This window comes from Enterococcus avium ATCC 14025, from assembly GCF_000406965.1.
In the GTDB taxonomy this organism is placed as follows: Bacteria; Bacillota; Bacilli; order Lactobacillales; family Enterococcaceae; genus Enterococcus_A; species Enterococcus_A avium.
This window is the reverse complement of sequence record NZ_KE136364.1, coordinates 253,452-302,400: the sequence shown is the minus strand read 5'-3', so window position 1 is coordinate 302,400 and position 48,949 is coordinate 253,452. Positions and strand designations below refer to the sequence as shown.

Genomic DNA, 48,949 nt, shown 5'->3' with positions numbered 1-48,949 from the left:
CGATTTAATTATAGGACAACCAAATGTCTTTTTGTATAAAAAAATACTTGGTGTTCTCACTCAGAAAGAGTAACAACACCAAATATTATAGAACCCAAAAAAACAACATACAAATATATAATCATCATAGTAAACCAACCATTTCCAACGAATGGGTTCCCATTCACTAATGAGTACATTGCCGCAGAAAAGTTTAGTTCACCAATCAGATTGCGATATACAAAATAAACAATCATCGCTAGTAAAAAAGGTAAGAGGATACTCATGCCTTTTTTCTTAAAAAAAGTGTCTAAATAAGATTTACCTTTCTGTTTAAATTGTTTGATTAGTCCATACCCTGAGACAAAGAAAAATAGTCCTACTGCTAGTCTGCCAGCAATTATCAATCTAGATGATAAAAAAGAATCAGGATAGTCTCGAAGAATCTGCGATAAATGATGTAAAATCACAAATAATACAGCAATTATCTGTAGATTGGTCGTTGTTTCAACAGATAAACTTTGATTAGAATAATCTGAATTAGTATCAATACTTGAAATAATAAAAAAAACTATTATTAAAAAAATAAAATCCAACTGTCATCCACCTCAAATCATAATATCTATATTGTATCAAAAAGTATACAGGAAAAGGTAACGAATTTTGTAAACAAGCCATATAGGTTAATCGAAGACACCCAGGTATGACTTTTCAACGCTTTGACGTATCCGGTGGTGAGGTCGAGTCCAACCATGGTCAAAAAAACGCCCATGATCGGCAGACTTCCGCCGAATAGATAATTGATTAAGGGAATTTGTATCATATAGATTCCTCGCTTTCTAAATTAATTGATAGCCCCTGCGAATTTCTTTTTGCAGGGGCTAATAGCTGTTGATCCCTACGCAGTATGTGGTTGTCAATGAACGGATTTAATTGGGAAAAGGCCTATTTCCGTGGTGTCTCAGGCGGCCCTTCCTTGTTTTTCTTCCTGATCCGATGAAGCCATTGAAGCAGTCTGTTTTGTTCTTTTGTGTCTTTATTTGATGAATCTTCAATCAAAGGCATAACAGTGGGGTGCTGATCGTTAGTTTCGCTATATCTGGATTGCAGAAGCGACTCTTTTTCTACTTTAATCGCTGTTTTTTCTGAAGTTTCAATCGTGCTTAATTGTCTAAAATAGCGACCATACGGCGTTGTTGGTAGTGCGGATAGTTTCGGAGTCGGCAAAGCGACTTCTTCTTCCTGTTTTTTCGCGACTTCACAGCAATGGACCTCTTCACAGACCGTTTCCTCAACAGGTTCGCCATCGTAACGAACACCTCTCGTCTCATGTTCTGGATCAAATATCAGAGTTTCTTTATGGGTCAAGACCTTAGCGGTGACCACAGAATCAAATAGTTTTACGCCGTTTTGTGTACAAATATCTAAGTTCGTCAATAATTCGCAAGCTTCTTTGATCTGTGGCGCCGTCAAATTGGGATCGAGGTCTTTATATTTCCAATTGTGGGTGCCGCCATCACTTTTTCCAAAGGTGGCAATTAAATCCTTGGTCATTGTTCTGTTCCTTTCTTTGATTTTTTCTGCGTAGGTTGGTTCATGGTTTCATCAAGGTTCGCTAGTTTCTTCTGGTCGGACAAATGAAATAAGGGAGCGAGCGACAGAGACAACTGTTTCACCGAATTTTTTTACTGGAAAGACTCTCAGTTTCAAAGTCCGCCATTCCGGTGCCATAAAGTAGTCTTCAAAATAATAAAAGAGACGTTTCATGGTGCGGGTAGCTTTGGTGTGCATAAATACCTCGCGGACAAGATCCTTTAGAAAGTGATCAAACTCCGCCGCTCCTAATTGGCAGCGTACTTTTAAGGCTAAAATGTATTTGATGGTGACACTGCTGTTTTGTGTTTCATGGTAGAAATTGGTGATTCGTTGTTCGAGTGTTTTGGCTTTTAAGTTGAATAACTGCCGAAACGACAGTGTTTGTATAACATTCATTGATTCTCATCCCTTCATTAGATAGTAGAGGAGGGCGGCAAGACTGCCGCTACCCCTCAAAGTGTTTGATTAAAAAATAATGGTTTCAATCGTTTCGACGTACTTGGCGCTTTCGACAGTGTTGAAGAGGTCTGCGCCATCCTTATGGCAAAGCTTGACGTCGGTCATGCGTTGCAGTAATCCTTTGATCTCTGTGTCGCTCTTTTGAGTATCGGGATCATTGAAGCTCCAGGTGTGTTCTTCCCTAAGCTGTTTTTAAAGGTTGCGACGAGTTTTAGCATTTTTTCTCTTCCTTTCTATGATTTATTTGGTATAACGTGATTGACTGGTTAGGATCACGCCGTCTAGCTGGCTGCCTTCAACTGATAGCGATTTCATAATTTCACCCAGTTCAAGGACCTTCTCTTCGCTAGGCTCATCCATTACATTTGTAAAGGTGATCTTCTTAGTTTTTTCTCCGCCTGCATCGATTTCTACTTGTAGTTTATTGCCGATTTTTTGAACCATGGTTGTTTCCTCCTAATTTTTTTGTTTCCGGCCGGTGACTAAAAGATAAACGATTTCTAAAAAAAGTGCGAATCGCAAAATAACCGCTCCCCCCCTCTTATTAGTTTTACTAAATAAGAAAAATTATTACTGCAAATTTTCCAGTAATATGCACGGATGGAGATAAGAAGGAGCCGGATAATCCCTAAAACTTTTGGTAAATGATCTGCTACTACAAACACAACCATAAGTACTAGTAATTTTTATAGATAGCTACTGGTTAATATAATCTTGTTTTTAATAGTACTAATTAAAGAGCGATACAAATCGGCCAAAAGACTGATATAACAATCTTTTGGCCGATTTGTATCGCTCTATTTAATTTTAGAATCATCTGATTTTGCTTAATCGTTTGAAACTATTTCACTTTCCTATTCGCACCGAAAAATCTCCACCACTTCTCGTCAAATTCGGATTATAATACGGATCATTTTCAATATAGCTTGTCCAAGTGTCTTCCATATACTTGGTTTCCTTTTCAAACCGAGCTTGCTTTTCGGGTGTGTTTTCGTATCCTCGGGATTGAGATTCGAAGTGGTATAATTCGACTCCATGTAGCCACACATTGTTGTGACCTTTCTCATATTCTCGCAAACACAGATCAACATCGTTAAAAGCAACAGTCAACTCTTCGTCAAAGCCCTTCAACTCAGCAAAATCTTTAGCTCGAATCATTAAGCATGCTGCAGTAACTGCTAAATAATCAACGTTGATCTCTAATTTTCCAAAATAACCAAAATCTCCTCGTGGGAAAGTATGATGACCATGCCCAGCGGCACCACCCATTCCTAGTATTACACCAGCATGCTGAATCGTATTGTTTGGATAGTATAATTTTGCACCAACACAACCAATACGCTCAAACTGTGCAAAAGAAACCATTTTAGTCATCCATTCTGGCGTGATTACTTCTGTGTCATTATTTAGGAATAGCAGATACTTTCCTTTAGCAACTTTTGCAGCTAAATTATTGATGCGAGAATAATTGAATGGAATATCGATCGACTCTACAATGAAACGGTCATCCAATTGCTTTTTGTACCCAGCATAAAGCTCCTGCATCTCTGGCTGATCACTTCCGTTATCAGCCAGAATGATCTCATAATTTGAATAAGTCGTTTTTTCAATAATCGAATCTACGCAACGCTTCACGTCATCATACCCATTACGTGTAGGTATGATCACACTGACTAAGTCCTCAGATAATACTTTGTAATCTACATCATATAATCCATTTCCAGCCGCATGCTGAACTGTCGCCTCGATCCCGCGTCGATTGATTGCATCCTGAACAGCTTTTAAGCCCGCATCAAAAGCATAGCTTTTCGTTGATTGATCGGCTGCTGTTGAGCTTGGTAGGATACGCCAGTAATAGAGTATCTGTGGAATGTGTGCAATTCGCTCAGCAGTTGTTTGTTCTGTAAAACGCAGAACTAGGTCATAATCTTGCGATCCTTCATAGCCAACACGAAATCCTCCGATTTTTTCCATGATTGAACGACGATAAACACCTAAATGAGAAATATAATTCGTACCTAGTAATAAATCAGGCGACCAATCTGGCTTAAAGGCTGGGTCAAAACGTTTGCCTGTCATATCAATCTTATCTTCATCACTATATATCAAATCTAAATTCGCATTTTCGTTTAAGCGCTTGGCAACTTCGTACAAAGCAATTGGTGCAAGTTCATCGTCATTATCTAGTAAAGCAACAAACTCACCAGTCGCAATCTCTAACGCAGAATTTGTTGCTTTGGAAATATGACCGTTTTCAGAACGGAAAACATTTTTGATCCGAGAATCCTGAGCCGCATATTTTTCTAATAACGGTCTTACGGATTCATCCGTGGAATGATCATCTGCCATACACAATTCCCAGTTAGGATAAAACTGATTCTGAACGGACTCAATACATTTCTCCAGCCATTTTTCTTCAACGTTATAAACCGGCATCAAAATTGAAATAACTGGCTGATAATCAAATGCGGCGATTTCAGCTTTGATTGCCTCAGCATCCCAATTTTCATTTTCCACGATCCACTGCTGATAACTTTCATCGGATTGCTTATTTTGTTCCAACTTGATTCGACGTAAAGTATTCTTTAAGCCGTTGCGTTTCAAATAACCCAAGCCTTTACGTGCTTTGCCATAAAATTCCTGAATTTGTGATGGTTGTTTTGATACTTTTACAATGTTTTCTCTCGGAATAAAAGATTCATTTTGTGTATGATCACTAAAATGAAAATCAAGCGATATTTTTTCATCTGGATTTTCTACCTTAATAATTACCTCAAAACCCATTTGCAGATTAGCACTTGTTTTATGTGCGGCTGCCACATCTGAACGTGGGTACCACTCGATTTTATCGCTAGTGACATTTTCCGAATGAACAGTGATTGTAGGCACATCTTTAGTAACTAGATCAAGGGCCCATCCTCTGATCTCTAATTGATTCGTCTCTGGTTGGAACTTGCATTGATCAATGCAAACTTGTTCATTTTTTGCCATTGGATTAGCCTCCTATGCTGAATTGATTTGGATTGACCAATGGATCATTCAATTCTTGAGAATATTTATTACTTAAAATATCATAAGCTTCTTTTTTCACACTAAAATGATTTTCACCAGGATAGCGTACTTCAAAATAGGGATCAAAAATCAGTTTCTTTTTTTCTCTTGCCAATCGAATCGAAATGTCAATACCTTTGATAGCTGCTGGCAATGATTGATCGAATCCGTCTAATGCTACAAATATATCTTTTTGAATAATCAATGCATCTTCTGTAGCTGTGTAGATTTCCCGTGGCAGAGCCGGACGAAAATACGTCCCAATCGTCTTGTTTGATAGTCCCTGCTGTTCGTACACTATTCCTTCGTGGGTAGAATCAATCGTCACACCGCAGTAAAGGATTGCCTCGTCTTTACTAATAATCTTCCCAGTGACTGCTCCCACATTAGGCAAGCGTAAAAAATTTGTTGCTTCTTTTAACCAAGTAGATTTTGTCGGGACTAATTTTTCAGACAAGAACACTAAAAAATCACCCTCGGCTGCTTCGGCAAGTTCATTTTCATTTTTGCCAGTAAATATCCGAACACGTTCATCGGCTACATCAGAATGATTAGTCAAAATTTCAAAATCAGACCACTCGGTGATTAAAAGTTGTTCTAATTGTTCTTCACTCGTTTTCCCACTCAAAATAATCGAAACTTTTGGTTCTGTATGATAATTAAAGTCGATCTTATAAGCACCATAATTTTTTGTCATGGTTACAACACCGTTTAGATTGCGACGGTCAAGCGCTGCTTGTAACGCATTCTGACCTGCTACATAAGCGTATTCTTTGCTTTGAGGATCCATCGCCACTGATGTTTCTATCGTTCGCCAATGGTAAAGAATATTCGGTATATGATAAATTTCTTTTGCTGCTTCTGTTGCACGTAGCACAAAGTCATAATCCTGACTGCCATTAAATTCCGTTCGTAAACCACCGATTGCTTCTATGATTGAACGCTTCACAACTACAAAATGTGTAATATAATTGTGTCCAAGTAATAACGTTTCATTCCAGTTCGGTTTAAAAAATGGATCAAAACGTTTGCCACTCATTGAGAGCTTATCTTCATCCGTGTAAATAAATTCACGGTTTTGATCTTCATTTAAGGCACTAACAACTGCTAGAAGTGCTGTATCTGCTAGAATATCGTCATTATCTAAAAAGCCAATATACTCTCCAGTTGCCACCTCAATCGCTGAGTTGGTAGCTTCGGAAATATGTCCATTCTTTTCACGAAGAACAACTTTTATGCGTTCGTCTTCTGCTGCTAATTCCTGTAACAAAGGCTTGATGTGAGCCTTTGGTGAAGCATCATCTGCTAAACAAAGTTCCCAATTGGAATAAAGTTGATTCTTCAAAGAATCCACACAAGCTCGCAGCCATTTTTCATCAACGTTATACACTGGTACAACCAAAGAAATTTTAGGCTGAAAAGCTAATCCTCTTGATGCTTCGATTAGTTGTGAACGATACGGTTCTTCAACCTTTGTCATCCATTCTTCATAATTCGCACTTTGTTGTTTAGAGCGTTGATAATTCTTTATCGCTCCAGCAAAGCCATTTCGTTTGATTGATCCAAGCAAACGGCGAATTTTTCTTGCCGTAGTTGTATTCGCAGTCTTTATCCTTCGTGCTACAACTGGATAAATTTGATCTTGATCGTCTATTAGAAGCAGCTTCACACCATCCGTTATTTGCAAATCTTTAATCGTTAGAATAAAGCCAAACTTATCTGCGGATGCTATTCCAAATACTTCATTGACATCTGGGCGATAGATACGATTAACATTCATTTGTTTCACCGATTCTGCCATTAAAAAATCTAATGGCGCCTTCGTAGCTTCTGAAAATCCCCACCCTTTTATAATGGCTTCATTTTCAGATTCATTATTTTCAATCGTCTCAATCGTTAATTTGATTCCTTCTATTTCAATTCCTGGTTCTAGCTCTAAAAAAGGAATATTCTTCAACTGATAGCCATACTTATCTAGATAGTTCAGTTTCAAAGAAAGTAAACGATTTAATCCCTTTTCGTATCTGAGGTCATCCATCATTTTTTCTTCTGCTGGGAAGAATTCTTCTTCATTTAAAACATTTACATTTACTGAATATTCTTTTCCGGCTATTGCTGCTCCATCAACAACCACATAAGGCTCTTCTGCAATCTCAGGGAACATAAAAAGATCTTCTTGGTACCAAGAAGCATTTGTTTCTTCAATTTTCAGGAGCCTATTTTCCACAATAACAGATAGTTGAATTGAAGCAGGAACTTTACCGATAACAATTCTTAATTTCTTAGTATCCTCAGGTGCATGATGAACGGTACTTTTATTTTCGCCGGTTTGATTATTAAATATATACGGCTCTACTTCAAATTTACCATTAATAAGATAAGCTAATTGTATTTGCTTATTGTAATTTGAATTAATTGGTTCGACACGCTCTGGATTCGTAACAGGTTCTTTGCGCAATGCATAAAAATATTGATAAACTTCGCCAAAGGGACGATTTTTGAAATCATAACGAACCATCTCAGGCAAGTCTTCGTAACTCGCAGACAGTTCATTTTGTCCAACCTGTGCGTAAGTAAAGTCTTCTCGACGTATTGACAAACCAATTCGATCAAATAGCTCTTCGAATCCTTTTTGCGTATAAAAACTGTTATGTGTGCGATCCAGTAAACCGTATTGTTTCCAGTCCAATTTATTATTAAACAAATCAATCAGTACTGAATTATGCGCCAAATTCGGGAATGTTAATAGTATCTCTCCATTTTGAGCCAAAAATTTACTGGCCTTCTCCAGCGCTTTTTCCGAATCAGTCAAATGCTCTAAAACATCTGCAAAGATAATAAAATCGAAGCTTTTACCGGCAAAATGATCGCACCATTTATATTCTTCAATGTTTCCTAAAAAGCCGTCTTGGGCAAAGCCCATGACGTGCTCAAATAAGATCGGATCAAACTCAACAATTGATACTTCACATTTTTTTTCATTGATTAGATACTTAGTCATTCGACCATTACCTGGACCAAATTCTAAAACAGATGAACTTTCAGGGATCTGGCTAATAATCTTCCCAACACTTGTATGTTCTTCAAGCGACAAATCAAAATCATACTTCATTTTAAATCGTATCCTTCCACTTATGATCCAAGACAACGATGCCTTCACCAACATATTTACCAGAAATAAACATGGTTAAATACCTTGTTTTATAAACCAATGGCACGGTCGCATTTTCTTCAAAAAGGGCTACATCAAAATAATATTCGCCGCCTAAAAGTGCCATCTTTTCGTATTCTAAATAGAAGACATTCTCTCCCTTTTTCCAAGGAATTGATTCTTCATCCAATAATGTATTCAATCCGCACACGTAATTATTATCTACAGTTCGGATAGCCACACCTAAAACAGGTTTCTTTATAGAATCGTCCTTCACATTATATATTACCTTTATAACTACCTTACTATCTTGTTCAACGATTTCTAAAGGTTGCAGATTTCCATCTAATAATTCAGCTGATTTCACTTCCACGATATCATAAGCAGAAAAATCTTCAGATGACGAGTTTTCACGATCAACTGTTTTTAAAGATTTCTTTTTCAAAAAGTTTTCATATGTTTCAGTGATTTCCATCGTCTCGCCTTCAGCTTCTACGACACCGTTTTTCAGCCAATACACTCGATCACAAAAACGGCGAACTGCGTTTACATCATGCGAAACAAAAAGAATTGTTTTGCCAGCATTTCGTAGCTCAGTGAATTTTTCCATACATTTTAATTGAAATTCTAAATCACCAACGGCTAAGGCTTCATCCACGATCAAAATATCTGGATCGACATTGATTGCCACTGCAAAAGCAAGGCGGACGAACATTCCACTCGAATATGTTTTAACAGGTTGATACAAGTGATCCCCAATATCAGCGAAATTGATGATGTCATCCACCTTTTCAGCCATCTCTTCACGAGAATAACCTAATACCATCCCATTAAGAAAAATGTTTTCATAACCGCTGTATTCTGGATTAAAGCCTGAACCCAGCTCCAAAAGCGCTGCAATATTTCCCTCAATCTTTACTTCACCTTCAGAAGGTGTTAGTACACCCGTAATGATTTTTAAAATCGTTGATTTTCCCGAACCATTTTCACCAATAAAACCAATCATCTCGCCTTTTTCTACTTTAACATTCACATCATTTAAAGCATAAAAAACTTCATGGTATGTTTTTCTTGTTGGACTCAAGGCTTCCTTCAGACGATCAGATGGCTTTTTGTACATATCATATTTTTTAGTTAAATGGTTTATCTCAATTACAGTTTCAGTCATTTAGATTTATCTCCTTATAAAACATCAGAAAAATGTGGTTTTAAGCGTTTGAAGACGATACTGCCGATTACTAGTAAAATCAAAGTAACAGCCCAGAAATAGATTGATAACATCGGCTTTTCCCAGAACCACTGCTCACCAAAAAATGCGTCCCGATAGCCTTGGACAACATAAAACATGGGATTGAATTTCAAAATAAACTGAATCGTTGGGTGCGCCGCAAATTGATTGATGCTCCACAATACTGGCGTTCCCCACATTAGCGCTTGCATAATAACACCAATAAATTGGTTAATATCTGGGAAAAAAGGCTGGATTGATGACGTAATCCAAGTCAATCCTGTTAAAAACATCATCATCGCAAAAAGATAGTAGAACATCTGCAAAATATGCAAATCTGGTACCACCTGATTAAAGAGTCCTACAACAAGTGCAATAATAATGAAAAATACATGCATATACATAGCAGAAAATAATTTAACAGATGGTAAAATTCGAATGTTAAAAACAACTTTTTTCACTAAATAGCTGTATTCACGAAAAACATTTGTAGCTGAACCTAATACCTCTGAAAAATACATCCATGGTACTAAACCAGTCAATAGAAAAACAATAAATGGATATTTACCATCTGTCATGGCTGCTTTGAATCCAACACCGAACACAAACCAGTAGGTCACTACCATCACTAATGGATTCGCAAAAGCCCAAAAAATTCCTAAAGCTGACCCGGCATAGCGGGCCTTGAAATCATTTATAGAGAATTGCTTTAGTAATGTACGATTCTGGATAATCTCTTTAAAAAAACCAAGTAAGTCTTTGAACATTTTCTTTCCTCTCATCTAACGCTTTATTTATTACTTCTATAGTTGATTAACGTTATTATTCTACAGAAAGATATATGTAAAAGCAAGGTTATTAAGAAAAGCTTCGCTATTTCAATGTGGCGCTCAATCTAGCGTCATATACTATTTATCTCACATTCAATCTCTTTTTATTTTTGAATTGTATCTATATTACTTTACGATTTCCATTTAACAAATAGTCATCTAGACTATTAATTAATCAATAAAAAGATGCCAACCAAAAGGAAAATTAAAACAAGTTCTAAAATTTTATTGAATAAAAGAGCTTAGCAGTTTTAGAAGCATTAAAAGAAAAGACTGTAGTCATCATCCATAAAATGGACTTTGTCTACAGTCACTCGGCTGTTATTCGTTTAAAAGAATTTGTGTCAGCTCTCCTAATAATAACTATAGCTAACTAGTTATTTGGGCAAGATTAAGTTTTGCTCGAATACTGAACGGAAAACCACCTCGGGAAAACGAGAAAAAATATAAAAATTACAGTAGTAACCAACAAAGGCTAAACACACGAGTGAAAACACTAGTCGTATTCCCCAATTTACTTTAGAACTAAGAGCATTTGCAAAAAGAATGTAATTAGATAGCAAGCAAGCGCGTATCAAGCGATCAAAACTTACAGATATAGTAATCAAAGGTATTACTGTCATTAACAGTGCATTAACCCTAATAATTAAAGTTGCATGATTGTAATAATAGTTATTTATCTTTTTCAAATTTTGCTTACTTGCAAAAAATCTTTCTGATGGACTTTTTAAGCTGTAACGAATCATACACCAAGCAATTCCTGCTAACAGGGATAACATGATTAAATAAATCATATACCCTCGTACTTCTTCTGGAGAGGTCATAAACTTAGCATCGTAGTATCGGTTAATCTTATAATCGATAAATGGCAGCAAACGTCCTACTATCTTCATTACGCCACTTAAATTAGATGCAACTAATAAAGAGACAGAAGTCGTAATAAGATATAAAATGAACGGCGGCACAAAATAAACGATTGCAACAAAATAGAAGAAAATTGCAGAATAGTGAAACATGACTCCTCCAGTAACAAGAGCTAAATATTTTGCTATACTCAACCAACTACGATCTTGAGCTAAAACTGTCAAACCCACAGTGATGAATGCTGCTGCGATGAAACTTCTTATTTGCGCAGCATCCATAGTAAATGGAAAAATTAGATAGAAAACAAGTGTCCACCCAGGATTGAGAGATGCTTTAAAAACTGAATAAACCATCAACAATAATGCCAAACCAATCACTATGGCAAAAAAAACTTGGAAGGACAGCCCCATTGCTTTTGCCACGAGTTGGAGATGGGTATATCCCCACTCTTCTTTTGCAGCTATAGGATCATTATAAAAATTTTGGTATTGACCACGGTCTGCGATTGCCGTGTTGAAGGTCATCGCAATCCAGAAAAGAAAGACAAGTATGGAGCAAACTATTTTATTTCTTCTGAAAATTACGGTTAATCCTCCCACACTCAAAAAAAGCCAATAACTCATATTAAGTCCACCGCCTTTCTATTTATATAAGCAACACTAGCAATTAGATATGGCTAAACTCTTTATTTTAGGAAAAAGTATTTTTAATTAATATACTCACCATAGCTTGGCGCCGGCTGTGGAATTTCCTGATAGTTCTCCGTTCCACCAACTGGATCAATCTCATCTTCAGGTTGTACCTGTTCTTCATCTGAAGTAAAGCTCAACTTATAAATTGACCACTTGTCTTTATCCGGACCATAAATGCGTTCAAATTGTGCATAGTTTAATGAGTTATAGTCCTCCATCGGACGTTTACTAATTACATATTTAAATCCTAGTTTTTTACAATCTGTAAAATTGAGATAAACCGTAAAATTATCAGGTCGATCCAAGTGGAATCTTGTTGCTTCCGATACAGCAAACGCACGTGTATGCGCATAACGGTTGTAGATTTTCTCATTCTTACCTTTTGGATCAATCTCATGCCATAACTTCATATCTGGATAAAAACGTACAGAATTAATCGTCTTCACACCTAATGCTGGAGTAAAATTATACAAATCCCCCTCTGAAAGCCATAATGCATCGGGGTCTTTCTTTTTAATTTTAACGATTTCTTCGGCCAATGTCTTCTTATCAATCGCTCCAGTTCCACGTACGACTGGATTAACAAAAATTCCTGAGACTAAAACAATCACAGTCATCCCCAAGATAAACACTTTTTTCAATTTGAATAGCACGCAGAAAAGAAGTAAAGCGAACACCACAAGTGTCATAAAAATTTCAAAATTATTAAAATACAACCCCATTACTGAGGAAATGACAGAATGAGAAGCCTGTATCATAACAAGACCAAATATTATTAATTTTATCCACCAAGAAACTTTTACATATTCCCATAAGAAATTTATCATCCATAAACTTAATAATACCGAGCCAAAACCTAAAGTTACTAAACCACGTGTACTTGTCACATAAGTCAACATCAAAGTTTTTGCGATGCCATGACTATAGCCGAAATAGGTCCAACCAAAAACGAAACAACAAAACAACCCTAAAATTACTCCCAAATATTTTTCTTCCTTGCCTCGTTTAGAAAAGAAAACAAATGGTGATAGCAATACTGTCAGAGGAAATAAATTGAAATATGATGCGACTTCCCCGTTGTTTGTCCCATAAAAATCGAAGTCTTCAAATGGGATTTTCCAATTTGTCAAAAACAGAAAATAATCTGATAATGGACGGCCCCCGCCTTCAGCTTCACGATGGCCTGGATAAATAGTGTTCATCGTCGCATCGATAGCATCCTTTGATGTATTATAAAAATGTAAAAGAATAAATACGATTAGTCCAAGACCACCAATAATAATCGGTAAATCCCAAATATCTAGTACTATTTTTTTTCGGAAATGAATCAATGTGCCGAACAACCAAAATAGAATTAGATACGCCAATGGCACTTGGTGGGCAGGATACAATACTAAGACAAAACCGATGCCATTAATCACAATTAAGCTCATCATAAGTAGACGCAAGATTTTGTTGTCGTGCTTAGCAATAAAATAATAACTTGCTACCATAATCGCCAACGTAAAAAATATTAAATCTCCTACATGCTGCATAAACCACCATTGAATTGAGGGAGAAAAAGTGATCCAGAATGCCCCCAACAATGACAAGTACTTATTACGTTTGGTTAGGATCATGACCAATTCGAAACTCAATAGAAGCATCCCGATAATTTTAAATCCCCAATAAAAGGAGAGTCCTCGTTCTTTCCCCAAAAAAAGAAATCCCCAATTGAATGGTTTTCCTATCACAGTTATATCCTTAACAGGCGAGTTGTAAGCAAGAATCATGTTTTGGCCTTCTTTGCCATACTGCTTGTTTACGACTGGATAATCACTTTCAGCTTGTGAGAAATAAAAAGGCGTTTGAACCATCCATTCATCCGAACGAACAGCTCTATTTTCACCAAAAATGACATCAGACTTCTTGTCGTCACTACGTTCAGAAACAATTTTATCCCAAGAACCTATCGAACTCCCATTTAAGTTTAGTACGACGATTAAAATAAGAAAAAGTATGCCTATTATGTATCTAAAGCGAATGATTTGATCAATAATCCATTCAAAAGGATTCGTCTTCTCATATGGCACTTCCCTAGTCCGCTTTTCTGCCCGTGTTTCCATTTTTTCCTCCTGAAATTAAAAATTCGAATGTCAATTTTCCATAGTTAAATCTTCCTGTTAAAATCTGTTTACATCCTCGAAGTAATAACTGCCTTCGATATTGAGGAAGCAATTGTTTGTTATATAAATAATAATAGCATTTTTCAGCTTGAATGATTGCTAGATAACGAGAAAGATTCATATGATTTTTATAGTCTAACACTGATAATTGATGTTCTAGTTTATTTGAAAGAATATAGATTTGTTGATGTTCGTTAAAGATACGCCAGCAAAGCCAATGATCCAAGTAGTCTAATGGAAAATGAATATTGTACCCGCCCAATTCTCGTAAAAAAATCGTTCTTATTGCCGTTCCTGAATTAATCACCATAATATCCTTAGAATATACACGATTTTTTTTAGGTAATTCTGTATGTAATGGACGCAAAGTATCGCTACGTACAGGAGAAATTTGTCGTTCATTGTCTGTTACTATCGGAGCCACGGCTGCGACAGTTTCTGACAATTCTGAAGATGTACTAATTAGTTCACTTAAGTATTCTTTCGTTAGCTTTGTATCTTGATCTAAGGTCATCAGCCATTCTGTGTCATCATTGCTTTGGTCCAAAGCGTAATTATAAGCCTGAGCCAATCCAACATTTTTTTTACTGTGATAATAAATGAAACGCCCTTCTAATTCTACTGGTTCTGTCCCCTGCTCACTGTTATCAAAAATCAAAATTTTTCGAATTTCTGGAAAAGCTCCAGAGGCAAGAAGTTGGTTTAAGCTTATGATCGTCGGCGACTCAGAAAACGTCATATTATAAAGAACCACCACTACTTCAAACAAATCTCTCACCTCTAGCTTCTTTCTTATTGTTTTGCTTCTAATTCAAGGAAACTATTCAATGCTTCTTGCCACGTAGGTATTTCAAAACCTAATCCTTTGGCTTTACTTAAGTCCATGATTGAATATTGCGGACGAGTGGCTTTTTGCGGATACTCCTCAGAAGTCACCGGTGCTACTTCTACATCTGTATCTTTCAAAATTTCTTTTGCGAACTCATACCATGAACAGCTGTTTTCATTCGATAAATGATAAATGCCGAATGGTGCTTTCTTTTCAATGACGAATACCATAAATTCTGCTAATGTCCGTGTCCAAGTTGGTCGGCCGAATTGATCATTTACAACCGTCAAACGATCATGCGTTTTAGCTAATTTCTGCATGGTATAAATAAAGTTATGACCATAGATGCCAAATACCCATGAAGTACGGATGATATAATAGTCATCCATCGTTTCTTGTACAGCTTTTTCGCCCAATAGTTTCGTTCGGCCATATTCGCTTAATGGGTTTGTCGTATCGTCTACTTGATACATACCTTCTTTTTTCTTACCATCAAAGACGTAATCCGTACTAATATAAATTAATGTTGCTCCGGCAGCTTTTGCTGCTTCAGCAACGTTCCGTGTGCCTTCCACGTTGATTTTTTCATCTAACTCTTTTCCTTCGTCCTCCGCCTTATCAACAGCAGTGTAAGCAGCACAATGATAGATAATTTCTGGTTTCATATCTGTAATGAACTTGTACGTACCCTCTTTATCGGTAATATCAAGCTGATCAGCATCTGTTGAAAGATACTCAAGCTTTTTTTCATCTAATAAATGACGTAACTCTGTTCCTAATTGTCCGTGTCCACCTGTAATTAAGATCATTTCTATCGACTCCTTTTCTCAAAAAAAGGCAGGTTACCCCTGCCAGATTCAATTAGTATTATTGGCCGTTTTTGGCGTAATTACTTTCGACCGCTTCTTTTTCAGCACGCCACCACTCTTCATGCTCAGTATACCATTTAATGGTGTCTTTCATACCCGCACGGAAGTTCGTAAATTCTGGTGTCCACCCTAATTCTTCTCGTAATTTCGTTGAATCGATTGCATAACGTAAATCATGCCCAGCACGATCCTTTACATGATCGTATGCGTCTTTTGGTTGACCCATTTCTTCTAAGATGATCTCCATTACGGTTTTATTATCTTCTTCTCCATCCGCACCAATCAGATAGGTTTCACCAATCTTACCCTTGGTTAAGATTGCCCAAACAGCAGAAGAATGATCATTAGTGTGTATCCAATCTCGCACATTCTTACCGTCACCGTACAATTTTGGACGAATTCCGCTCAAAATGTTTGTAATTTGACGGGGAATGAATTTTTCAATATGTTGATACGGACCATAGTTATTTGAACAATTTGAAATTGTCGCCCGTAATCCAAACGACCGTACCCAAGCTTTTACTAATAAATCTGATCCTGCTTTGGTTGACGAATATGGACTTGAAGGATTGTAAGGTGTTTCTGCTGTGAATTTTTCTCCTTCACCTTCACCATGGCCGGGCAAATCTTCTCTTAATGGAAGATCGCCATATACTTCATCGGTGGATACATGATGATACCGCACATTATTTTTTCGACATGCTTCAATCAATGTATAGGTTCCAATGATGTTCGTTTGAACAAAAGGAAATGGATCTTTTAGAGAATTGTCATTGTGAGATTCGGCCGCATAATGAACAACCGCATCTGTTTTTTTGACTAAACGATCAACTAACTCTGCATCAGCAATATCGCCAACTACTAATTCTACTCGATCTTCAGGTAATCCAGCTAAATTTTCCTTGTTTCCTGCGTAAGTTAATTTATCTAAAACAGTAATGTGGACATCTGGATGATTATTTGCAACATAATGAACAAAGTTAGAGCCGATGAAACCTGCTCCACCAGTTACGATAATATTTTTCATCAATTATCTACCCCTTAAATTTCACCATAAACGAAAGGATTTTCAGCTTCAAATTCTTTCAAGGTTGGTTGTTTTGCATCTTTTTCTGATGTGATGGCTTTTTCGATATCAATCGGCCAATCAATCGCTAAATCTGGATCTGCAAATGAAATACCACCATCTGCCTCTGCATCGTAATAATTATCACACTTGTACATGAAATTGACATTTGGGGTCAATGTAACAAATCCGTGAGCATATCCTCGAGGAACTAACAATTGACGATGATTATGCTCAGAAAGAATATAACCTTCCCATTTCCCATAAGTTGGACTTCCTTTACGGATATCCACGATGACATCGAGAACTGCTCCCGTCACAACGCGAATCAATTTCGTTTGGGCTGATTTTCCCTTTTGAAAGTGCAAGCCTCGCAGCACACCTGGTTGTGTTGAAAGTGAATGATTGTCTTGAATAAAATCAAAATCTATTCCAGCTGCTTTGAAGTCTTCTACTGAAAAACTCTCAGTGAAAAAGCCGCGGTGATCGCCAAAAACTGCTGGTTCAATAATTTTTACATCTGTTAAATTTGTTTCTGTTACCTTAATTTTCCCCATGCTTATTCCTCTTCTGCTAAACGTAATAGGTATTGTCCATACTGATTTTTCTTTAATGGTTGGGCAAGTTCGATCAATTGCTCTTTTGTGATATAGCCCATTCGATAGGAAATCTCCTCTAAACAAGCCACCTTCAAATTTTGACGCTTCTCAATCGTTGAAATAAATGTTGACGCTTCTAATAATGATTCGTGAGTACCAGTATCTAACCACGCAAACCCGCGACTCATTACTTCTACAGATAATTTATTGCGTACTAAATATTCTTTGTTTACATCAGTGATTTCTAACTCTCCACGCTCAGAAGGTTCAATATTCTTGGCAATTTCCACTACATCGTTATCATAGAAATACAAACCAGTTACTGCATAGTGAGATTTTGGTTTTTCAGGTTTTTCTTCGATTGACACGGCTTGCATCTCATTGTCAAACTCCACCACGCCAAAGCGTTCCGGATCATTTACATGGTAACCAAAAACTGTTGCACCTTCAGTCTTCTTAGCTGCTCGCTGCAGCATGCGGGACAATCCATCACCATAATAAATATTGTCTCCCAGAACTAAACAAACACTATCATCGCCAATAAATTCTTCACCAATAATAAAAGCCTGTGCCAAGCCATCCGGACTTTCCTGAACAGCGTACTCAATGTGGATGCCTAATTCATTTCCATCTCCAAAAAGATTTTCAAACCTTGGTGTATCTTGTGGTGTTGAGATAATTAAAATCTCATTGATCCCAGCCAGCATCAATGTTGACATTGGGTAGTAAATCATTGGTTTATCATAAACCGGCATTAATTGTTTCGAGGTTGCTTTAGTTAGAGGGTATAAACGAGTTCCGCTACCCCCTGCTAAGATAATTCCTTTCATAATTACGCTCCTTTTTAATACATACGAACATATTATACCTGATGTTAGTTATTAGAAGAATCGTTTTGCTATTTTTTTTTGATTTCTTTTATTCTTTTTCTTACCAATTGCAACGCATTCCAGCGCCACTTAAATTGTTGGATGCGCGAAGCAGTGGTCTTGATTTCCGAAGCGTTCAAACCATGACGACGATAATAGACCAATTGATCAGGAATAAAGACAACTCCTCGATAATAATCAGCTAATAAGCCAATCCACATATCGTGCATCGGAACTTCTTGCGGAATCGGTAAGATAATCTCTTTTAATCCCGATCGAAATGCCATACCGGCACCAATATAACTGCTTTTCACGAGATTATGCCAAAAACCAGAATGCGTATGGCGCATCGCTTGATAAGAAGGAACCAAAACTTCAAAATTATTGTCCACAATAACCAAATCAGAAATGACAGCCTGTGTTTGAGGATTATCAAAATAAGGCATTGTTTTTTTTACCTTATCCGGAAGCCAAACATCATCCTGATCACTCAAAAAAATAATTGAATGCGCACTTTTTTCAATTGCATTTGCAAAATTAGCAATCAAACCTTGTCCATTATTTCGAAAAAGCTTGATCCGTGAATCTTTTGCTTCCAACTCTAATAAAAATTCCCACGTTCCATCTGTTGAATGGTCGTCGGAAATAATCAACTCATCATGCTCCGAGAGCTGTGGGAATATGCTATTCAATTGTTCTTCAATAAAGTGACGGCCGTTGTACGTTGCCATACAAACAGATATCCGCTTCTCGGATTGCTTTAGCATCCCCTACCTCCAAATTTAAAAGAATTGCCAGCCCCATTTTTGAAAGTATTTTCTCATGGACTGTAAAAAAATGAAAAATAAGTGTTGATTTTTAACTGCTCCACGCTCATATAAATGAATAACTGAAAATTGAGGACTGTATAACGCCTTGTAGCCAGCTTGCTCCATTTTACGACAAAGATCATTGTCCTCAAAATACATAAAGTAGCGATCGTCAAATCCATTGATTTCATTGAACTTGACTAGATCCACCACCATAAAGCTGCCAGAAATCATTCGTACAAAACTATCTTGATCATCCGGTAAATCACGACATTCAAATTTTGCTAACCGTTTTGCAAACAGCCTTTTAACAAACTTAAACGGAATAAACCGAAGCATATAATCAAAGACATCTAAATGATTACGTATTAGGTATTGTGTTGTTCCATCCTCATTCAAGATTTTGGGAGCCAAAAGTCCACATTTGGGATGATCAGCTAAATGCTTAACCATTTCATTTAAATGATTTTCTGACAATATAATATCGGGGTTAAAAATAATTCCATAACCAGAAACACCTAAGAGATTCGCGTTATGTCCGAAGCCAAACCCTTTATTTTCTTCAAAGAACTCAATCGATACAAATGAATACTCAAGGTATTTTGCTAAACGTTCTTGGTATTTCACTTCAGACGCATTATCAAAAATCTTAATTTGAATTGATTGATCTTTACCTAGCGATCTGATTAATGAATCTAGACTTAAAAAAATCTTGTCGCTGTTATGAGTCACGATGCTAACAGTCACATTCATATCATTTACTTTCATAAGGGACGTCAACACTCATTTCTTGAAATATTTGCGCAATACCTGCGAACGGTACTCTTTGTTCCCAAAGAAACGAAAACTTTTTGTAATAATTCCATATTTTTCCGGAATCAACCCAATCAACTCTAACAGGAAAGTCAAAGCAAAAACCATTGCAATAATCAAAACAATCGTTCCCACCCTGCTCGTATAGTTTAATAATAATGCAGTAAAAGAAAATAATACGGCAATGGCGTAAATCGTTAATACAGCTCCACGATGAGTAAATCCCAAATTCAATAAGCGATGATGTAAATGCTGCTTGTCGGCCATTGAGATTGGCATGTTGCTTGTTTTACGACGTATCATGGCAAAAAAGGTATCTGTCACTGGAACACCCAGAATAATTAAGGGAGTAATCAAAGAGATAAAGGTAACATTTTTTAAGCCTTGTAAAGTTAATACAGAAATCATAAAACCTAAAAACAGAGCTCCAGTATCGCCTAGATAAATCTTGGCCGGATGAAAATTATATGGGAAAAAACCTAATATACTTGCAACTAAACAAAAAATAGCTAAAGATATAAACACCTGTGATGAATGCAAAAAGAAATACCCTATTATACCGATTGTCATCAAACTAATGATTGATACACCTGAAGCAAGTCCGTCCAATCCATCGATCAAATTCAATGCATTCGTAATACCAAAAATCCAAAACAATGTAGCTGGCAAACTCAGCCACTCTAAGTTAATTCGACCGAATAATGGAGCGGTAAAGAAGTCAAAGCGAATACCAGCGTAATAATAGATCACTAGACCAGCCAGTAAAATACCTATACTTTTTTGTTTTGGAGAAAGTTCGAACTTATCATCTAGCAAGCCTGTGATTACGATAATTAAAGCACCTAACAAAATTTTACTAATATAATCAAAAGGAATCGCATCACGAAATAAAAATAGTGAAGAAATAGCAAAAGTAATAAAAATCGGCAAGCCACCAGCACTTGGCATTGGCACTTGATTCATTCGGCGCGCATTAGGATTGTCGACCAAACCAGTTTGTACCGAAATTATTTTAAAAATCGGAGTCAAAATTAATGCGATCAAAAATGTTAAAAAGTACTTAATGATCAATCCGAATGATACTAACATGTTGACACCTGCCTTTTTACTAAAAATTATTATAAAGGATTCAACCACCTTTACAAGGTTCTCATGAAATCTTACAAAAAATCTTGAAATTATTTTTTCTTTTTAATGAAGCGATCCTTCAATTTATTCAACCATTTATTCAAACGATTAGATCCTTCCTTAACCTCTTGTCCTGTACGATATTCCTCGATAGTCACATTTAATACTCCGCCTAAAATAATAATGGTAGCGGCAAAATTCAACCAAAACATTAAAACAATAAAACTTCCAATGATTTGATATCCTGACACACGTTGAGCGAAAGTACGTGCGTAAATACTGAAGCCTTGAGCTAGAACTATCCAGCCCACCGTAGCAAAAACGGTTCCTGGCAATGCATATTTTATCCGTACATGTGCATTGGGAATGACAATATACAGACCTCCAAGGATAACCAACAAGCCAATCAATGTTACAGGCCAACGTAACGCTAAGAAAGTATTGATAATATCCGGTGAGAAACGCAACAATTGCTGCAAAGCATCCAAGATCACTTGTCCTGCACTGAAAAAAAGTGCGACAGCAATGATTGCCATCATTAGTACACCAACAATTCCAACCGACACAATACGGCTAATAACGAAATTTCCACGATCTTCAACACCGTACGCACGATTAAGTGCGGTTTGCAAAGCATTAATCCCACGACTTGATGACCATAATGCCGCTAAAACGGAAATGGAAAGCATTCCACCTGAACTGCTTTCTAACAAGCTTGTAATGGCTGGCTTCAAAAAACTGAAGACATTTGGAGGAATGGCCTCGCTCAAATAAGGCAAAACTGTTTCAGGAGTAATGTTAAAGTACGGCAGCAAATTACCAACAATAATCAAGATAGGGAAAAAGGATAGCAACAAATAATAGGCAACTACCACTGAGCGGTCGCCTATTTCTGTCTCTGCTAAATGTTTTTGGATTGATTGGATGAAATCCATTAATTTCTTGTTATTTTTAATTTTATCTATTGGCCCCATAGCATCCTCGTCGTTCTAATAAGTTCCTTCTTCACCTTGTGAAGTCAAGATTTTTGGTCCTTCTTTCGTAATTGCTAGCGTGTGCTCATATTGCGCACACCAACCACCATCTTGAGTATAAGCTGTCCAGCCGTTAGGATCCATCTTCATTTGCCAAACACCAGTATTAATCATTGGTTCAATAGTAATAACCATGCCTTCTTTTAATCGTAAGCCCTTGCCAGCCACACCATAATGTGGAATTGCAGGTTCTTCATGGATTGTTGGTCCAATTCCATGTCCAACAAAATCACGTACAACTGAAAATCCCTCGCCCTCAGCATAGGTTTGAATAGCATGACCAATGTCACCAATACGATTGCCCACCTGTGCTTGTTCGATACCTAAGTACATAGCTTTTTTTGTTACTTCCATTAACCGTTTAATTTCTGGTGTCACTTCTCCTACCGCATAAGACCAGCAAGAATCAGACATTGCACCTTTATACTCTACACACATATCAACCTTGATTAAATCTCCATTTTTTAAAGGTTTTTTTCTTGGAAAACCATGACAAATCTCGTCGTTAATACTGCAGCAGGTTGCATATTCGTATCCTTCAAAGCCGATTTGAGCAGCCACACCACCATGACTTTCAATAAAGTTTCTAACAAAGTTCTCTATATCCATACTGGTAATTCCCGGCTTTATGAAATCCCGTAAATGACGATGCACATCAGCCAGTAATTCACCTGACTCATTCATCATTTCAATTTCTCGGGGTGATTTCAAAGTAATCATTTTCTCGTCTCCTTATTTTTGTTAATTATATTCTGGTGAAAATATTCTTGTCGGTCATCCAGCTAAGCGAAATTCTCTTGATTGGAATTAATGCCGCTTTAAAAGTCTGTGAATCTCTGGACGAACATCCTTTTTCATCTTGTCCATTTTAACATAACCCTATTAAGCGAACAAATGGTTAGAGAACAGTGATTTCCTTTTGATTTCTATTTTGATATAATGACCATAAATTTAGCTTAAAGCTACGGATGTCCGTTCAACTTTAATTAGTTCTTCTTGCTTTAATGAGAAGACCGATTCGACATTCGAAATTGAATGAAATTTTCCTTGTAAAATTAATTCATTCAAATTAATAAGGAGGAATTCTTTTGACATTAGCAAAAATTGTTTACGCCAGTATGACTGGTAACACCGAAGAAATCGCAGATATTGTGGCTGAAGCCTTCGAAAATTTAGATGTAGATGTAGAAATCGATGAATGTACACAGGTTGACGCTGAAGATTTTGAAGATGCGGATATTTGTGTGGTTGCGACATATACTTATGGCGAAGGCGACCTTCCTGATGAAATCGTAGACTTTTACGAAGAACTACAGGAATTAGATCTAAACGGAAAAATTTTTGGTGTTTGCGGATCTGGCGATACATTTTATGATCAATATTGTAAGTCTGTTGATGATTTTGACGCCGCCTTTGCAAAGACTGGAGCCACTCGAGGAGCAGAAAGTGTAAAAGTGGAAATGGCTGCCGAAGAAGAAGATATTGAAAACTTAGAAGCTTTCGCGAAAAAGCTTGTTGCAGCTATAGCATAAGTGAAACCTAGATGTACCAAAACAATTGGTGCATCTTTTTTTGTTTTATGAAGGTTTTCAGAATTATTATATACATTAATGAATCTCATTTTCTTTTTAGAATATCGAAGAAATGCTAAGATAGGACTATCGAATTGGAGGGATAGAAATGGTTTTAGCTAATTTTGACACACTCTTAGAAAAATATGCCCATTTAATTGCAAAGGTTGGTGTAAATGTACAGAAAAATGACACTGTTGTCGTATACGCCAGTGTTGATCAAGCTGTATTAGCTCGGCTTGTTACAAAAGAAGCTTATCAATTAGGCGCAGCAGAAGTTATTGTCCAATGGAATGATGATGAAATTCAACGGGAGTTTTTGAGTCATGCAGCAGAGGAACGAATCAATGAAGTTCCCACTTATAAAGTAGATGAAGCAAACACATTTGCTGAAAAACGGGTCACCCGAATCAGTATTGTTTCACAAAATCCAGATGCTTTATTAGGTGTCGATACAAATCGTGTAGCAAGCTATCAAGCAGCCCGTGGCAAAGCATTACAAGCTGTGATGGAAGCCACGCAATCAAACAAATTACGATGGACAGTAGTAGCTGCATCTAGTCCTGCATGGGCAAAAAAAGTCTTCCCTAATCTCGAGTCAAGTGAAAAACAAGTTGACAAACTTTGGGATGAAATATTTAAAACAACTCGAATTTATTCAGATGATCCTGTTAAAGCATGGGAAGAGCATGATGCAGCAATGCGTGAGCAAGCAGAACGTTTAAACAAGGAACAATTTTCTGCTTTACACTATACCGCTCCAGGTACAGATATTATGATTGGCTTGCCGAAAAATCATGTTTGGGAGGGTGCTGGCAGTTTTGCTGCAGATGGTAATGAATTTATGGCTAATATGCCGACGGAAGAGGTATTTACAGCACCTGATCGCAATCGTGTTGATGGGTATATCACCAGTACAAAACCATTAAGCTATGCCGGCACAACTTTGAATGAAATGAAATTCACCTTCAAGGATGGAAAAGTCGTTGAGTTTTCTGCTAAAGAGGGAGCTGATGTCTTAGCCTCATTATTGGATATTGATGAAGGAGCGAAACACCTTGGTGAGGTTGCCTTAGTTCCAGATCCTTCCCCAATTTCTCAATCTGGAATAACTTTCTTCAATACTTTATTTGATGAAAATGCATCAAATCACTTAGCGTTGGGCGCAGCTTATCCCTTCAGTGTGCAGGGTGGAACGGAAATGACCAAGTCCGAATTGGCTGAGGCTGGTTTGAATAGCAGCCAGACTCATGTCGACTTCATGGTGGGTTCTGCTCAAATGAATATTGATGGCATTCGTAAAGATGGTTCAAAAGTTCCAATCTTTAGAAATGGTGATTGGGCTTAAATAAAACAAAAACAGCACGCAGAATTTTTTCATTCTACGTGCTGTTTTTACGTTCTCGACTGGAATCGAACCAGCGACCTATCGCTTAGGAGGCGATCGCTCTATCCTACTGAGCTACGAGAACATGCCTCTATTATTGTAGCGATTTTAACTTATTTTAGCAAGATGACTAACTTAAATTTAATGAAGACATTCTAAAAAAATGAAAAATTACGATGGTCCTCTATTACTAATTCATGAATTTTTCTCAAATAAGAATCCGAAGAACTTTGTTGCATTCGCTATTTTAAAAAGAACAAAGGGAAGAGACTTATTTCCGTCTCTTCCCTTTGCTCTTTTTACTTTTTTTCTTTTTTGGTTCGCTTTGTTTTATTGGTTCTTCTGTTAAAAGCTCTCCGCCAAATAAATAGATCGGTGAAATTGCTAAGTTCAGTTTTTTAGCAATTTTGATTAAGTCTGATTTTTCTTGTGGCGTAACAAAGGAAATCACAACCCCAGCGTTACCCATTCGGCCGACTCTTCCTGCACGATGTAAGTAACTTTCTTCGCTTAATGGGACATCAACATTGATCACAAATGACAGGGCCTCAATATCTAATCCTCGACTAGCTAAATCAGTTGTGAGCAATCCTAGGATCTGATGCTTTTTGAACTGCTCAATCGCCCCTTTACGGGATATTTTCGATTGGTCCGAAGCCAAACTGGCAACTGGCAACTGGTGATAGAGTAATTTCTCCTCAGCACTGCCCATATCACTTAACTGATTAAAGAAAATCATCCCCAAAAATTCGGGTAGATTTAACAAACGACGCAACTGATCAACTTTTTTACGCTCACTCGTCTCTAAATAAAAGTGTTGTACCTCACCTTGACTGTCATCTTCTTCGCTTACATCTACCACAATCAGCTCAGATTCAATCTTATTCAATTCATCTAATACGACATCAGCAGTTGCGGAAAAATACAGATGTTGCGCATTGTTATCCGTAGCTTTTAGAATGTTTCGAATCAACTGCAAGCTTTGACCTTGAACCAGCTGGTCTACTTCATCAAATACGAGTGTTTTGATGTTGGGAGCTTTGATTTTTTTTGCCATAATCAATTCCAGCACACGGCCAGGTGTTCCGACCAATAATTCTGGTTTTTTCTTCAGTGCTTCTTGTTGACGTTTGACATTGGCACCGCCGATCAAAGGTTGAACTTTCATTCCTGAACCGCTGATCCAGCTTCGAGCGACTTCTACAACTTGCATCGCCAACTCCTGTGAAGAAGTTAAGACCAACACTTGACTGGGAATGCCTGCTTCAAGTCTATTGATTAATGGCAACAAATAAGCTAAGGTCTTACCACTGCCAGTCGGAGCAATACCCACTAAATTTTTTCCTTCACTAATTAAGTCATAAACTTTTGATTGGATCAATGCTGGTTTTTGAAACCCCGCTTCTTCCCAATTTTTTTGTAAAAATGGTACAAAATTCTGATTATTCATGGATTCCTCTATTTCTCGTCCGCATCAAAAATGATGCCCGCACTTTTTCGCATATCATACATTACTTGATTCACATTTCGGGATAATTCGACCCATTCTTCATAGTCCGTGCCCAACTTGCGATCTGTTGGATTCAAAATCACTCGGGCAAACTCGTCTGCCTCTTCAACCATCGGATTCTCTAATTGATGCACAGCCAGCTTTTCTCTACGTTGGTGATTTCGATCATGAAAAATGGCTTCGCTAATAGAATTGACAGCATCCATCACTAAGGTTCCGTTCACTAAATAAATCTCAGATTGTTGAAAACTATCATTGATTTTACCTGTCCGAATCGTTACGTCAAAATTATCGTATCGTAAAACACCTACTCCAAAGCCGTCAACACCAGTTGCGATTTTTTGACCAAAATAGACACTTTCTTTTGGCATACCAAACCAAGCTAACGCCGCATAAATCGGGTATACGCCCAGATCAACCAACGCGCCGCCTGAAAAATGCGGAGAAAAAATATTGGGTTCTCCTCCATCCAAAACTTGATCGTAACGCGAAGAGTACTTCATAAAGCTAAAATCCGCGCCGATAATTTGATCTTTCGATGGTAAAAAATCAGCAATCGTTTTGAAAGATTTCTCATGAATATTACGAGCCGCTTCAAAGAAAAATACTCTTTTCTGATTCGCCAACTCAATAATTTCATCCATTTCTGTCGGCGTTGAAAAAGCGGGCTTTTCGACAATCACATTTTTGCCAGCTAAGATTCCTTGCTTTGCCTGCTCGAAATGAAGGCTGTTTGGTGAAGCGATATAAACGGTATTTACATGTTCAAGACCGAAAAACGTATCAAGATCAGTCGCATACTCGACATCGCCATACTTTTCACCAAATTTTTGTGCCGTATCTAATCGCCGAGAATAAACTGCCGCCAGGCGATATTTCCCCGTCTCATGAGCTGCTTGGACAAATTGATCAGTAATCCAATTTGTTCCAATAATACCTAAGTTAATCATAATTATAAATCCGCCTTCCTACGAAAGGCACCAATGAGGTGATGAAAACCTTAGAGCGCCTTCTTTCTTTTTTTATTCCGTGTTACCCTTTCCTTGCAGGTCCCTGGTACACTACAGAACCCGAGGAGGTGAGTGGCGGGGCTGTATAGCGGCAACCCCGCATAATTATATGGTGTCGGTCATCCGTTAAGGCATCAATGAATGGCGCAAACCCGTAGCCCGTAAACTTATCTCTTCCGAAGTTGACTCGATTTCGCCGGATGACCAGTCCCTACCAAACCTGTACTATTTTTTTACAGGAGGTTGCTATGTTCAAAATCTTTCGTAAAAATTGTTGTGGCTTGGATGTCCACAAAACGTGGATCTATGCGTGTATCGGAATCACAGATGCGAATGGTCGTACAGTGTATAAGCAAGCTCGCTTCTCTTCCTTTACAAAAGGTCTCAATGAATTAGCTGAATGGCTTGCTAAATACAACTGTAAGGATGTGTGTTTGGAATCTTCCGGTAAATTTTGGATCCCTGTTTTTAATATTCTTGAAAAAACTTGTTTTGTCACACTGGCTCATCCGAAGTACACCAAACCCCAGAAAGGAAATAAAACAGATCGCAAAGATGCAAAATGGATTTGTGATCTCTTTATGTGCGACATGATCAAACCCAGTTTTATTCCTGGTCTTGAAATCCGCCAGCTTCGTGATCTAATGCGTTATCGGACGAAACTGACCAACATGAAAACAAGTGAAAAGAATCGTGCTTTAAACTGCTTAACCGTTTCTAATCTGAAACTAGATGATGTTTTTAGTGATGTGTTCGGAAAATCATCCACTTCTATCATCCAATACTTGTTAGAACATCCCGGTGAATCATTTGATGTTCGACCATTTATCCATGCCCGTTGTAAAACTCCCGTTGAAGAAATCCAAGCGGCAGTTGAGGGGGCGATTTCTGTACCTCAAGCGATTAAGCTTCGCCAATGCCTCAACCATATTAACGAGATTGAGAAGCATCGAGAAGAGATCAATCTAGAGATTCAAGCTCTTGCAGAACCCTTCTCCCCTGTTTTGGAACTACTTCGTACCATACCGGGCTTAGACACTCAGCCAATAACAGCGATTGCGATTCTTTCAGAAATAGGACCGGATATGTCCGTGTTTCCAACTTCGAAACACTTTATTTCTTGGGCTGGATGCTGTCCAAGAAACGATCGCAGTGCCCGACGAACAAAATCAACACGTATCTCTCGTGCAGGGCAGTCGTTGAAACCGCTACTTGTACAGATTGCCAATGCTCTTCTCAGATCCAAAGAACATCCAGAATTTAAAAATCGCTATCGTAGAATCAAAGCGAATCGTGGACACAAGAAAGCTATCATTGCTATTTGTAAGATGCTCCTGACCGCTATCTGGAATGTCTTATCAAAGGTGGAACCCTATTCTGCTAAAGGATATCTGGAGCCAAAACCTGCGAAAGAAGAGAAAGTTCTGACGCAATCCCAAGCTCTGGACCTTTTAAGAAAACGCGGATATACCATTATAGATAGTGCTTAAACCAAAGTTACGTTGATTCTTCCTAAATAGACTCGTTGTCTTCCATTTCAAAAATTTTGAAAACGGTAGGCTTATTTAGTGTACCGTTCTTCAGGTATCTTCAAATAGATTTATTTTCAAACTTTTCTCCACCTTTCACTCATTGATTTGGATCAATAAATTCTTGTTTCAGATCAAAGGAGACAGACTCTTTAATCGAAATGGTTTCCTGATCTACTTCACAATTATACGCTAAAATTTGCACACCGTCTGCCATAGCCATTTCTGCTGCTTGATAAAGTGCCGGCTGCATCAGACGGTGAAGCGTCGCCGCTTGGATTGCAGAAAATTGTACGATAAATAAAACATAACAATGATAGTCCAAGGCTTGAGCGACTCGTAATTCCTGCACATGCTTTAATCCTCTGATTGTCGGTGCATCAGGAAAAGCGCCGATCCCCTGATTTTCTAATGTCATCCCTTTTACTTCAACAAATCCCTTTTCTTGTTGATCTGTCTCAAAATAAATATCAAATTTCGAGCGTTCAAAGACATATTCCCGTTTTAAATAAATGATAGAACCTTTTAATCCAGGTAAACAGATCTTCTCTGCCAAAATTCCTTCAGCTGCTAAAGCATTAGGAATCTGTGAATCAATATTAATCCACATATTTCCTTTTTTGACTGCAACAAGATCATAGGCTGTTTTCCGTTTGTCAGACGGTTGATGATTTACCGCTACTACTGCGTTGGAAAGTAATAATTCTTTGCACCGCCTTGTATTTTTTACATGAGTGATAATCTCTTCTCCAGATTCTAATAACCGACAACGGGCAATAAATCGATTGCTTCTTTCAGTAAAAGCTGCTAAGTGAATCTCCGAATACTTCATTAATTATCAAAATCCTTCTAAAAATAGTTAAATAGTCCTTAAGTCGGATGGAAAGATGACAGACTTTATTATATAGTATAACAAAGCCTATGAGAATGTCCGTAAATTTTATATCTTACATTCTCAGTCAATGAAATAGGCTAAGAAATCCATCAAATTTATTAAATTTTATCTATACAGTTGTGAAAGGAGTTTTTGGATGAGATTCAAATGGCCCGTGTTCCTCAGTGCGACATCACTTGGTGTGGCAGCAGTAGGTTCAAAAATTATTCGTAAACGTGACGCAAAGGACTTAAATAGCCTTTATGTTGGTTCTTGGGAATTCACTCATCCAAAAGAGCACAAACATCACACCATTACAATCTATCCTGATCTTTCAATTGTTTTAGATGGCACCGCTATTATCTATCAGCTTATTGAATTGAGTGAGCAAAAATTGGCAATTCAGGATCAATATGGCTATCATTTATTGATCAAAACAAAGAATGGTATTCCGGTTAGCCTTTATGATGAATTAGATGATGTCTCTTTTCCAATTACCCCTGTAAATAATTAGACAAAAACGGATGCCAATTTGGCATCCGTTTATTTTATTGATGAATCAACGAACGTAGAATCTGATCCACGTTTTCTGCGGCTTTACGGCCTTCACGAATTCCCCAAATGACAAGACTTGGACCGCGTCTAGCATCACCTGCCACATAAACTTTTTCATTATTTGTCGTATAATCTTCATAGATTTCCTGAACCCCAAAAGTGTCAAGTAAATTCTTCTCGGCTCCTGTAAAGCCCATCGCTAACAAAACAAGGTCAGCTTTTAAAGTTTTTTCTGTTCCGGCAATCGGTTGGAACTGGCTATCGACTTGCGTTGTCTCGATCGCAATTACTTGTCCTCGTTCAGCACCAATAAAAGCAGTTGTAGAGGTATTATAAGAAGTTAGCTCTGAGTTCTTCAATGCGCCCTCTTCTTGTCCATACCCTACGCGATTAATCATTGAATACTCCGGCCAAGGATTATTTGCTGTACGCTGAGCAGGTAATTGCGGGGTGATTTCTAGCTGTTTAACAGAAGCTGCTCCTTGACGAATCGCTGAACCAATACAGTCATTTCCTGTATCTCCACCGCCGATAACAACAACGTGCTTACCAGCGAGCTTTCGATCAGTGACTTTTTTTCCGTGCTTCATTACGTCTTTTGTACATTCAGTCAGATAATCTACCGCAAATTGGATGCCATGAAGCTCACGTCCTTTGATTTTTAGATCCCGCGGAACGCTAGCGCCACTAGCAATAATAATACGATCGTATTTTGCTTGCAGCTCATCTGCCGTAACGTCAACGCCAACTTCTGTACTCAATACAAATGTAATGCCAACTTCCTCCATTACATTGATTCGTCGTTGAACAATTTCCTTATCCAATTTCATATTCGGAATACCGTACATCAATAATCCACCAGCACGGTCACTTCGTTCATAGACCGTTACTTGATGACCTAGCTGATTCAACCGCCAAGCTGCCGACAGTCCTGCTGGACCAGAACCAATGATTGCAACCTTGAAGTCGGTCCGTTCAGTCGGCATGCCATCAGCTTTGACCCAATCCTGCTCAAAGGCATTGTCAATAATGAATCGTTCATTATCATGGATGGCTACACCTGAGCCATTCAAACCTTCTGTACAAGATTTTTCACAAGGCGCTGGACATACTCGACCAGTCATTTCAGGCAAAGGATTCGTTTTAGCTAAACGATCAAATGCATTTTTGAAATCACCGCGGTAGACATAATCATTCCATTCCGGAATCAAATTATCATTTGGACATCCTGAGACAGCTCTTTTTCCGCCATAGAAAATTCCGGTATGGCAAAAAGGAATTCCGCAGTTCATACAACGCGCTGCTTGTTTTTTTCGCTCCTCTACACCGAGTGGGTTTTGTAATTCTTCCCAATCTTGAATTCGTTCTTCAACCGGTCGATAAGGATTGTCTTTCCGAGGATATTTTAAAAAGCCAAATGGATCTGCCATCCTAGCCACGCTCCTTTCCAGCCGGTACGGTTTGTTCGCCGATCACTTCTATAAACGCTTTTTCGATCAGCTCATCACCTGCTAAACCGGTTTTGGCTAATTCTTCAGTCACACGAACCATTTCGTGATATTCTCTTGGATATACTTTAACAAAATGCTTTTGAGCATTTTCCCAATCATTCAACAACTCAGCGGCCTTTAATGAATCTGTGTAAGTCAAATGCTTCTCAATCATTTCTTTCAAGACAGCATCATCTCCGGTTTCGCCGAGTTTATAAAGATCCACCATCTCTAAATTACATTTGTCAGCAAACGTTCCGCTCGGATCATAGACATAGGCGACTCCACCAGACATACCAGCCGCGAAGTTTCGACCAGTTGGGCCTAAAATGACAGCAACACCGCCAGTCATATATTCACAGCCATGATCACCGACTCCTTCAACCACCACGTTGGCACCACTATTTCGAACACAGAAACGTTCGCCAGCCTTCCCGCGGAAATAGCCTTCCCCACGATTTGCACCAAAGCAAACTACATTTCCAACAATTGGAGAATTTTCCACGTCATAAGCAGCATCTTTAGGCGGTACAATAATCACTCGCCCTCCACTTAGTCCTTTGGCCACGTAGTCATTTCCTTCACCAATTAGTTTCAGCTCCATCCCTTGTGTGATAAATGAACCAAAACTTTGACCAGCAATTCCGGTATATGTGTATTGGATTTGACCAGGAGTCAGCTGATAATTACCAAATCGTTCAGCAATCCATCCGCCCATTCGCGCGCCGACTGTTCGATTGACATTATTAATTGGAGCGCTCATTTTCACTTGCTCCCCGTTTTTAATCGCGCCTTCTGCAAATTGATCCAATTCAGGCCATTCGCGTTTTTCTTTAAACGGATCTTCTGTTTTACGTTCGATGCCAATACTTGTTGATAACATTCGAGAAAAATCTAATGATTTTGCCTTGCCTTTTGCAATAAAGCGCGGCTCCAATACTTCTGTGTGGCCGATCATTTCATCAATACTTCTAAAACCTAGTTCAGCCATAATCTCACGCAAATCTTCGGCGATAAAATACATCATATTGATCAGATGCTCAGGTTTCCCAACAAAGAATTTACGCAATGCTGGATTTTGTGTCGCCACACCGACCGGACAAGTATTTAAACTACACACGCGCATCATTACGCATCCAATCGCTACCAAAGCAAGTGAGGCAAAACTATATTCTTCGGCGCCAAGTAAAATCGCCATGGCGACGTCACGACCAGTCATCAATTTCCCATCAGTTTCCAAGGTCATTCGTTGACGTAGATTATTCATCGCTAGGGTTTGGTGCGCCTCAGCGACACCCATTTCCCATGGCAAACCTGCATCACGAATCGAGTTTCGCGGTGAGGCGCCAGTTCCACCATCGTAACCAGAAATCACGACAACATCTGCGCCAGCTTTAACAACACCTGTTGCGATCGTTCCTACACCGGTACTTGAAACCAATTTAACATTGATCTTCGCATACGGATTAATAGCTTTTAAATCATAAATCAGTTGCGCTAAATCTTCGATCGAATAAATATCATGATGCGGCGGCGGTGATATCAAACGCACTCCTGGCGTCGATCCTCGAATTTCTGCCACCCAAGGAAATACCTTGTTACCAGGCAGCTGTCCGCCTTCACCTGGTTTTGCCCCTTGTGCCATTTTGATTTGTAACTCTTCGGCACTCATCAAGTATTCAGCGTTTACACCAAAACGACCTGAAGCAACCTGTTTGATTTTACTATTATAATTCTTGCCATCTGCTTGCGGTTTGAAACGTTTACGATTCTCGCCGCCTTCTCCGCTATTGGATTTCGCGCCGATACTGTTCATCGCCTCAGCAATACATTGATGGGCTTCTTCACTCAATGAACCATAGGACATCGCACCAACTTTAAACCGTTTCACGATTTTAGTTGCGGGCTCGACTTCAGAAAGCTTCACTGCCGGACGCTCTTTTTTAAATTCCCATAACGCCCGTAAGTTAGTAGGCTCTTCTAACGCTTCCTGATTCATCTGATCAACATAGTGTTTAAATAGTTGATAATCTCCCGAACGAACCGCCTGTTGGAAATTGTAGATCGTCTTAGGATTGAACAAATGATGTTCACCATCCGCTTTGTATTGGAAACTACCGCCAGATGCTAGTAAATCATTTTGCTGTGGCCCATAAGCTAATTGATGACGTTGTAAGTATTCTTCTTCAATTTGGTTTAACGATAACCCGCCAATACGGCTCGCCGTTCCAGTGAAGTATTTTTCTGTCACTGGTTGACTGATACCTACGACTTCGAATAATTGAGCGCCGTGATATCCCGCAATCGTCGAAATACCCATCCGTGACATTACTTTTACAATTCCCTTTTCAGCTGCTTTCCGATAATTTTCCAGACCATTTTCAATGTCAAAGTCATTCAAAGTTGCATATGCGCCATAAGGATGAATGCCGCTAGCACCATAACCAATAAGGGTGGCAAAATGATGTACTTCGCAAACTTCTGCTGAATCAACGACTAGGCTCGCTAACGAAGCTTTTCCTTTTCTCACCAAATAATTATGCACACCTGAGACAGCCAGTAAAATCGGCATTGCCATTTTGGTTTTTTCTGCGCCACGATCACTTAGAATCAAGATTGTCCCACCATTATCAATAGCGGATTCAGCTTCTTTAAACATTTGTTCCAAGCCATCTTCTAAAGCATTCTGTCCACCAACTGAATATAAGGTTGAGATAGTCACTGCTTTTTGTTCTTTTGTGTTCAATTGAACGATTTTGCCAAAATCAGCACTGCTGAGTACAGGACTTTTAATTTTTAATTTCTGACAATTATGCGCATCATCAACTCGGATATCTCCATCACGGCCTAAAAACATTTCTGTTCCAATCACTAACTGCTCGCGAATCGCATCAATCGGCGGATTGGTGACTTGAGCAAATTGCTGTTTAAAATACGTGAACAAAGATTGTGGCTTGTCACTCAAAACTGCCAATGGTGAATCATATCCCATTGAAAGAACTGGTTCCTCACCTTTTTCCGCCATAGGTAATAATTCATCACGGATAATTTCATCCGTGTAGCCATTCAACTTCCACATCTTTTGCAGTTCTTGTTCGGTCAACATTGCTGCGTCTTCTTCCGCTTCTGCAAGTTGTGACAGTTCAATTCGATTCTCGGCCAGCCAATCTTTATAGGTATGGGATTTGGCATACTTTTCCTTAATTTCTTGATTACGGTAAAATTTTCCGTTGATAGTATCAACTAAAATCATATTTGCTGGTCCTAGAACACCTTTTTCAATCACATTTGATGGTTCAAAGTCGACCACGCCTGATTCAGATGCCACTTGAACAAAACCATCCTTTGTAATCGAATAACGAGAAGGTCGCAAGCCATTTCGATCCAGCGTTGCGCCCACCATTTCACCATCTGTAAAGCATAATGCCGCCGGTCCATCCCAAGGGGCCATAAAACTCGCATTATACTCCTGAAATGCTGTCATTTCTTCCCCTAGGTTGGCCTTTTCCGACCAAGCTTCTGGCACCATCATCATCAATGCATGAGGAATATCACGACCGTTGCGATATAAATATTCCATACAATTTTCTAACTTCGCTGAGTCAGAATCTTCTTCGTTATACACTTCAATGCCATGACTCTTCATCCAATTTTCTGAACCACGCAACGTGTTGATTTCGCCATTATGAGCAAGAAATCGGAACGGCTGAGCGCGATCCCAGCTAGGAAAAGTATTGGTAGAAAAACGGGAATGAACAACTGCAATACTAGCTGCAAAATCTTCATCCTGCAGATCATCATAAAAAATCCCGACTTGATAAGCATGCAGCATGCCCTTATAAACGATTGTTTTGCTAGATAAGCTACAGATAGCCATTTCGCCTGCATGGTACGTTCTCTCTAATTTGCGGCGCAATCGATACAGTCGATCTTCAAAATCGCGATCAGTCTGAACTTCTAATGGACGCTTTATGAATAATTGCACAAAGCTAGGCATCACTTTTTGTGCTCCTGGACCACAATTCTCATATTGGAACGGAACATCACGTTGCCAAAGGACCAAGTACCCGGCTGCTTCAATTTCTTTTACAAGAGCTTGCTGTAAACCGTTCTTGTGTTTTTCTTCCGCTGGTAAAAAGAACATCCCCACAGCATATTGACCACGATCAGGTAAATTTACCCCAGCAGTTTTCGCTTCACGTTGAAAGAATTTATCTGGAATCGTCGCTAAAATCCCGGCTCCATCCCCTGTTTCAGGTTCCGCTCCCGTTCCTCCACGATGATTCATACGTTCTAACATCGTTAACGCATGCTTCACTAATTGATGTGAAGCCTTCCCTTCCATCTGAGCAATAAAGCCCATACCACATGCATCCTTCTCGAATGAGGGATCATACATGGTCGGGGCCTCTGTTACTTGTTGCTTTGTCATTGACATCAATCCTTTAAATAGTTTGACAATTCTCATTTATTTTTAATATACTACCTTTTTTTTTTTAGATAGGCAAGGATTCTTAGAATATTTTTTTTATTACTCATGTTATTTGTGTAGCAATTCTTCAAAACACCGGTCCAATCAAATGGAAAAAATGTGATATGTTTGGTAAACTTAATCTGATATGCCTCGTTACGAAAGGATGAACATCAATGACACCGAATCGCGAAGACTACTTAAAATTAATATTGGAATTAGGTGGCGACAAAGAAAAAGTTAGTAATAAAAAAATTGTTGCTGGTTTGTCCATTTCTGGCGCTTCTGTTAGTGAGATGATCAATAAGCTAGTGAAAGAAGGCTTGGTTGAACACTCTCCTTACCAAGGTGTTCAATTAACCCCGATCGGTTTAGAAAAAGCAAGTACACTAGTCCGTAAGCATCGATTATGGGAGGTCTTTTTAGTTGATCATCTTGGTTACTCATGGAATGAAGTCCATGATGAAGCAGAAGTATTAGAGCACGTGACCTCTTCACAACTAGAACAAAAATTGGATCATTATTTAAATCATCCAACATTTTGTCCTCATGGGGGAATGATTCCACAGCAGGATCAAACAGTTCACGAAAAAGATCGTCAAACCTTAGCAAGTTATCCTGAAGGCACCAATGTTCGAATAGCCCGTGTTTTGGATGAAAAGGATCTGCTCGATTATTTGATGGATCTGGGCGTCAAAATCCATGAAGAATACAAGATCACAAATATTGCTGCTTATGAAGGACCAATTACTTTACAAAATGAACAAAAAGAGGTTTCAATTAGTTACAAAGCAGCGTCAACAATTTTTGTTGATTCACTGTAGCTGGTCATTAACTTGTTATTATTAAAACGAACTAGGATGTTAATCCAACTTTTTACAGCACACATCAATCAAGTGAGGATTTCGATTTTACTTCTCACATGAGATACATTGCTTAGTTGGATGGTATTCGTGGAGAGAAAAATAAATTCATTAAAAGAAACTAGGAGTGGAATATATGGAACAGGCAGCATTATTTACCATATTTGGTGGAACTGGCGATTTAGCGAAAAGAAAACTATATCCTTCGCTATTTCGCCTATATAGAAAAGGCAACTTAGCAGAGCATTTTGCTGTAATCGGTACAGCGAGACGACCATGGAGTGATGACCACTACCGCGAGATCGTTCGCGAGACGATCAAGGACATTGCACCAACTGAGGAAGAAGCAGAAGAATTTTCAAATCATTTTTACTATCTGTCCCACAACGTCAACGATACTGAACATTACGATCAATTGAAAGAATTGTCTGATCAATTAGATGACAAATATAGTTTAAAAGGAAATCGCATATATTACTTAGCCATGGCACCTCAGTTTTTTGGAACAATCGTCAATCATTTAAAATCACAAGAAATTTTGACGTCCACCGGTTACAATCGTTTAGTAATCGAAAAACCGTTTGGCTTTGATTATGATTCTGCCAATGAGCTGAACAACCAAATCCGAAAAGTTTTTCCAGAACAAGATATTTTCCGAATTGACCACTACCTAGGAAAAGAAATGATCCAAAATATTTCGGTGATCCGCTTTGCCAATAATATCTTTGAATCCCTTTGGAATAATCGCTATATTGAAAACGTACAGATTACATTTTCCGAAGCGCTTGGAGTAGAAGATCGTGGCGGTTACTATGAACACAGCGGTGCGCTAAAAGATATGGTTCAAAATCATATCCTGCAAGTCGTAGCTTTACTAGCAATGGAAGTTCCAACTTCTTTCTCCAATAAATCCATTCGTGAGGAAAAAGTAAAAGTTTTACAAGCAATTCGTCGCTATGATTCAGAAGAAGTATTACAAAATTTTGTTCGCGGACAATATGACGCAGGAATGTTAGATGACAAAAAATTTGTTGCTTACCACGATGAACCAAATGTTTCTGAAGATTCTTTGATGGAAACTTTTGTAGCCGGAAAATTTTTAATTGATAATTTCCGCTGGTCAGGCGTTCCTTTCTATGTTCGAACCGGAAAACGCATGACTGAAAAAGGCACAAGAATAAATATCGTCTTTAAACAAGTCCCCGTCAACGTCTTTAATTTCGAGCAAGAAGAAGCCGGTGGTGGAGAATTACCACAAAATATTTTAACCATTTACATCCAACCAACAGAGGGCTTCTCGTTAACCCTTAATGGAAAGAAAATTGGTCAAGGCTTCAATACTGAACCAGTAAAATTAGACTTCCGCCAAAGTGCTGAAGTCACAGAAAACAGTCCTGAAGCGTATGAAAAACTATTGTTAGATGCCTTAAATGGTGACAGTACCAACTTCTCACATTGGGATGAAGTTGCAAACTCATGGGAGATTGTGGATCGCATACGTAATACGTGGGATCAAACTACACCAGGCTTTCCTAACTATGCAGCCGGTACAATGGGGCCACAGTGTGCCTTCGATCTTTTAGCGAAGAACGGACATGAATGGGCTTGGCAACCCGATCAATGGTACCGTGAACGCGGACAATTAGAATAAATAATTAAAGCTGGGAAATTTTTCTCAGCTTTTTTTGTATAGCTACCTCAAAGACATATGAATAAAAAATCATAAAGATTTGACCTGACTCGAATAATCATCGCAACATTTAATAATCAAAACATTTTGAGAAAAGCTAAAGAACCCGCATCGAACTACTCCGATGCGGGTTCCTTCTATTATAGTCTTTTATTCTAATCCTTCTGCTACTGCTTCTGGATAGTTTTCTTCTACAATTTGGGCACATGAGGCACATAAATGCGGAAGCTTTTCATCTTCTCCAACTGTCGTGCGAACTTGACGGCAACGATCACAAACTTCGCCATCTGCTTTTTCAACTAAAATCGCTACATCATCAAATACCATAGCATTTTCTGGTGCAGTATTCATCGCGATACTGAATGAATCCGGTGATACGATCAACAATTGTGCTAGATCAGCATCTAAAGCTGTCAACATCGTAGCCACTTGTTCATTTGGATAAATGGTTACTTTTGCTTCTAGTGATTTGCCAATCACTTTTTCATTACGAGCTTCTTCTAAAGCTTTCAAGACCTTATCACGGAAATCCATAAAGGCTTTCCATGTATCTAGCAATTCCTCTTGGTTAGGGAACGTTTCATAGCTTGGCAATTCCGCTAACTGTACGTATTCTTCTTCTTCCTTCAAGTACGTCCAGATTTCTTCGGTCGTATGAGGAATAATTGGCGTCAATAACTTCGTCAATGCTACCGCTGCTTGATAGAAGACCGTTTGCATGCAGCGACGTTCATAGCTGTCTTCTGCTTGAATATAAACAACATCTTTTGCAAAATCTAAATAGAATGATGATAGATCAACTGTCAAGAAGTTCACGACTGTCTTGTAGATTTGTGTGAAATCATATTTCTCATAACCTTCTTCACGAATCGTTTTGATTACTTCATTCAAACGAACTAACATGTATTTGTCAACCGAACGTAATTCATCATAAGCAACCGTGTGTGTCGAAGGTTCAAAATCACTGGTATTCGCTAATAAGAAACGCATGGTATTACGAATTTTCCGATAAACTTCTGAAACTTGATTCAAAATATCCATCGATACACGAACGTCTGCTTCATAGTCTACACTGCTAACCCACAGACGTAAGATATCGGCGCCCATTTGGTTAATCACTTTTCCAGGAACAATTGTGTTACCTAATGATTTACTCATCTTACGGCCTTCGCCATCTAGAGTGAAGCCTTGAGAAAGGACTGATTTGTATGGCGCAACGCCATTAATCGCCACACTTGTTGTAATACTTGAATTGAACCAACCGCGATATTGGTCAGAACCTTCCAAATACATGTCAGCCGGGAAGGTCAAATCCTCACGTTGACGTAACACTGCTTCGTGAGAAGACCCTGAGTCAAACCAAACATCCATGATATCTGTCTCTTTAGTAAATTTACCATTCGGTGAGCTTGGATGCGTAAATCCTTCAGGTAATAAATCTTTTGCTTCACGTTCAAACCAAATATTAGAACCATGTTCAGCGAATAATTGCGCCACATGCTCTGTAGTTTCCGGTGTGATAATTGGTTCCCCATCTTCACCATAGAAAATCGGTAGCGGCACACCCCATGCGCGCTGACGAGAGATCACCCAATCACCGCGATCACGAATCATATTATACAGACGAGTTTTCCCCCATGGAATGATCCAATCAACTTTTTCGATTTCGTCTAAGATATCTTGACGGAACTTATCAATTGAGGCAAACCATTGTGGTGTTGCGCGATAAATGATTGGTTTTTTCGTACGCCAATCATGCGGATAGCTATGAGTGAAGAATTCTAACTTCAATAGTGCTCCATTTTTTTCTAACAATTCAGTAACCATTGGATTAACCTTGTCATAATAAACACCTTCAAAACCTGGCGCTTCAGCTGTCATTACTCCACGATCATCGACTGGAGAAATAATGTCATTTCGGTAGTTTTTCCATGCAAAGTAGTCATCTTCCCCGTGACCCGGAGAGGTATGAACCAGTCCAGTACCCGCGTCTAATGTTACATGATCTCCTAGAATAACTAAGGATTCGCGATCATAAAATGGATGCTGTGCTGTCATGTATTCAAGATCTTTTCCAGAAACCTCTTCGAGAACTTTAGGATTTTCCCACTCTAATTCCTCTGCAACTTTCTCTAACAAATCTTTCGCAACAACATATTTACCTCCTGCCGCTTCTACCACAGCGTAAGTGTAGGCAGGGTTAACCGAGATTCCTTGGTTTGCTGGCAAAGTCCACGGTGTTGTTGTCCAAATAATGAATGAGGTATCCGTATCTAATATCCCTTTTCCATCCTTTACTTTAAAAGCAACAAAGATTGAAGGAGATTTGACATCTTTATATTCAATTTCCGCTTCAGCTAATGAAGATTCACTTGAAGGTGACCAATAAATTGGTTTCAACCCTTTATAGATATACCCTTTTTCAGCCATTTTACCAAATACACGAATTTCAGCTGCTTCATAATCAGGTGTCAATGTAATATATGGATGTTCCCAATCTCCAGCAATTCCTAGACGTTTGAAATCTTCGCGCTGCTTATCCACCTGTGACAAAGCGTATTCTTCACATTTTTTGCGGTATTCGGCCATCGACATTTCTTTACGCTTAATCCCTTTGTTTGTTAAAACCTGTTCAATTGGCAAACCATGCGTATCCCAGCCAGGTACATAAGGCGCACGAAAACCTGACATTGATTTGGAACGTACAATGATATCTTTACTAATTTTATTTAACGCATGTCCAATATGAATGTTCCCATTTGCATATGGGGGTCCATCATGTAAAACGAAGGTTGGTTTGCCTTCATTTAGTTTTTGTCGCTTTTCATAAATGTTGTTTTCTTCCCATTCTTTTTCCCACTGTCCTTCACGGTTAGGTAAGTTGCCGCGCATTGGGAATCCGGTTTTTCCTAGTTGAAGAGTTTCTTTTGTCTTCACTATTGATCGTCTCCTTTAAATTATAAAATTGAACATTAGCGATACAGTAACTTAGTTTGTCGCTTTTTTTTACACACGTACCAAAAAAAACTGGTAACCTTTGTTGGAATTCTCTTAATGGATAAATCAACAAAAAAACAAGCTTATCCGCAAAGGGACGAGCTTGTCGTGGTACCACCCAAATTTGAAACCTAAAGTTTCCTCTAATCATCGTTAACGCAATGACACGTCGATTATTACTTTTAATTCGTAACCGAATAATCCAGAGGATCTTTCTAATTAGAGTGTCTGCCGATCTTCCACTATCATCGGCTCGCTAATAAGAATCTAACTAGCTTTTCTGTTCTAGATTTCTATTCTTCGTCTGATTTAATCAATTCAGGAATATCAATTGTCAAGCCCATATCTTCTTGAGGCTCCTCAAGAACAATGGATTCACCTGAGTCTACTGCATTCTCAGTATCGTTGTCAAGTTCATTTGCTAAAACTTCCTTCAATACCTCATGACCATCACCAACATATGAAGACATTGGTTTCAAAACTTCTTCCCAGTCGCCGCTGCGTGCTTGATCGATTTGAGTTTCTAACAATAATAGTAATTGTTGATGGAAGACACGTGTCTTCTTCTTTAAATCATTTGTTTCAGCAGCCAATTGACGAGCTTTGGAAGTAGCATCTGTTAAAATTTCTTTAGCCTTATCTTCTGCAGTCGTTGTTAATAAGTTTGCCTTTTGCATCGCATTAGAAATTAATTCATCCGCACGATTTTGCGCAGAAGTCACAATAACTTCAGATTCTTTACTTGCTGAAGATTTCACTTTATCGGCAGTATCTTGTGCCACGACGATTGATTGGTTCAACGCTTCTTTCAATTCATTGAAATACTCTAGTTTTTCTTCTGAATGTTTCAATGCTTTTTCTAATTCACGATTCTTAGCGATGCTGTCCTCATAGTCGCGAACAATCATATCTAAAAAATCATCGACTTCGTCTTGGTTATATCCACGCATCTTAGTGGAGAAATTTTTGTTTTGAATATCTAATGGAGTTAATGCCATTTTTTTGCTCACCTCATAAAATTTATTTTCGTAAAACGCCTAAGCGCAAACGGAATTTTTCTTTCTTTGTTTTTCCTTCTAAACCTTGGATCTGAATTCGCCCAAACCCACGAACTGAAACGACATCTAATAAATCAAGTAAATAATCTGGACGCTCATTGACCGACCAGTTCACTTTTACTTTACTGGCTTCAACTAATTGCTTTGAACGCTGTCGTGAAATATTATAAACAGTTGAAATAATCGCATCTAATCGCATGGATGTGGCGGTCGTTGTTTCCTCAACCCAACTATCTTTCGGAATAATGATATCCGTATACGGACGTTCCTCTAGATGGACGGTTACACGACCAATTTTAGTTACCTGACCTACGATATAATTAGCCGATTCTTTCGCTAAAAAAATTTGCCAGCGATCACCATCAGAAATAATATCCCCAAAATAATCACGCTTAATTCCAGCATTCATTAATGTTCCTAATATTTTCCCATGTGAAAGTTCAGTAAATTTTTTCGGATAATTAATTTCAATCATCACAAGCTCAAAGTCGTCGGTTTGCGGTTCATAATACTCGGGATAAATCATGCAACGACACCGTTCAGCATGTTCATAGCCGCCATAAAATGAAAATTTCAATTCACTATTTTCGCGAATTAACGTCTCCAAGATATAGGCTTGCCGAGGATCTAAAAAATTCGTCAGATAAGGAGCGTATTGGCTTTCAACTTGTTCTAGCCAATCGCCAACACTGTCAACAAATGGATGCTCTTCAGGTCTAAAATGTTGATAGACATTTGCATTCATATTGCCACCTCCTTAGTAGATAATACTATACAAAATTCTTTGTAGAACCTCCATCGCAATATTTAATGCTAAAATCGCTGCCATTACAGAAAAATCGATTCCGCCAAATTGCAAAGGCAAACGTCGAAATAAATCAAGAAACGGTTCACAAATTCGACCTAATAGTTGACCAAATTTAGACTGGTAAGCACCAGGAAACCATGACATTAATGCATAAACGACTAAAAGAATCGTATAAAGATAAACTAGTCGATTTAAATAATAAAAAAGTGTAATAAGTAGATTCAACTATGCGGCTCCTTTACATTTCTAATCCGTAAATATCTTCATCAACCATGGAGCTCAACGTAGAGTTGGTAATTTCAACATTTGTTGGCGTACATAAAAACATTTCATTTCCAACACGTTTAATATCACCATCAATCATAAAGACTGCACCAGTTAGAAAATCGACCACACGACGCGCTCTCATTTCATCCAAAGATTGAAAATTAATTAAGACTACCTCACCTTGACCTACTCGTTTAGCTATTGTCATTGCTTCATTATAGGCCCTTGGTTCTACTACTGAAATACGGTCCTTTCTTTTTTCTTCTGTTCTTGGTGTAAGTCGTTGCGCTCGATTATTATTGTTAGGCATAGACACGACTTTTTCGCTTTTCTTCGCCATGCTTTCTGCCCTTTTTGCCACAGTTTCAGCTCTGCGATTTGTCTGAGGTTCTGCGACTGGTTGGCTGACCCGTTCCTGCTGTATTCTTTCTTTTTGACGTTCCGGAGAACGTTCCTGCTTTTGATACGTAGGACGTGTTGCCACGCGTTCTTTCTTCAAAGGTGCGCTTACTGGGCGGCTAACCTGCTTCTTTGGAGCAGGTGTCGCTGCTTCTTCATACATATCGTCATCTGCTAAACCAAAAAAATCAGTGATCTTTGCTAGACTAATTCCCATTAACTTTACCTAACCTTTCTTAAATAGTGCCGTTCCGATTCGAACAAAAGTAGCACCTTCTTCAATTGCCGTTTTGAAGTCTTGGCTCATTCCCATGCTCAATTCTGTGCATGGCGCATATTGCAAGTCTTGTTCCTTCACACTTTCTTGAAGCTGTTTCAAAGTAGAAAAAACATTCCGAATCTCTAACTCAGTTGCCTCATATGGCGCCATAGTCATTAATCCGATCACCTGAATTTTCTCTAATCCCTCTAATTCTTTAATAAAGGATTGAAGGTCACTCGGCCTAATACCATGCTTTGATTCTTCTCCGGAAACATTTACTTCAATAAAACATTTTATTTGATGTTCAGCACGCTTTTGTATTTCTTGTGCCAACCGTAAACTGTCTAACGCATGAAAGTAATCAATTTCATTTATAATCAATTTTACCTTGCGACGCTGTAAATTACCAATGAGATGCCATTTGATCTGCTGATAGTTTGAAAGACTTCGCTTTTTATCCAGCAATTTATCTACTCGATTTTCTGCTAAATCCGTCACACCTAGTTCAACGAGTTCGTTTGCGGTCATGGAGTCGACACTCTTTGTCACCGCAACCATAGTAATTTCCTCTGGGTTACGTGAAGCAAGAGCACACGACTCCTGAATCTCTTGCTCGATTCTATGCAAGTTTTCAGCGATCATGTGCTCTCCCCCTTTTATTTTCTACGGCGAAAGAATGGTGGTGTATCTAGTTCTTCGTCTTTTTCAGGTTTTACTTCTTCACGATTGAATGTTTCGAATTCTTTCTTTTCGATGTTATCAAATTGTGTATCTTCAACTTTAGGACGGATATTTTCTTCCTTGCGGATATCCCATTCACCAAAAGCAGACTGACCATCGTTGCTTCTTGCAGGTTCAATATCTAAATTTTGTTTTTGTGGAACTGATTGGATTTGACTAGCACGTTGTGTATTACGTGTAGCCTTACGCTCCTTTTTTGTTGGATCGATTCCTGTCGCAATTACTGTAACGCGGATTTCATCGCCTAATTCTTCGCTAATTGATGTACCTAAGATAATATTAACATCCCCTGTTGCTGCGCTTGCAACAATGTCAGAAGCATCTTGTGCTTCAAATAAAGTCATATCTAATCCACCAGTGATGTTTAATAGAACTTGTTCTGCACCATCAATAGATGTTTCTAGCAATGGAGAGGAAATCGCTTTTTTCGTTGCTTCAACGACACGATCTTCGCCACTTGCAACGCCGATTCCCATTAAAGCAGTCCCTTGATTTGCCATTACAGTTTTCACATCAGCAAAGTCCAAGTTCACGTAACCAGGTGCTGTGATTAAATCTGAGATACCTTGAACACCTTGACGCAAAACGTTATCTGCTTCACGGAATGCTTCAAGCATTGGCGTTTTCTTGTCAACTACTTCTAGCAGGCGATTGTTTGAGATGATCAATAAAGTATCAACATTTTCCTTTAATGCTGAAATCCCTTCTGCTGCGAAACGTCCGCGTTTTGGTCCTTCAAAGCTGAATGGACGTGTAACGACACCGACAGTTAAAGCACCGAGATCTTTTGCAATCTTCGCCACAATCGGAGCAGCCCCAGTACCAGTACCTCCGCCCATTCCAGCTGTGATGAAAACCATATCTGCACCTTCTAATGCGTCACGAATAGCTTGTTCGCTTTCTTCAGCTGATTTTTGACCAACTTCTGGTTGCGAACCTGCACCCAAACCACGAGTATATTTAGGGCCTAATTGAATAACTGTTTCTGCTTTTGAGTTTTTGAGTGCTTGAACATCAGTGTTTGATGCGATGAATTCAACGCCTTTAACGTTTTCCTCGATCATACGGTTGATAGCATTGCCACCGCCACCGCCAACACCGATAACTTTAATAACAGCACCTTCGTTAATATTGTTATCTATTGAGAATTCCATGTTTTCTATTCCTCCTACAAATTAATCAAAAATATTAGAGAAGAAGTCTTTAATCTTCCCGGTTACTTTTTCTTCATTTTTTGGCTTTGTTTCTTCTTCATAATCATTTGATGCTTCGTAATCGTCATACACAGGTGCTGTTGAAACAGCGTTGGTTTGTGGTGAAGCAGATAGTGAAACTTTTTCACCTGTAACCGCTGATTTTGCCAAATGATAGACATCACTCAATTCAGCTGAATAATTGACGATACTGATGACATTTGTAAAGACTGGATTTCTCAAGCCCATTTGATTCGGTACATGCAATTTAACTGTGGTTCCAAAAATGTCTTCCGCTAAATCAACCACACCTGGTAAACTTGCTGCGCCACCGGTCAGGACAACACCACCTGGTAAATCAAGTGCTTCGATTTCATCTAAAGCATCTTTGGCTTTACGGAATATTTGTTCCAACCGTGCTTCGATAATTTCAGCCAGATATCGTTCATCAACTTTAACTGGATCTGTTTTTCCAATGACATCAACTGGAAAATCTTCGTCAGCAGATGTCCGGCTTGGATAAGCGTCTCCATAATTGATCTTCAACGCCTCAGCATTATTAAAAGAAGTATTTAAAACGATGGAGATATCCTTTGTAACAAATTCCCCACCTTCTTGATCCACATGTGTGAATTTCAACTGTTTATCATGCATAACTGCCGTCGTTGTTTGTCCACCACCCATATCAATCACAATCGTGCCAAAATCCTTTTCACCATCAGATAAAATAGATTCTGTTAAAGCTAAGGATGTAATTACTGTTTCAGCAACCGATAATCCTGCTTTTTCAACACATTTTGTAATATTATGGATGATCGTTTTTGGACCAGTAAATACTAATCCAAACATTTCAAGACGAACACCGATCATGCCTCGCGGATCTTTGATACCTTCAAATCCGTCGACGGTAAATTCTTGAGGCAGCAGCGCAACGATTTGTCTTTCAGGAGGAACTGAACGAACCATTGCTGCTGAAGCGACATTACGAACATCTTCATCCATAATCTCTTTTGACTCATTATTAACAGCAATCATACCTTGACAAGGTTCGACTTCTAACAAGTTAGCAGGTAGTCCAACGCTGACACTTTTAATCTGAATCCCAGCTTTTTCCTCGGCCTGTTTTACTGCTCGCTGAATCGCCTGTACTGTCTTATCGATATCTACGATAATCCCACGGTTGATTCCTTCTGATTTTGCGTTTCCAACACCAATGATATTCATTTGGCTATCGATGTACTCGGCAACAACAACTTTGATCGATGTTGTCCCGATATCAAGGCCTACATACATTCCTGCTTTTGCCATGAATGGGATTCCCTCCTATTTTCAAATAAATGCTTTATTCAGATGTAATATTTTAACTTACTGTTAAGCATGAAATATAATTTTTCGCAAGTAATTCACTGCCTTCAATTTTAACACATTTTGCCTAGAATGAAAAAGAAGATTCAACATTTTCTTGTAATAAATTTAATCATTTACAACAGCGGTTCCAGATTGATCTGTTGAGTTTTGTGTTGCATCCTCAGTAGTTGAATTTTCAGTATACGGATAGCTGTAAATTCCTGCTTCCATATCTACGATCCCCTTAATTCCTTTGTCACTCATTTCTTTCGCAATTTGAGGATAATACTTCATTTTACTGGCTAAATCGTTAATGCTGACTAAGACCTTGTTCCCATCATTCATGAAAATTTCCAATAATTCCTTGTTTTCATTTGTTGGGGAATATTTAATCTGGGATATGCCTTGTTTAACCTCTTCAGATAATTTTTTATAGCCTTCAAGTACTTTTAGAATTCTTTTTGATCCGGTGAAGCTTTCTAGAATTGGCAGGTCACCATCGCTTTTTTCTACTTCAATCGGAATAATTTTACCATTTGAAATGACAGGAGAATACTTTCCATCATTTTCTAAGTATGCGACTTCAGGATATTCTTTCACATCTACCACAAAATGATTGATCCCATCTAGGTGAACTTCTGCATTTTCAATTTGCAATTCTTGCTTTTTCAGATTTTTCACGTTATCTTTACGATCAAAATATTGACTCCAAAGATTGTCACCCACGCTAAAATTCAGTTCTTTTTCGATTATCTCTGTTGAAATCTTCTCATTACCTTTTATACTTACACCGCCTAACTTAGCTAGTGGTGATATGTAATACAATAATAATAAGGCTGGAATTGAAAATAACCCGATTAAAATCAAGGATCTCTTTACGAGCCGTCGATTGCGCT

General features: G+C 38.4%; 40 protein-coding genes, 1 tRNA gene, 2 pseudogenes and 1 other annotated feature (1 of these 44 running past the window's edge). Of the genes and pseudogenes, 6 read left to right on the top strand and 37 right to left on the bottom strand.

Features of this window, described 5'->3' with window-relative positions:
* Window positions 1–56: 56 nt before the first annotated feature.
* The 22 genes and pseudogenes from OMU_RS14285 to map form a co-directional block, all read right to left on the bottom strand.
* Entirely contained in the window at window positions 57–575 is a 519-nt protein-coding gene (locus tag OMU_RS14285) for an acyltransferase family protein (RefSeq protein WP_016180592.1), read from the bottom strand.
* A 41-nt stretch (window positions 576–616) separates the two neighbouring features.
* Window positions 617–802, bottom strand: a pseudogene (locus OMU_RS22940) (phage holin family protein); the annotation flags it as partial.
* Window positions 803–924: 122 nt separating this feature from the next.
* Window positions 925–1,533, bottom strand: coding sequence for a DUF2922 family protein (locus OMU_RS14280; protein WP_016180590.1), 609 nt, complete (start codon window positions 1,531–1,533; stop codon window positions 925–927).
* Between the two features lie 51 nt (window positions 1,534–1,584).
* The gene (locus OMU_RS14275; protein WP_016180589.1) at window positions 1,585–1,971 is read right to left on the bottom strand and encodes a hypothetical protein; all 387 of its coding nucleotides are present in this window, start codon (window positions 1,969–1,971) and stop codon (window positions 1,585–1,587) included.
* A gap of 69 nt (window positions 1,972–2,040) precedes the next feature.
* Window positions 2,041–2,252 (bottom strand): annotated as a pseudogene (locus OMU_RS23750) (DUF2922 family protein).
* A 22-nt stretch (window positions 2,253–2,274) separates the two neighbouring features.
* Window positions 2,275–2,478, bottom strand: a complete 204-nt coding sequence (locus tag OMU_RS14270) for a DUF1659 domain-containing protein (protein WP_016180588.1) — start codon at window positions 2,476–2,478, stop codon at window positions 2,275–2,277.
* A gap of 402 nt (window positions 2,479–2,880) precedes the next feature.
* Complete coding sequence (locus OMU_RS14265; RefSeq protein WP_016180587.1) at window positions 2,881–5,025, bottom strand: glycosyltransferase family 2 protein; 2,145 nt, start codon at window positions 5,023–5,025, stop codon at window positions 2,881–2,883.
* A gap of 4 nt (window positions 5,026–5,029) precedes the next feature.
* On the bottom strand, window positions 5,030–8,197 hold the full coding sequence (locus tag OMU_RS14260; protein ID WP_016180586.1) for a glycosyltransferase: 3,168 nt from the start codon (window positions 8,195–8,197) through the stop codon (window positions 5,030–5,032).
* Between the two features lies 1 nt (window position 8,198).
* Window positions 8,199–9,404, bottom strand: coding sequence for an ABC transporter ATP-binding protein (locus OMU_RS14255; RefSeq protein ID WP_016180585.1), 1,206 nt, complete (start codon window positions 9,402–9,404; stop codon window positions 8,199–8,201).
* A gap of 14 nt (window positions 9,405–9,418) precedes the next feature.
* Entirely contained in the window at window positions 9,419–10,231 is an 813-nt protein-coding gene (locus OMU_RS14250; RefSeq protein ID WP_016180584.1) for an ABC transporter permease, read from the bottom strand.
* Between the two features lie 440 nt (window positions 10,232–10,671).
* Window positions 10,672–11,781 (bottom strand): EpsG family protein, encoded by a 1,110-nt coding sequence (locus tag OMU_RS14245; protein ID WP_016180583.1) that lies wholly within the window; start codon window positions 11,779–11,781, stop codon window positions 10,672–10,674.
* 83 nt (window positions 11,782–11,864) lie between these two features.
* Window positions 11,865–13,955, bottom strand: a complete 2,091-nt coding sequence (locus OMU_RS14240) for a DUF7657 domain-containing protein (RefSeq protein WP_016180582.1) — start codon at window positions 13,953–13,955, stop codon at window positions 11,865–11,867.
* Window positions 13,927–14,793: a glycosyltransferase gene (locus OMU_RS14235; protein WP_227131620.1), complete on the bottom strand. Its 867-nt coding sequence runs from the start codon at window positions 14,791–14,793 to the stop codon at window positions 13,927–13,929. The genes OMU_RS14240 and OMU_RS14235 overlap by 29 nt, the downstream gene beginning before the upstream one ends.
* A 14-nt stretch (window positions 14,794–14,807) precedes the next feature.
* Entirely contained in the window at window positions 14,808–15,653 is an 846-nt protein-coding gene (gene rfbD, locus OMU_RS14230) for a dTDP-4-dehydrorhamnose reductase (protein ID WP_016180580.1), read from the bottom strand.
* 58 nt (window positions 15,654–15,711) lie between these two features.
* On the bottom strand, window positions 15,712–16,740 hold the full coding sequence (gene rfbB / locus OMU_RS14225; protein WP_016180579.1) for a dTDP-glucose 4,6-dehydratase: 1,029 nt from the start codon (window positions 16,738–16,740) through the stop codon (window positions 15,712–15,714).
* A 14-nt stretch (window positions 16,741–16,754) separates the two neighbouring features.
* The gene (gene rfbC, locus OMU_RS14220; protein WP_171030563.1) at window positions 16,755–17,327 is read right to left on the bottom strand and encodes a dTDP-4-dehydrorhamnose 3,5-epimerase; all 573 of its coding nucleotides are present in this window, start codon (window positions 17,325–17,327) and stop codon (window positions 16,755–16,757) included.
* An 11-nt stretch (window positions 17,328–17,338) separates the two neighbouring features.
* On the bottom strand, window positions 17,339–18,208 hold the full coding sequence (rfbA, locus tag OMU_RS14215; RefSeq protein WP_016180577.1) for a glucose-1-phosphate thymidylyltransferase RfbA: 870 nt from the start codon (window positions 18,206–18,208) through the stop codon (window positions 17,339–17,341).
* Between the two features lie 68 nt (window positions 18,209–18,276).
* On the bottom strand, window positions 18,277–19,014 hold the full coding sequence (locus tag OMU_RS14210; RefSeq protein ID WP_016180576.1) for a glycosyltransferase: 738 nt from the start codon (window positions 19,012–19,014) through the stop codon (window positions 18,277–18,279).
* 15 nt (window positions 19,015–19,029) lie between these two features.
* Window positions 19,030–19,824: a glycosyltransferase family protein gene (locus OMU_RS14205; RefSeq protein WP_016180575.1), complete on the bottom strand. Its 795-nt coding sequence runs from the start codon at window positions 19,822–19,824 to the stop codon at window positions 19,030–19,032.
* Window positions 19,825–19,839: 15 nt separating this feature from the next.
* A complete protein-coding gene (locus OMU_RS14200) occupies window positions 19,840–20,958 on the bottom strand; it encodes a glycosyltransferase family 4 protein (RefSeq protein ID WP_016180574.1) in 1,119 nt (372 codons plus the stop codon).
* Window positions 20,959–21,047: 89 nt separating this feature from the next.
* Window positions 21,048–21,971, bottom strand: a complete 924-nt coding sequence (locus OMU_RS14195; RefSeq protein ID WP_016180573.1) for a YihY/virulence factor BrkB family protein — start codon at window positions 21,969–21,971, stop codon at window positions 21,048–21,050.
* A gap of 15 nt (window positions 21,972–21,986) precedes the next feature.
* A complete protein-coding gene (gene map / locus OMU_RS14190; RefSeq protein ID WP_016180572.1) occupies window positions 21,987–22,751 on the bottom strand; it encodes a type I methionyl aminopeptidase in 765 nt (254 codons plus the stop codon).
* Between the two features lie 368 nt (window positions 22,752–23,119).
* On the opposite strand from map, the gene OMU_RS14185 reads away from it, so the two are divergent.
* On the top strand, window positions 23,120–23,563 hold the full coding sequence (locus tag OMU_RS14185; RefSeq protein ID WP_016180571.1) for a flavodoxin: 444 nt from the start codon (window positions 23,120–23,122) through the stop codon (window positions 23,561–23,563).
* 148 nt (window positions 23,564–23,711) lie between these two features.
* Window positions 23,712–24,950: an aminopeptidase gene (locus OMU_RS14180; protein ID WP_016180570.1), complete on the top strand. Its 1,239-nt coding sequence runs from the start codon at window positions 23,712–23,714 to the stop codon at window positions 24,948–24,950.
* 50 nt (window positions 24,951–25,000) lie between these two features.
* Here the strand turns inward: OMU_RS14180 and OMU_RS14175 are convergent.
* The 3 genes from OMU_RS14175 to OMU_RS14165 form a co-directional block, all read right to left on the bottom strand.
* Window positions 25,001–25,074: transfer RNA gene (locus OMU_RS14175), tRNA-Arg, on the bottom strand.
* Between the two features lie 186 nt (window positions 25,075–25,260).
* Window positions 25,261–26,439, bottom strand: a complete 1,179-nt coding sequence (locus tag OMU_RS14170) for a DEAD/DEAH box helicase (RefSeq protein ID WP_016180569.1) — start codon at window positions 26,437–26,439, stop codon at window positions 25,261–25,263.
* 8 nt (window positions 26,440–26,447) lie between these two features.
* The gene (locus OMU_RS14165) at window positions 26,448–27,449 is read right to left on the bottom strand and encodes a Gfo/Idh/MocA family protein (RefSeq protein WP_016180568.1); all 1,002 of its coding nucleotides are present in this window, start codon (window positions 27,447–27,449) and stop codon (window positions 26,448–26,450) included.
* A gap of 308 nt (window positions 27,450–27,757) precedes the next feature.
* On the opposite strand from OMU_RS14165, the gene OMU_RS14160 reads away from it, so the two are divergent.
* Window positions 27,758–28,999: an IS110 family RNA-guided transposase gene (locus tag OMU_RS14160; protein WP_016178709.1), complete on the top strand. Its 1,242-nt coding sequence runs from the start codon at window positions 27,758–27,760 to the stop codon at window positions 28,997–28,999.
* Window positions 29,000–29,138: 139 nt separating this feature from the next.
* On the opposite strand, the gene sfsA is transcribed toward OMU_RS14160, so the two are convergent.
* A complete protein-coding gene (gene sfsA, locus OMU_RS14155; protein WP_016180567.1) occupies window positions 29,139–29,870 on the bottom strand; it encodes a DNA/RNA nuclease SfsA in 732 nt (243 codons plus the stop codon).
* Window positions 29,871–30,069: 199 nt separating this feature from the next.
* Here sfsA and OMU_RS14150 point away from each other — a divergent pair, with 199 nt between their 5' ends.
* Entirely contained in the window at window positions 30,070–30,426 is a 357-nt protein-coding gene (locus tag OMU_RS14150) for a DUF4828 domain-containing protein (protein ID WP_016180566.1), read from the top strand.
* Between the two features lie 34 nt (window positions 30,427–30,460).
* On the opposite strand, the gene OMU_RS14145 is transcribed toward OMU_RS14150, so the two are convergent.
* Both OMU_RS14145 and gltB read right to left on the bottom strand, forming a co-directional pair.
* A complete protein-coding gene (locus tag OMU_RS14145; RefSeq protein WP_016180565.1) occupies window positions 30,461–31,897 on the bottom strand; it encodes a glutamate synthase subunit beta in 1,437 nt (478 codons plus the stop codon).
* 1 nt (window position 31,898) lies between these two features.
* The gene (gene gltB, locus OMU_RS14140; RefSeq protein ID WP_370447996.1) at window positions 31,899–36,395 is read right to left on the bottom strand and encodes a glutamate synthase large subunit; all 4,497 of its coding nucleotides are present in this window, start codon (window positions 36,393–36,395) and stop codon (window positions 31,899–31,901) included.
* A gap of 209 nt (window positions 36,396–36,604) precedes the next feature.
* On the opposite strand from gltB, the gene efaR reads away from it, so the two are divergent.
* On the top strand, window positions 36,605–37,252 hold the full coding sequence (gene efaR / locus OMU_RS14135) for a transcriptional regulator EfaR (RefSeq protein WP_016180563.1): 648 nt from the start codon (window positions 36,605–36,607) through the stop codon (window positions 37,250–37,252).
* Between the two features lie 175 nt (window positions 37,253–37,427).
* Window positions 37,428–38,942 (top strand): glucose-6-phosphate dehydrogenase, encoded by a 1,515-nt coding sequence (zwf, locus tag OMU_RS14130; protein WP_016180562.1) that lies wholly within the window; start codon window positions 37,428–37,430, stop codon window positions 38,940–38,942.
* Window positions 38,943–39,131: 189 nt separating this feature from the next.
* Here zwf and ileS read toward each other — a convergent pair whose 3' ends face one another.
* The 9 genes from ileS to OMU_RS14085 form a co-directional block, all read right to left on the bottom strand.
* Window positions 39,132–41,918, bottom strand: a complete 2,787-nt coding sequence (gene ileS / locus OMU_RS14125) for an isoleucine--tRNA ligase (protein WP_016180561.1) — start codon at window positions 41,916–41,918, stop codon at window positions 39,132–39,134.
* Between the two features lie 150 nt (window positions 41,919–42,068).
* Window positions 42,069–42,276: a binding site (T-box leader), on the bottom strand.
* On the bottom strand, window positions 42,272–42,976 hold the full coding sequence (locus OMU_RS14120) for a DivIVA domain-containing protein (protein WP_016180560.1): 705 nt from the start codon (window positions 42,974–42,976) through the stop codon (window positions 42,272–42,274). Its footprint overlaps the feature before it by 5 nt.
* Before the next feature lie 22 nt (window positions 42,977–42,998).
* Complete coding sequence (locus OMU_RS14115) at window positions 42,999–43,781, bottom strand: YlmH family RNA-binding protein (protein WP_016180559.1); 783 nt, start codon at window positions 43,779–43,781, stop codon at window positions 42,999–43,001.
* A gap of 12 nt (window positions 43,782–43,793) precedes the next feature.
* Entirely contained in the window at window positions 43,794–44,069 is a 276-nt protein-coding gene (locus tag OMU_RS14110) for a YggT family protein (RefSeq protein ID WP_016180558.1), read from the bottom strand.
* A gap of 13 nt (window positions 44,070–44,082) precedes the next feature.
* Window positions 44,083–44,727 carry a cell division protein SepF gene (locus OMU_RS14105; protein ID WP_016180557.1) on the bottom strand — a complete coding sequence of 215 codons (645 nt, stop codon included), beginning with the start codon at window positions 44,725–44,727 and terminating at the stop codon, window positions 44,083–44,085.
* A 9-nt stretch (window positions 44,728–44,736) separates the two neighbouring features.
* Complete coding sequence (locus OMU_RS14100; RefSeq protein WP_016180556.1) at window positions 44,737–45,414, bottom strand: YggS family pyridoxal phosphate-dependent enzyme; 678 nt, start codon at window positions 45,412–45,414, stop codon at window positions 44,737–44,739.
* A 14-nt stretch (window positions 45,415–45,428) separates the two neighbouring features.
* On the bottom strand, window positions 45,429–46,667 hold the full coding sequence (ftsZ, locus tag OMU_RS14095; protein WP_016180555.1) for a cell division protein FtsZ: 1,239 nt from the start codon (window positions 46,665–46,667) through the stop codon (window positions 45,429–45,431).
* Window positions 46,668–46,688: 21 nt separating this feature from the next.
* A complete protein-coding gene (ftsA, locus tag OMU_RS14090; protein ID WP_016180554.1) occupies window positions 46,689–48,014 on the bottom strand; it encodes a cell division protein FtsA in 1,326 nt (441 codons plus the stop codon).
* Between the two features lie 165 nt (window positions 48,015–48,179).
* On the bottom strand, window positions 48,180–48,949 hold the 3' portion of the coding sequence (locus OMU_RS14085; RefSeq protein WP_016180553.1) for a cell division protein FtsQ/DivIB. It continues 340 nt past the right edge of the window; the window shows 770 of its 1,110 coding nt (coding positions 341–1,110); the start codon falls outside the window, past its right edge; it ends in the stop codon at window positions 48,180–48,182.

Bases quoted from the DNA above. Each gene is read 5' to 3' on its own strand.
- OMU_RS14250 (WP_016180584.1), bottom strand. From the start codon at position 10,231: ATGTTCAAAGACTTACTTGGTTTTTTTAAAGAGATTATCCAGAATCGT.
- OMU_RS14200 (WP_016180574.1), bottom strand. From the start codon at position 20,958: ATGTTAGTATCATTCGGATTGATCATTAAGTACTTTTTAACATTTTTG.
- rfbA (WP_016180577.1), bottom strand. From the start codon at position 18,208: ATGAAAGGAATTATCTTAGCAGGGGGTAGCGGAACTCGTTTATACCCT.
- OMU_RS14195 (WP_016180573.1), bottom strand. From the start codon at position 21,971: ATGGGGCCAATAGATAAAATTAAAAATAACAAGAAATTAATGGATTTC.
- OMU_RS14150 (WP_016180566.1), top strand. From the start codon at position 30,070: ATGAGATTCAAATGGCCCGTGTTCCTCAGTGCGACATCACTTGGTGTG.
- OMU_RS14100 (WP_016180556.1), bottom strand. From the start codon at position 45,414: ATGATCGCTGAAAACTTGCATAGAATCGAGCAAGAGATTCAGGAGTCG.
- OMU_RS14180 (WP_016180570.1), top strand. From the start codon at position 23,712: ATGGTTTTAGCTAATTTTGACACACTCTTAGAAAAATATGCCCATTTA.
- ftsZ (WP_016180555.1), bottom strand. From the start codon at position 46,667: ATGGAATTCTCAATAGATAACAATATTAACGAAGGTGCTGTTATTAAA.
- OMU_RS14245 (WP_016180583.1), bottom strand. From the start codon at position 11,781: ATGAGTTATTGGCTTTTTTTGAGTGTGGGAGGATTAACCGTAATTTTC.
- OMU_RS14265 (WP_016180587.1), bottom strand. From the start codon at position 5,025: ATGGCAAAAAATGAACAAGTTTGCATTGATCAATGCAAGTTCCAACCA.
- OMU_RS14205 (WP_016180575.1), bottom strand. From the start codon at position 19,824: ATGAAAGTAAATGATATGAATGTGACTGTTAGCATCGTGACTCATAAC.
- OMU_RS14160 (WP_016178709.1), top strand. From the start codon at position 27,758: ATGTTCAAAATCTTTCGTAAAAATTGTTGTGGCTTGGATGTCCACAAA.
- OMU_RS14275 (WP_016180589.1), bottom strand. From the start codon at position 1,971: ATGAATGTTATACAAACACTGTCGTTTCGGCAGTTATTCAACTTAAAA.
- efaR (WP_016180563.1), top strand. From the start codon at position 36,605: ATGACACCGAATCGCGAAGACTACTTAAAATTAATATTGGAATTAGGT.
- map (WP_016180572.1), bottom strand. From the start codon at position 22,751: ATGATTACTTTGAAATCACCCCGAGAAATTGAAATGATGAATGAGTCA.
- OMU_RS14210 (WP_016180576.1), bottom strand. From the start codon at position 19,014: ATGCTAAAGCAATCCGAGAAGCGGATATCTGTTTGTATGGCAACGTAC.
- OMU_RS14120 (WP_016180560.1), bottom strand. From the start codon at position 42,976: ATGGCATTAACTCCATTAGATATTCAAAACAAAAATTTCTCCACTAAG.
- zwf (WP_016180562.1), top strand. From the start codon at position 37,428: ATGGAACAGGCAGCATTATTTACCATATTTGGTGGAACTGGCGATTTA.
- OMU_RS14145 (WP_016180565.1), bottom strand. From the start codon at position 31,897: ATGGCAGATCCATTTGGCTTTTTAAAATATCCTCGGAAAGACAATCCT.
- OMU_RS14115 (WP_016180559.1), bottom strand. From the start codon at position 43,781: ATGAATGCAAATGTCTATCAACATTTTAGACCTGAAGAGCATCCATTT.
- OMU_RS14240 (WP_016180582.1), bottom strand. From the start codon at position 13,955: ATGGAAACACGGGCAGAAAAGCGGACTAGGGAAGTGCCATATGAGAAG.
- OMU_RS14260 (WP_016180586.1), bottom strand. From the start codon at position 8,197: ATGAAGTATGATTTTGATTTGTCGCTTGAAGAACATACAAGTGTTGGG.
- rfbD (WP_016180580.1), bottom strand. From the start codon at position 15,653: ATGATCTTAATTACAGGTGGACACGGACAATTAGGAACAGAGTTACGT.
- OMU_RS14170 (WP_016180569.1), bottom strand. From the start codon at position 26,439: ATGAATAATCAGAATTTTGTACCATTTTTACAAAAAAATTGGGAAGAA.
- gltB (WP_370447996.1), bottom strand. From the start codon at position 36,395: ATGTCAATGACAAAGCAACAAGTAACAGAGGCCCCGACCATGTATGAT.
- OMU_RS14255 (WP_016180585.1), bottom strand. From the start codon at position 9,404: ATGACTGAAACTGTAATTGAGATAAACCATTTAACTAAAAAATATGAT.
- OMU_RS14105 (WP_016180557.1), bottom strand. From the start codon at position 44,727: ATGGGAATTAGTCTAGCAAAGATCACTGATTTTTTTGGTTTAGCAGAT.
- ftsA (WP_016180554.1), bottom strand. From the start codon at position 48,014: ATGGCAAAAGCAGGAATGTATGTAGGCCTTGATATCGGGACAACATCG.
- OMU_RS14270 (WP_016180588.1), bottom strand. From the start codon at position 2,478: ATGGTTCAAAAAATCGGCAATAAACTACAAGTAGAAATCGATGCAGGC.
- rfbB (WP_016180579.1), bottom strand. From the start codon at position 16,740: ATGAAAAATATTATCGTAACTGGTGGAGCAGGTTTCATCGGCTCTAAC.
- OMU_RS14165 (WP_016180568.1), bottom strand. From the start codon at position 27,449: ATGATTAACTTAGGTATTATTGGAACAAATTGGATTACTGATCAATTT.
- sfsA (WP_016180567.1), bottom strand. From the start codon at position 29,870: ATGAAGTATTCGGAGATTCACTTAGCAGCTTTTACTGAAAGAAGCAAT.
- OMU_RS14280 (WP_016180590.1), bottom strand. From the start codon at position 1,533: ATGACCAAGGATTTAATTGCCACCTTTGGAAAAAGTGATGGCGGCACC.